47 protein-coding genes, 1 tRNA gene and 1 pseudogene (2 of these 49 only partly in view) are annotated in these 57,671 nt (G+C 71.2%); 24 read left to right on the top strand and 25 right to left on the bottom strand.

The features are described 5' to 3' along the window. The 6 genes from OG622_RS17020 to OG622_RS16995 all read right to left on the bottom strand — a co-directional run. Positions 1-1,023, bottom strand: the 5' end (the start) of a protein-coding gene (locus OG622_RS17020) for a multifunctional oxoglutarate decarboxylase/oxoglutarate dehydrogenase thiamine pyrophosphate-binding subunit/dihydrolipoyllysine-residue succinyltransferase subunit (protein ID WP_371576935.1). Its footprint begins 2,760 nt before the window's first position; 1,023 of the gene's 3,783 nt are visible here — the first part of the coding sequence; the start codon lies at positions 1,021-1,023; its stop codon lies beyond the left edge, outside the window. A 699-nt stretch (positions 1,024-1,722) separates the two neighbouring features. Further along, positions 1,723-2,874 carry a sensor histidine kinase gene (locus tag OG622_RS17015; RefSeq protein WP_371576934.1) on the bottom strand — a complete coding sequence of 384 codons (1,152 nt, stop codon included), beginning with the start codon at positions 2,872-2,874 and terminating at the stop codon, positions 1,723-1,725. 65 nt (positions 2,875-2,939) lie between these two features. Continuing rightward, a complete protein-coding gene (locus OG622_RS17010) occupies positions 2,940-3,677 on the bottom strand; it encodes a response regulator transcription factor (RefSeq protein WP_326577558.1) in 738 nt (245 codons plus the stop codon). Between the two features lie 131 nt (positions 3,678-3,808). Continuing rightward, complete coding sequence (locus tag OG622_RS17005; RefSeq protein ID WP_371576933.1) at positions 3,809-4,483, bottom strand: spermidine synthase; 675 nt, start codon at positions 4,481-4,483, stop codon at positions 3,809-3,811. A gap of 63 nt (positions 4,484-4,546) precedes the next feature. Further along, entirely contained in the window at positions 4,547-4,954 is a 408-nt protein-coding gene (locus OG622_RS17000) for a hypothetical protein (RefSeq protein WP_371576932.1), read from the bottom strand. Between the two features lie 631 nt (positions 4,955-5,585). Next, entirely contained in the window at positions 5,586-6,254 is a 669-nt protein-coding gene (locus OG622_RS16995; protein WP_371576931.1) for a GNAT family N-acetyltransferase, read from the bottom strand. A 275-nt stretch (positions 6,255-6,529) separates the two neighbouring features. Between OG622_RS16995 and lon the strand changes: the two genes are divergently transcribed. Together lon and OG622_RS16985 are read left to right on the top strand one after the other, a co-directional pair. After that, a complete protein-coding gene (gene lon, locus OG622_RS16990) occupies positions 6,530-8,932 on the top strand; it encodes an endopeptidase La (protein ID WP_371576930.1) in 2,403 nt (800 codons plus the stop codon). 250 nt (positions 8,933-9,182) lie between these two features. Then, on the top strand, positions 9,183-9,677 hold the full coding sequence (locus OG622_RS16985) for a MarR family winged helix-turn-helix transcriptional regulator (protein ID WP_371576929.1): 495 nt from the start codon (positions 9,183-9,185) through the stop codon (positions 9,675-9,677). Between the two features lie 15 nt (positions 9,678-9,692). Here OG622_RS16985 and OG622_RS16980 read toward each other — a convergent pair whose 3' ends face one another. Continuing rightward, a complete protein-coding gene (locus OG622_RS16980) occupies positions 9,693-10,478 on the bottom strand; it encodes a protein phosphatase 2C domain-containing protein (RefSeq protein ID WP_371576928.1) in 786 nt (261 codons plus the stop codon). A gap of 369 nt (positions 10,479-10,847) precedes the next feature. On the opposite strand from OG622_RS16980, the gene OG622_RS16975 reads away from it, so the two are divergent. The 7 genes from OG622_RS16975 (at position 10,848) to tnpB (ending at position 18,864) form a co-directional block, all read left to right on the top strand. Beyond that, positions 10,848-13,724: a nitrate- and nitrite sensing domain-containing protein gene (locus OG622_RS16975; RefSeq protein ID WP_371576927.1), complete on the top strand. Its 2,877-nt coding sequence runs from the start codon at positions 10,848-10,850 to the stop codon at positions 13,722-13,724. Continuing rightward, a complete protein-coding gene (locus OG622_RS16970) occupies positions 13,721-14,224 on the top strand; it encodes a roadblock/LC7 domain-containing protein (RefSeq protein WP_371576926.1) in 504 nt (167 codons plus the stop codon). The genes OG622_RS16975 and OG622_RS16970 overlap by 4 nt, the downstream gene beginning before the upstream one ends. Beyond that, positions 14,221-14,724: a DUF742 domain-containing protein gene (locus OG622_RS16965; protein ID WP_371576925.1), complete on the top strand. Its 504-nt coding sequence runs from the start codon at positions 14,221-14,223 to the stop codon at positions 14,722-14,724. The genes OG622_RS16970 and OG622_RS16965 overlap by 4 nt, the downstream gene beginning before the upstream one ends. Before the next feature lie 175 nt (positions 14,725-14,899). Continuing rightward, on the top strand, positions 14,900-15,475 hold the full coding sequence (locus OG622_RS16960) for an ATP/GTP-binding protein (protein WP_371584119.1): 576 nt from the start codon (positions 14,900-14,902) through the stop codon (positions 15,473-15,475). Positions 15,476-15,531: 56 nt separating this feature from the next. Further along, complete coding sequence (locus OG622_RS16955) at positions 15,532-16,767, top strand: styrene monooxygenase/indole monooxygenase family protein (protein ID WP_371576924.1); 1,236 nt, start codon at positions 15,532-15,534, stop codon at positions 16,765-16,767. A 67-nt stretch (positions 16,768-16,834) separates the two neighbouring features. Further along, positions 16,835-17,410 (top strand): IS607 family transposase, encoded by a 576-nt coding sequence (locus tag OG622_RS16950; RefSeq protein ID WP_371576923.1) that lies wholly within the window; start codon positions 16,835-16,837, stop codon positions 17,408-17,410. Beyond that, on the top strand, positions 17,407-18,864 hold the full coding sequence (gene tnpB / locus OG622_RS16945) for an IS607 family element RNA-guided endonuclease TnpB (RefSeq protein WP_371576922.1): 1,458 nt from the start codon (positions 17,407-17,409) through the stop codon (positions 18,862-18,864). The genes OG622_RS16950 and tnpB overlap by 4 nt, the downstream gene beginning before the upstream one ends. 175 nt (positions 18,865-19,039) lie before the next feature. Here tnpB and OG622_RS16940 read toward each other — a convergent pair whose 3' ends face one another. From OG622_RS16940 to OG622_RS16925, 4 genes are all read right to left on the bottom strand, one after another. Next, complete coding sequence (locus OG622_RS16940; RefSeq protein ID WP_371576921.1) at positions 19,040-19,807, bottom strand: coiled-coil domain-containing protein; 768 nt, start codon at positions 19,805-19,807, stop codon at positions 19,040-19,042. Between the two features lie 102 nt (positions 19,808-19,909). After that, positions 19,910-20,278, bottom strand: coding sequence for a hypothetical protein (locus OG622_RS16935; protein WP_371576920.1), 369 nt, complete (start codon positions 20,276-20,278; stop codon positions 19,910-19,912). 10 nt (positions 20,279-20,288) lie between these two features. Further along, positions 20,289-21,014: a TetR/AcrR family transcriptional regulator gene (locus OG622_RS16930; protein ID WP_371576919.1), complete on the bottom strand. Its 726-nt coding sequence runs from the start codon at positions 21,012-21,014 to the stop codon at positions 20,289-20,291. Positions 21,015-21,347: 333 nt separating this feature from the next. Continuing rightward, positions 21,348-22,304, bottom strand: a complete 957-nt coding sequence (locus OG622_RS16925) for a diiron oxygenase (RefSeq protein ID WP_371576918.1) — start codon at positions 22,302-22,304, stop codon at positions 21,348-21,350. Between the two features lie 192 nt (positions 22,305-22,496). On the opposite strand from OG622_RS16925, the gene OG622_RS16920 reads away from it, so the two are divergent. Further along, positions 22,497-23,315 (top strand): hypothetical protein, encoded by an 819-nt coding sequence (locus OG622_RS16920; RefSeq protein ID WP_371584118.1) that lies wholly within the window; start codon positions 22,497-22,499, stop codon positions 23,313-23,315. On the opposite strand, the gene OG622_RS16915 is transcribed toward OG622_RS16920, so the two are convergent. The 6 genes from OG622_RS16915 to OG622_RS16890 all read right to left on the bottom strand — a co-directional run bounded on the left by OG622_RS16915 (position 23,308) and on the right by OG622_RS16890 (position 30,111). Then, positions 23,308-23,796 (bottom strand): DUF3291 domain-containing protein, encoded by a 489-nt coding sequence (locus OG622_RS16915; protein ID WP_371576917.1) that lies wholly within the window; start codon positions 23,794-23,796, stop codon positions 23,308-23,310. The genes OG622_RS16920 and OG622_RS16915 overlap by 8 nt on opposite strands. Positions 23,797-23,984: 188 nt before the next feature. Continuing rightward, positions 23,985-25,448, bottom strand: a complete 1,464-nt coding sequence (locus tag OG622_RS16910) for a penicillin-binding transpeptidase domain-containing protein (RefSeq protein WP_371576916.1) — start codon at positions 25,446-25,448, stop codon at positions 23,985-23,987. After that, complete coding sequence (locus OG622_RS16905; RefSeq protein WP_371576915.1) at positions 25,445-26,860, bottom strand: FtsW/RodA/SpoVE family cell cycle protein; 1,416 nt, start codon at positions 26,858-26,860, stop codon at positions 25,445-25,447. The genes OG622_RS16910 and OG622_RS16905 overlap by 4 nt, the downstream gene beginning before the upstream one ends. A 581-nt stretch (positions 26,861-27,441) precedes the next feature. After that, positions 27,442-28,710, bottom strand: coding sequence for an ATP-binding protein (locus tag OG622_RS16900; RefSeq protein WP_371576914.1), 1,269 nt, complete (start codon positions 28,708-28,710; stop codon positions 27,442-27,444). Further along, positions 28,707-29,495, bottom strand: a complete 789-nt coding sequence (locus OG622_RS16895) for a hypothetical protein (protein WP_371576913.1) — start codon at positions 29,493-29,495, stop codon at positions 28,707-28,709. The genes OG622_RS16900 and OG622_RS16895 overlap by 4 nt, the downstream gene beginning before the upstream one ends. A gap of 94 nt (positions 29,496-29,589) precedes the next feature. Then, complete coding sequence (locus OG622_RS16890; RefSeq protein WP_371576912.1) at positions 29,590-30,111, bottom strand: protein phosphatase; 522 nt, start codon at positions 30,109-30,111, stop codon at positions 29,590-29,592. Positions 30,112-30,215: 104 nt separating this feature from the next. On the opposite strand from OG622_RS16890, the gene OG622_RS16885 reads away from it, so the two are divergent. Further along, the gene (locus tag OG622_RS16885; protein ID WP_371576911.1) at positions 30,216-31,019 is read left to right on the top strand and encodes a nuclease-related domain-containing protein; all 804 of its coding nucleotides are present in this window, start codon (positions 30,216-30,218) and stop codon (positions 31,017-31,019) included. Positions 31,020-31,023: 4 nt separating this feature from the next. On the opposite strand, the gene ligD is transcribed toward OG622_RS16885, so the two are convergent. Both ligD and OG622_RS16875 read right to left on the bottom strand, forming a co-directional pair. Then, positions 31,024-31,905: a non-homologous end-joining DNA ligase gene (ligD, locus tag OG622_RS16880; RefSeq protein WP_371576910.1), complete on the bottom strand. Its 882-nt coding sequence runs from the start codon at positions 31,903-31,905 to the stop codon at positions 31,024-31,026. A gap of 366 nt (positions 31,906-32,271) precedes the next feature. Then, positions 32,272-34,680 (bottom strand): ATP-binding cassette domain-containing protein, encoded by a 2,409-nt coding sequence (locus OG622_RS16875; protein ID WP_371576909.1) that lies wholly within the window; start codon positions 34,678-34,680, stop codon positions 32,272-32,274. 424 nt (positions 34,681-35,104) lie between these two features. Here OG622_RS16875 and OG622_RS16870 point away from each other — a divergent pair, with 424 nt between their 5' ends. Next, a complete protein-coding gene (locus OG622_RS16870; RefSeq protein ID WP_371576908.1) occupies positions 35,105-36,193 on the top strand; it encodes a Ku protein in 1,089 nt (362 codons plus the stop codon). 228 nt (positions 36,194-36,421) lie between these two features. On the opposite strand, the gene OG622_RS16865 is transcribed toward OG622_RS16870, so the two are convergent. Beyond that, on the bottom strand, positions 36,422-37,690 hold the full coding sequence (locus tag OG622_RS16865; protein ID WP_371576907.1) for a beta-ketoacyl synthase: 1,269 nt from the start codon (positions 37,688-37,690) through the stop codon (positions 36,422-36,424). A 179-nt stretch (positions 37,691-37,869) separates the two neighbouring features. Next, positions 37,870-39,162, bottom strand: coding sequence for a lysylphosphatidylglycerol synthase domain-containing protein (locus OG622_RS16860; RefSeq protein ID WP_371576906.1), 1,293 nt, complete (start codon positions 39,160-39,162; stop codon positions 37,870-37,872). 644 nt (positions 39,163-39,806) lie between these two features. Between OG622_RS16860 and OG622_RS16855 the strand changes: the two genes are divergently transcribed. Both OG622_RS16855 and OG622_RS16850 read left to right on the top strand, forming a co-directional pair. After that, positions 39,807-42,902, top strand: a complete 3,096-nt coding sequence (locus OG622_RS16855) for a SpoIIE family protein phosphatase (protein WP_371576905.1) — start codon at positions 39,807-39,809, stop codon at positions 42,900-42,902. An 80-nt stretch (positions 42,903-42,982) separates the two neighbouring features. Then, entirely contained in the window at positions 42,983-43,375 is a 393-nt protein-coding gene (locus OG622_RS16850; protein WP_371584117.1) for a (2Fe-2S) ferredoxin domain-containing protein, read from the top strand. 73 nt (positions 43,376-43,448) lie between these two features. Here OG622_RS16850 and OG622_RS16845 read toward each other — a convergent pair whose 3' ends face one another. Both OG622_RS16845 and OG622_RS16840 read right to left on the bottom strand, forming a co-directional pair. Beyond that, on the bottom strand, positions 43,449-44,924 hold the full coding sequence (locus OG622_RS16845; protein ID WP_371576904.1) for a multicopper oxidase family protein: 1,476 nt from the start codon (positions 44,922-44,924) through the stop codon (positions 43,449-43,451). A gap of 131 nt (positions 44,925-45,055) precedes the next feature. Then, a complete protein-coding gene (locus OG622_RS16840) occupies positions 45,056-46,249 on the bottom strand; it encodes an FAD-dependent oxidoreductase (RefSeq protein WP_371576903.1) in 1,194 nt (397 codons plus the stop codon). A gap of 84 nt (positions 46,250-46,333) precedes the next feature. Between OG622_RS16840 and OG622_RS16835 the strand changes: the two genes are divergently transcribed. Beyond that, positions 46,334-46,807 (top strand): MarR family transcriptional regulator, encoded by a 474-nt coding sequence (locus OG622_RS16835; RefSeq protein WP_371576902.1) that lies wholly within the window; start codon positions 46,334-46,336, stop codon positions 46,805-46,807. A gap of 578 nt (positions 46,808-47,385) precedes the next feature. Here OG622_RS16835 and OG622_RS16830 read toward each other — a convergent pair. Then, positions 47,386-47,664: a hypothetical protein gene (locus OG622_RS16830; protein ID WP_371576901.1), complete on the bottom strand. Its 279-nt coding sequence runs from the start codon at positions 47,662-47,664 to the stop codon at positions 47,386-47,388. Between the two features lie 136 nt (positions 47,665-47,800). Here OG622_RS16830 and OG622_RS16825 point away from each other — a divergent pair, with 136 nt between their 5' ends. The 4 genes and pseudogenes from OG622_RS16825 to OG622_RS16810 all read left to right on the top strand — a co-directional run bounded on the left by OG622_RS16825 (position 47,801) and on the right by OG622_RS16810 (position 51,165). Beyond that, on the top strand, positions 47,801-48,613 hold the full coding sequence (locus tag OG622_RS16825; protein ID WP_371576900.1) for an IS5 family transposase: 813 nt from the start codon (positions 47,801-47,803) through the stop codon (positions 48,611-48,613). 211 nt (positions 48,614-48,824) lie between these two features. Beyond that, entirely contained in the window at positions 48,825-50,306 is a 1,482-nt protein-coding gene (locus tag OG622_RS16820; RefSeq protein WP_371576899.1) for an FG-GAP-like repeat-containing protein, read from the top strand. 114 nt (positions 50,307-50,420) lie between these two features. After that, positions 50,421-50,567 (top strand): annotated as a pseudogene (locus OG622_RS16815) (integrin alpha); the annotation flags it as partial. A gap of 175 nt (positions 50,568-50,742) precedes the next feature. Next, entirely contained in the window at positions 50,743-51,165 is a 423-nt protein-coding gene (locus OG622_RS16810; RefSeq protein ID WP_371576898.1) for a hypothetical protein, read from the top strand. Positions 51,166-51,383: 218 nt separating this feature from the next. Here the strand turns inward: OG622_RS16810 and OG622_RS16805 are convergent. Beyond that, positions 51,384-51,455, bottom strand: a tRNA-Arg gene (locus OG622_RS16805). Positions 51,456-51,630: 175 nt separating this feature from the next. On the opposite strand from OG622_RS16805, the gene OG622_RS16800 reads away from it, so the two are divergent. From OG622_RS16800 to thrC, 5 genes are all read left to right on the top strand, one after another. Then, positions 51,631-52,143, top strand: coding sequence for a response regulator (locus tag OG622_RS16800; RefSeq protein ID WP_371576897.1), 513 nt, complete (start codon positions 51,631-51,633; stop codon positions 52,141-52,143). A gap of 455 nt (positions 52,144-52,598) precedes the next feature. Next, positions 52,599-53,843, top strand: coding sequence for an ArgS-related anticodon-binding protein NrtL (gene nrtL, locus OG622_RS16795; protein ID WP_371576896.1), 1,245 nt, complete (start codon positions 52,599-52,601; stop codon positions 53,841-53,843). Positions 53,844-53,988: 145 nt separating this feature from the next. Further along, on the top strand, positions 53,989-55,380 hold the full coding sequence (lysA, locus tag OG622_RS16790; protein ID WP_371576895.1) for a diaminopimelate decarboxylase: 1,392 nt from the start codon (positions 53,989-53,991) through the stop codon (positions 55,378-55,380). Positions 55,381-55,591: 211 nt separating this feature from the next. Beyond that, complete coding sequence (locus tag OG622_RS16785; RefSeq protein ID WP_371584116.1) at positions 55,592-56,890, top strand: homoserine dehydrogenase; 1,299 nt, start codon at positions 55,592-55,594, stop codon at positions 56,888-56,890. Between the two features lie 6 nt (positions 56,891-56,896). Then, positions 56,897-57,671, top strand: the 5' portion of a protein-coding gene (thrC, locus tag OG622_RS16780) for a threonine synthase (protein WP_371576894.1). Its footprint extends 284 nt past the window's final position; 775 of the gene's 1,059 nt are visible here — the first part of the coding sequence; the start codon lies at positions 56,897-56,899; the stop codon falls past the right edge of the window.

Below are 57,671 nucleotides of genomic sequence, written 5' to 3'. Positions count from 1 at the left end.
GAGCTTGTTCAGGGTGTCCTGGCTGGTGCCCTGGAACTCCGCGGGGTAGTCCATCGAGCCCACACCCATGATGACCGACTGTCCGGGCATCAGGCGGGGCACGGAGTGGACGGTGCCGAGGCCACCGGGGTTGGTCAGGGAGACCGTGACACCGGTGAAGTCGTCCATCGTCAGCTTGCCGTCGCGGGCGCGGCGGACGATGTCCTCGTAGGCCTGCCAGAACTCGAAGAAGTTCAGCGTCTCGGCCTTCTTGATGCCCGCGACGACCAGTTGACGGTCGCCGTTGGGCTTCACCAGGTCGATGGCGAGGCCGAAGTTGACGTGCGGCGGCTTGACGAGGGTGGGCTTCCCGTCCTTCTCCGCGAAGTGCCAGTTCATCGACGGCATGGCCTTGATGGCCTGCACCATCGCGTAGCCGATCAGGTGCGTGAAGGAGATCTTCCCGCCCCGGGCGCGCTTCAGGTGGTTGTTGATGACGATGCGGTTGTCGAACAGCAGCTTCACCGGGACGGCGCGCACGGACGTGGCCGTGGGCAGCTCCAGCGAGGCGTTCATGTTCTTCGCGACCGCGGCGGCGGGGCCGCGCAGCGTGATGAACTCCGCGCCCCCGGCGGACGCGGCGGGCGCGGCCTGCTTCGCGGGGGCGGCGGCCGCCGGCCTGGCGGGTGCGGCGGCCGCGGGCTTCGCGGGGGCCGGGGCCGGAGCGGCGGCGGGCTTCGGGGCAGCCTGGACGGGCGCGACCGGGGCGACGGGCGCGGCCTGGGCGGCGGGCGCCGCGGGTGTGGTTGTCGCTGCGGCCCCCGCGGCCGCAGTGCTCGCCGGAGCCGAGGCGGCAGCGGCGCCTGGCTTGTAGTCGGCGAAGAAGTCCCACCAGGCTCGGTCTACCGAGTTCGGGTCCTGGAGGTACTGCTGATAGATCTCGTCGACGAGCCACTCGTTCGGACCGAAGGCCGCGGCGGGGTTCTTACCCGCCTGGTCTGCGTCGGTGGAGATGCTCGAGTTACTGGGGGACTGTGGCGACACGGCGGCAACCGCCCTCTTCCGCTTCACAAGGTGATGGACAGCGGGAATTAAGGCTACGCCCCCGTGGCCGGGTAGGTCAGGCCGGGTCCGCTCTTCGTCGCGTAAGTCACATCGGAAAGTGTGTTTCGGGGGTGGAAATGGCGGGAAACAAGCGTGGTTCCGGTCTGGAATGGGTGTGGGGGGCATCTGCCGGGCATGCGTCGGGTGGGGCCTGCGGGTATGTGTACGCGGCCCTCTGCCTGAACGCACCTGATCACACGTGTCCGGCTGTGCGGAACTGGCGTGGATCTTGTGGCTCCGTTTCGAACTTTACGTCAACTTGGCAGAGAAGTAAGCCCCGCGAGGATGAGCGATATTCGGCAATGACGGAGGGATTCAGCCATGCGGGATGTGGGTATTGGGGGATTTTTCGCCCCCGCCGCCCCTACCCGTCCCATCCCGTCCCCGAGGGCTGCGCCCCCGGACCCCCGGCCGTGTGGGTTGGGGGGAGTGGTCGGGTGCGGGTCGCGGGTGGTTGCTCGCGCAGTTCCCCGCGCCCCTGAAAGCCCGCGGTCGCCCGTAGCCCCTGAAGGCCTGCGGTCGCCCGCGGCCCCTCAAAGTCCGTGGCCGCCCGAGGCCCTGAAAGCCGGGCTTCGCCCCGGACGCGGTCTCCGCCCCGGACGCAGTCTCCGGCCCGTACCGGCTCGGACCCGTACCGGCTCAGACCTGTACCGGGCGCTGGCCGCCCTGTGCCGGCACCCCCGGCAGGAGTACCTGGATGCGGCAGCCCTTCAAAGACTCGGCCACTCCGATGCGGCCGCCGTGGAGGTCCACGGCCCAGCGGGCGATGGCCAGGCCGAGGCCGGTGCCGCCGTCGCTGCCGGGGCCGTGGGGGGAGCTGACGGCGCCGCGGTTGAAGCGTTCGAAGACGCGGTGCCATTCGGATTCGGGGATGCCGGGGCCCTCGTCGAGGACTTCGAGGTCGAGGGACTCGGGGGTGGGGCCGCGGCGGGCCTTCACCGTGACGCGGCCGTGCGCCGGGCTGTGCTTGACCGCGTTGTCGATGAGGTTGGCGACGACCTGGTGGATGCGTTCCGGGTCGGCGTTCGCGGTGAGCTCCGGCGGGTGGACGTCCAGGTGCAGGTGGACGTCCGTGCGGGTGTGGTTGCCGGAGCCGGAGGCGATGCCGGCGCGGGCCGAGGAGACCATCTGGGCCTCCTTGAGGACGCCCGAGAGATACGGCCAGACCTCGAAGCGGCGACGGCGCAGCGGGACCACGCCGTTGTCCAGGCGGGAGAGGTCGAGCAGGGTCTCCACCAGGCGGCCCAGGCGTTCCGTCTGTTTCAGGGCCGTGCGCATCGTCTCGGGGTCGGCCCGGGTGACGCCGTCGACGATGTTCTCCAGGACCGCGCGGAGGCCGGCGATGGGCGTGCGGAGCTCGTGGGAGACGTTCGCCACGAGCTCCTTGCGCTGGCGGTCCTGTGCCTCCAGCTCGTCGGCCATGAGGTTGATCGTGTGCGCGAGGTCGCCCAGCTCGTCCCGGCGGTTCTCGCTGACCCGGCGGGTGTAGTCGCCGCGCGAGATCGACCGGGCGACCGCGTTCATCTCGTCCAGGGGGGCGGTGAGCGAATGCGCCACGAACTGCGTAATCAGGAGTGTGGCGATCATCGAGAACACCGTGATGAAGCGTAGCTCCGTCTTGGTGTGCACCGCGATCATCGACAGGCCGGTCGTGATCAGGACCGAGATGACCACGAGCGCGCCGAGCTTCGTCTTGATCGAGAAGGGACGCAGACCGCCGAGCGGTCCCGCGCCCTTCCGTGACTGCGCGCCTCCGAGATTCCGCGACCTCGGGTCACCGACTCCGCTCATGACGCCACCAGCCCTCTGTCCCTACGTGCCTGCGTATGCCCTGCGCACACGGTGTGAGCACGGGCTCAGGGGTTCGGGGTCTCCAGGGCGTACCCCACACCGTGCACCGTGCGGATCCGCTCCGCGCCGATCTTCCGCCGCAGCGCCTTGATGTGGCTGTCCACGGTCCGCGTCCCGGACGCGTCCGCCCAGTCCCAGACCTCGGCGAGCAACTGTTCGCGCGAGAGTACGGCACGCGGGGTGTTCGCGAGACATACGAGGAGGTCGAACTCGGTGGGCGTGAGGTGTACGTCCTCGCTGCGCACCCGGACGCGGCGCTGCGCGTGGTCGATCTCCAGTTCACCGAGGCGCAGGATGCCCGAGCGCGGTGTGGTGGCGGCCAGCGCGGCCCGCTCCACCCGCCGCAGCAGGACGTGCACGCGGGCGGCCAGCTCACGCATGGAGAACGGCTTGGTCATGTAGTCGTCGGCGCCGACGCCGAGCCCGACCAGCATGTCCGTCTCGTCGTCCCGGGCGGTCAGCATCAGCACGGGGACGGGCCGCTGGGCCTGGACGCGCCTGCACACCTCCAGGCCGTCGAAGCCGGGCAGCATGATGTCGAGGATCAGCAGGTCGGGCTGCCAGGCCTCCGCGGTGTCGACCGCGGCCGGCCCGTCGGACGCGGTCTGTACGACGAAACCCTCGGCGCGCAGGCGGGCCGCGATGGCGTCGACGATCGTCGGGTCGTCCTCGACCACGAGCACCCGGCGCTGTGCGCCCGGGGTCGCTGTGGTGCTGCTGTGGGTGGTGTGTGTCTGCTCCATCGCCCGCCCCTGTGTTGCTTTCCGGAATCCGTGGGGTGATCCCTTGACTACGCATGGCTGCGCATGACTGCGATTGACGCTTGAATGATCGGCGTCAGGCAAGCAGGGTACGGGCAGTCACCGCACCACGGCTATCCAGGTCGGATCGCGAGGTGCACCACGTCCGGAACTCCTCGGGCAACCGGGATCTCTTCGGTACGCACCTGTTGGAACCCGGCATTCCGCAAGGATTCCTCGAATTCCGGAGAAGGCTGCGCGGACCACACGGCAAGCACCCCACCAGGTCTCAACACCCTTGCACAGCTTGCCAATCCAGCTGGTGAGTACAGGTTTTCGTTGGTCTCGGAGACGGTCCATTCGGGTCCGTTGTCGATGTCGAGACAGAGCGCGTCGAACGTGGCGGATGTCTCATTGACGTACACGACGAGATCGGCTTCCACGATGTCCGTACGGGGGTCCGCGAGCGCTTCCGCGGACACCTCGGCCAGCGGTCCCGCGCGGTGCCACTCGATGACGGAGAGTTCGCGTTCGACAACCGTGATCGCTCCCCAGCGCGGATCCGCGGCGGCGTGTGCGAGCGAGAAGCCGACGCCCAGACCCCCGATCAGCACAGTTGGCCGAGAACGGCCGGTCAGCGCGGCTAAGGCGGCGTCGACCAGCAGCCGTTCCGAGCGCCCGTCCGAGGTGTCCATCAGAAAGCACCCGTTGGCGATGATCTGCAGCAGCTCACCGTGCCGCCGCAGCACGACCTCGCCGTAGGGGCCCTCGCGCCGGTCGATGACTTCGGGTTGGTCGGTGATGGGCATCCGCCCATTTTTACGTGTCCGTGGCGCGGGGGCAGCCGATTTACGGCGGCCCTGGGCATGGCTTCAGAACGTCAGGCCGTGGCCGTACGGGAAGGTCGAGGCCTCGGTGTCGGGGCACGTCCGAGCGGGACGCCTCCACCGCCGCCGTGGAACGCGGCAGTTCGAAGGGCAGCCGGCCGTCGGCCCACGCCCGGCCGAAGGCCCCACGTCGCGCAAGGCCGCATCGCGGGCCCCGTGGTCGGCAACGAGCGTGGCCGGCCTTCGCGGCGATCTCCGGGAGTACGGCGGCCTCTCCGGGTTGACGCAGACCGGCGTGGGCACGGCCTCCAGCAGCGTCAGGATCTCCTTCGGCCGCCCCTCGCCGGACACCGGCGACCCGGACTGGAAGAAGGACCCGAAGAACCCCGGCAGCTCCTCGTACGGCGGGCGCGGTCGCGGCACGGCCACGTCGGCGTGGGCCGGCTCGGCCACGACATCGCCGTACAGGGAGGGCGTCTGCGCGCCGTGGTTGGTCAGGACGGTGAGCGAGCGCGGGCCGAGCCGGTGTCCCCCCGCAGTCCGCGTACGTACCCGGACCAGGGCGCTCGTGACGTCGGCGGACGATCCGAAGGTGCCGGACCGGCGGGACCGGCGGGGCTCGGTGGTGAGGTCGATCTGCGGGCGCAGGGCGAGCGGAAGCCGACGGCGAGATACTCGCGGCGGACCGTGTCACCGAACTTCCCACCAGCTCCGGTTCGCCGATCGCGGCCGGGCCCGGGGGTTGGAGCTGCTGACGCTGGATTGCGTTCACGAGGGTTCTGGTGCGTGGGGGTATAAGGGGGAGGACGATGGCCCGCGCGATACAGGCCGCTGTTTCATCCCACCGGAGAGCGTGCGGAGCCGGTGGCCGAGACGATCGTGCGCGCCGACGGCCTCCGCCGCCTTCGCGACCGCCTCCGGGATACGGCCGCCCGGCCTCTCGCGCAGCCGGGCGGCGCAGGACCGGAACTCTGGTGGTGCGCGTCGCGCAGGCGCCGGTCAGCAGGCGCTCGCAGGACGCGTACGCCCTCCGCGCACGACCCTTCTCCGGTCACGGCCGCCCCCCGGTCACGGCCGCCTCCGCTCACGGCCGCCCCGTGAACTTCGCGCTCGTCAGCGGCGCATCCACCCTCCACCCCAGCGACTCGTACAGCGCCCGCCCGTCCGGTGTTCCGCCCAGCACCCCCACCTCGGCGCCCTGTTCGAGCGCGGCCTGGGTGAGGGTCCGCATGACGACCGTGCCGAGGCCGCGGCGGCGGTGGTCCGGGGACGTCTCTATCTGGTCGACGACCGCGGTCGCCCCGGTCGGGGCGATCTGGCCGCGCGCGGCCCAGGAGCCGTCCGGCGCGGCGACCATCACCCGGGTCACGCCGCCGGACGACCAGGTGCGGAGCCGGTAGCCGTCGGGGACGGCGGCCGGGGTTTCGTGCGTCCCGGGCCGCCTGGACGTCCTCAGCCGCACGGACATCAGCCGGCCCGGCTCAGGGTCGACCCACCAGCCGTCTCCCAGCCAGGGGCCGACCCTCGACGGCTCCGCGAAGACCTTGAGCCAGATCCCGGCTCCGGTGACGGAGTCCGCGACCTTCCGGACGGTCGCCTCGTCCACCTCGTCGTTCGTCGCCGCGAAGACGTGACGGGAGACGTGGTGGGCCAGCCCCACGTCGATGGTCCACCCCCACGGCTCGACCGCCGGAGGCGCCGCACCGCGCGACACGACCCATCCGTCGACCCAGTTCCGCACGATTCCGTCCACCGCGACCCCCGTGTTGGTTTGGTAATAGGTGAGATAGCTATCAGGGTATTACTACAGCTATTGCTGCGGTCGGGGTGGGTGCGACCCCCGCCGCGGGGTGAGCTGGCCGTACGCCGCGTTCGAAGGTCTCGTGTGTGGTGACTCCCGAGGCCTTTGGAGGGAGTGCGCGGGCGGCGGTTGATCGCCCACAGCGAACACCCCTGCCCTCGGGGAACATTCATCGGCTCACGTGCATTGAGTCGGCATAGCTCAACTTGACTGCCGAGGGAGAGATCATGGCATCGACGTCCGCACCGCTCACCCTGCCCGTGTTGCCGCTCGACGAGGAGGTCGTGCTGCCGGGAATGGTGGTGCCTCTGGACCTCAACGACACGGATGTGCGGGCCGCGGTGGAGGCCGCGCAGGCCGCGGCGCGGGCGGAGCCCGGGAAGCCGAAGGTGCTACTGGTGCCGCGGATCGACGGGGCGTACGCGGGCACGGGTGTGCTCGGGACCGTCGAGCAGGTCGGACGGCTGGCCGACGGTGATCCCGGGGCGCTCATCCGCGCGGTTCGCCGGGTGCGGATCGGTGCCGGGACCACCGGGCCCGGTGCCGCCCTGTGGGTCGAGGGGACGAGCGTCGAGGAGAACGTGCCGGACCCGCTGCCCGGCCAGGTCGCCGAACTCATCAAGGAATACAAGGCACTTGCCACCAGCTGGCTGCGCAAGCGCGGCGCCTGGCAGGTCGTGGACCGGGTGCAGGCGATCGACGGCGTGTCGGCGCTCGCCGACAACTCCGGGTACTCGCCGTTCCTCACCACCGAGCAGAAGATCGAGCTCCTGGAGACCGGCGACCCCGTGGCCCGGCTGAAGCTCGCCACCCAGCAACTGCGTGACCACCTCGCCGAGCAGGACGTCGCCGAGACCATCGCCAAGGACGTCCAGGAGGGCGTCGAGAAGCAGCAGCGCGAGTTCCTGCTGCGGCGCCAGCTCGAAGCCGTGCGCAAGGAACTGCGTGAGCTGAACGGCGAGCAGGACGGCGAGGAGTCCGACGACTACCGGGCGCGCGTCGAGGCCGCCGATCTGCCGGAGACGGTACGGGAGGCCGCGCTCAAGGAGGTCGACAAGCTGGAGCGGTCGAGCGACCAGTCGCCCGAGGGCGGATGGATCCGCACATGGCTCGACACCGTCCTCGAACTGCCGTGGAACGAGCGGACGGTGGACGCGTACGACATCCAGGGCGCCCAGCGGGTGCTCGACGCCGAGCACGCGGGCCTGGAGGACGTGAAGGAGCGCATCACCGAGTACCTCGCCGTGCGCAAGCGGCGCGCGGAGCGGGGGCTGGGTGTCGTCGGCGGGCGGCGCGGCGGTGCCGTGCTCGCGCTCGTCGGGCCGCCCGGTGTCGGCAAGACCAGCCTCGGTGAGTCCGTGGCCCACGCGATGGGGCGGAAGTTCGTCCGGGTCGCGCTCGGCGGCGTACGGGACGAGGCGGAGATCCGCGGGCACCGGCGTACGTACGTGGGCGCCCTGCCCGGCCGTATCGTCCGGGCGATCAAGGAGGCGGGCTCCATGAACCCCGTCGTCCTGCTCGACGAGATCGACAAGGTCGGCTCCGACTACCGGGGCGACCCGGCCGCCGCCCTGCTCGAAGTTCTCGACCCCGCGCAGAACCACACCTTCCGGGACCACTACCTGGAGGTCGAGCTGGACCTCAGCGACGTCGTCTTCCTGGCCACGGCCAACGTCTTGGAGTCGATCCCCGAGGCGCTGCTCGACCGCATGGAGCTCGTCCGGCTGGACGGTTACACGGAGGACGAGAAGGTCGTCATCGCCCGGGACCACCTGCTGCCCCGGCAGCTGGAGCGGGCCGGGCTCGCCGCCGACGAGGTCGTCCTCGACGAGAGCGCGCTGCGCAAGCTGGCCGGTGAGTACACGCGCGAGGCGGGCGTACGGAACCTGGAGCGGTCCGTGGCGCGGCTGCTGCGCAAGGTCGCGGCCCAGCACGAACTGGGGCAGCGCAAGCTGCCGTTCACCGTCACCGACGAGGATCTGCGCGGACTCATCGGGCGCCCGCACCACGTGCCCGAGTCGGCCCAGGACCCGGCGGAGCGGCGCACCGCCGTGCCGGGTGTCGCGACCGGCCTCGCGGTCACCGGCGCGGGCGGCGACGTGCTGTACGTCGAGGCGTCGCTCGCCGACCCGGAGACGGGCGCGGCGGGGCTGACCCTCACCGGTCAGCTGGGCGACGTGATGAAGGAGTCCGCGCAGATCGCGCTCTCCTTCCTCCGCTCGCACGGCGCGGAGCTGGAGCTGCCCGTCGCCGACCTGAAGGACCGGGGTGTGCACATCCACTTCCCGGCGGGCGCGGTCCCCAAGGACGGTCCGAGTGCCGGCGTCACCATGACGACGGCCCTCGCCTCGCTCCTGTCCGGCCGGCTCGTCCGCACGGACGTGGCGATGACCGGTGAGGTCTCGCTGACGGGGCGGGTGCTGCCCATCGGCGGCGTGAAGCAGAAGCTGCTCGCCGCGCACCGGGCCGGTGTCACGACCGTCATCATCCCGAAGCGGAACGAGGCCGACCTCGACGACGTCCCCGCCGAGGTTCTCGACAAGCTCGACGTCCACGCGGTCACCGATGTCCGCCAGGTGTTGGAGCTGGCGCTCGCCCCGGCGGGGGTGGAGGTGCAGGTGGCCGCCTGACCCACCGGGCGGCGGTTCCCCAAGGCTCCGGTGGTGGTGTGACGGCGCCCACCGGACGGGTGAAGGTCCGGGTCCCCGTGAGGGAGACCCGGACCTTTCCCGTGCGCGGCCACGAGAGGCGGCAGGGGCGACGCCCCTGCCGACGCGGTCGGTGCCGGCCCGTGGCTGCGAAATACTGAACGGCGCTGCCCGCCACGGCGGCCCTGACGGAAACTTTCAGGAACCCGGAATCGGAATCAGGAGCGCTGACGTGCAGGACGAGGGCGGAAACGGCGACGGCGGCGGTGTCGGGGCCGACGCGCCGACGGGTGGTATGGACCATGCGTTCCTGGCACTGGAACGGGAGTTGACGGTCCTGCTGCGTCGGGCCCGCGCCAAGTCCGGGGAGATGGCCCGTGCCGTCCACCCCGACCTGGAGTCCGCCGCCTACGGCCTCCTAGCCCGCCTCGACGAGACCGGCCGCCTCCGCGCCACCGAACTCGCCGCCTACATCGGCGTCGGCAAGGCCACCATGTCCCGTCAGCTCCGCGCCCTGGAACACCTCGGCCTCATCGCCCGCGAGCCCGACCCCGCCGACGGCCGCGCCTGGCTCGTCCACCTCACCGAGGAGGGCAGGGCGCGTTTCCGGGCGGTCCGGGACGCCCGCCGGGTCGCGTACGTACGGCAGCTCGCGGGCTGGGACCGGGACGAGGTGGCCCAACTGGCGCGGCTGCTGCACCAGCTGAACCGAGGCGTGGAGAGCTGAGCGGCGGGACGGCCCTCACCACTCCACGAACACCACGCTCGCGTCGTCGTGCGTCTTGCCGCGCCCCAGGAACTCGCGTTCCACATCGGTGACTTCGAGCTTCCGCACCCGCCGCACCAGGCCGTGCGCCCCCGCCTTCCGCACGAAGGTGAGGCAGGCTGTCCAGTCGCCCTCGCGGAACGTCTCCACCCAGCGGCTCGCGCCGTCCGACAGCGCGACCAGCGAACGGACCTCCTCGCGGGGGACGGTTCCCGTCACGGCCCGTGCGGCCACGGTGGGATCGGCGGCCGCCGTCCAGAAGCCGCCCTCCCTGTTCCGGACGGTCGAGTCGGCGATCGCGGCCGTGGCCAGGGAGGCCCGGGGCAGCAGGGACAGCCGGTCGTCCAGTACGGCCGTCACCGTGCCGTCCGGTCGTTCGAACAGCAGGGCCGAGTCCGACAACACCAGGTACTCCACGGCTGTCGACGACCAGCGGGCGAGGGCCACTGTGGCCTGTGGGGTTCGTGGGTGAGAAAGGTCACAGGTTAGGGCGTGGGCTCGGGCGGTACGAGAAATGGCCTGTGAGAGCACGTCGGGCAACGGCGAATCCCGCTCCGAAACGGACAGTTCGGTCAGGGTGCCGCCGAGGCGGGAAGCGAACCATGCGACCGAATGCAGACAGCCGTAACCGTCGGGCGGCGGGGTCACGCCGTCCAGGACCACGAGGGCACCGCCCTGTCCCCCCGCGGGCAGGGCGACCGACGCGAAGTCCTCGTTGGGGCGGAGGGGGTCGCCGGGTTCCGAGACGAGTTCGGTGCGCATTCGGCCAGTCTGCCCGAGCCCGCCACAAGATCCGCGAAAGGCCGACAACGGTCGCCGTACGACCCGGACCCTCCGGGCGGGGCGCCGGGTTTGGCATGGAATGATCGTGAGCGGTGAAGCGCGGCGGCGAATACTGTCAAAGCGCGTCCCCGACGTCCAACCGGCCCGACGTGCGGGACATCGGCACGAGCCGGAGGAACTTGCCCGCCAACTCCCCGGCGATGTTCACTCCTTCGGGTGGCGGGACTGATGATGCGGGACCACTGCCCACCGGCACTGGGAGGGTCGGGAGCCGTACCGGGGGGACGCCCATAGTTGACGGATAGTCACCCGGGCTAATGGGTACACGAGTCAGGAATGCGAGCACCGGTGCAGAAGACGCGGCCTCGGCGCGCAGACAAGCAGGCAGCTTCGAAGGCCTCCGCGGCCTCCCCGACCAAACCGGGGACGGCACAGGCGCAGGCCCCCGCCGTCGGCACCGGGCGGAAGGCGCGCGTACGCAACCGGCTCATCGTCGCCGTGGCCGTCGTGGCCGCCGCCATAGCGGGCGCGGGGGCACCCTCGGTCCTCGCCGCCTCGGAGCAACTGCGTGACACCCAGAGCCTGGTCACGCTCGGCGGACAGACCCAGGAGACGCTCACCCTCGCGCACGCACTGGCCGACGAGCGCGACGAGGTCACCGCGTACATCGCGGCCGGTCGGCCCGAATCGGCCGCGCCCAGCAAGCAGCGCAGTGACCGCGTCGACACCCAGGTCGAGGAGCTGAGCGAGGACTCCGGCACCTCCGCCGCGATGCGGCAGACCATCGAGAGCGCCGAGTCCATCGCCGGCGTACGGGAATCGGTGCTCTCCGGGAAGAGCACCGCTCTCGAAGCGCACACGGCGTACACCGCCGTCGTCACCGAACTCCACGCCCTCGCCGAGGAACTGGCCGAGCGGCTGCCGCCCCGCGCGGGCGGCGGCGCCTACGCGCTCGCCGAACTCGACACCGCCGTCCAGCAGGCCGCCGCCGCCCGCGGGCTGCTCGTCGCCGCCCTCAGCGTTCCGACGACCACCCGGACGATCGTCGACCCCGTCACCGGGCTGCCCACCACCACGACCGGCGCCTCGGCCGCCGACGCGAAGCAGCGCGACGCCCTCACCGCCGCCGCTCAGCAGGCCCGCGTCCGCTCCGACGCCGCCCTCGCCCACTTCCGCGAGACCGCGCCCGCCGCCGGCCGCTCCTCGTACGACGCCACGGTCAGCGGCCCCGAGGCCGACACCGCCGAGAAGTACCTGACCGACCTCACCGACCAGCCCACGCTCTCCGACAGCGAGGCCGGCACCAGCGCGAAGAAGGCCGGCGCGGCGCTCTCCGCCCGCGTGGACCTGATGCGCGGCGCCGAGTCCTCCCTCTACGACCGGCGCACCAAGGACCTCGCCCTGCTGCGCGACGAGGACGTCACCGCGCTGGAGATCCGGATCGCCGTCCTCGGCGCCCTGATGCTCCTCGCCGTCGGCGTCGCCACCGGCATGGCCCGCTCCCTCACCCGCCCGCTCGCGGTGCTGCGCATCGGCTCCGCCCGTGTCGCCGGCGACCCGGCCACCCAGGAACCGGTCAAGTTCACCGGCCGCGACGACGAGTTCGCCCAGGTCGTACGCTCCGTCAACGCGCTCCACGCGCACGCCCTCGCGCTGCACGAGCGGCTCGCGCCCCTGGAAGGCGACCGCAAGCACCTCATCGGCCAGCGCCAGACGATGGCCGACGACCGCGACAGGCTGCGCGCCGAACTCGCCGAGGCCACCGCGCACCTGACGAAGGTCCAGCACAGCGTCCACGCGACCTTCGTCAACCTCGCGCTGCGCACCCTCGGTCTCGTCGAGCGGCAGCTCGCCGTCATCGAGTCCCTGGAGGAGCGGGAGCAGGACCCCGACCGGCTCTCCACGCTGTTCAAGCTCGACCACTTCGCGACCGTCATGCGCCGCCACAGCGAGAACCTCCTCGTCCTGGCCGGACACGAGCACATCCAGCACCACGCCGGAGCCGTCCCGCTCGTCGACGTCGTCCGCGCCGCGGTCAGCGAGATCGAGCGCTACGAACGCGTCCGCATCGCCGCGCTGCCGCCGGCCGCGCACGTCGCCGGGTTCGCCGCCGACGACCTCAGCCACCTCCTCGCCGAACTCCTGGAGAACGGCACGTCGTTCTCGCCGCCGGAGATGTCCGTCGAGGTCTCAGGCCGGCTGATGGAGAACGGTGAGATCACCCTCTCCGTCCAGGACGGCGGCATCGGCGTCGCCCCCGACCGGCTCGCCAGGCTCAACGCCCGCCTCACCGACTTCGACCCCGAGGCGCCCTACGAGCAGGAGGACGGCGAGGGACTCGGCCTCGGCCTGTACGTCGTCGCCCGCCTCGCCCACCGGCTCGGCACCCCCGTGCGGCTCCAGGAGCACGGGACGGGCGGCACCGCCGCGGTCGTCGTCCTGCCCAAGGGCCTGCTGGCCCCCACGCCCGCCGTACCCGTGGGCACGGGGGCCACGACGGGCCCGATCACGCCCTCGCTCTCCCTGCCGGGCGTCGGCGCCGAGGCCAACTCGAACGTCCTGCCCGGCCGTTCCGTCGCCGTACGTGAGCCGGAGGGCGACGGCGACCCGCTCATCGAGGCGGCCGAGCGGGCGATCCTGGCGAGGGAGGCCGTGGGGACGGCCGCCGACGCCGCCGAAGCCGCCGGCAACGTCGTACCGGAAGACGACGAATCCGAGGGCGGCCCCGAAACCGGGGCCGAGTCCGTGTCCGAGACGACGATGGAGCTCTTCGCTCCGGTGGCCCCGGGGAAGGGCGCCGACGAGGAGAGCGACGAGTACGTCGCGGCCGACGCCGCCGACGACCCGTACACGGTCGAACCCGACACCCATGAGCGTGCCGCCGACGAAGGAAACGCGGCGCGCACGACGGAGGTGTCACGGGCCGGGACGGAAGGGCCGCGGGACGAGGAGACCCAGCGCCGCACCGACAAGGGTCTGCCCAAGCGCACACCCAGGATCACCGCGCCCACACCCACGGCTCCCCGGCCACGCGTCGGGGGCGTGAACGCCGACGAGCTGCGCCGCCGGCTCGGCGGGTTCCACCAGGGGGCCATGGAGGGGCGCCGCGACGTCGAGGCGGAGATCGCCGAGCAGTCGGGTGAGACGAGGATGCCCGGGGCACGTGAGTACCGGACAGAGGCAGTTGACACCACGGGGGGCACTTCCGAGGAGGAAAGCAGTTGACCGCGCCCATGACCTTCGGACTGAGCAGTGAAGCCCGCAACCTGCACTGGCTCCTGACCAACCTCGTCGAGGAGGTGCCGGGGCTGCTGTCGGTCGCGGTGGTCTCCTCCGACGGCCTGCTGCTGCTCTCCTCCGACCCCGGCAGACACGCCGAGGCCCGCCAGACCCGGGAGGAACGGCCCCAGGGCCCCCGGGGTTCCGCCGCCGACCTGGCCACCATCGTCTCCGGCATCGGCAGCCTCACCATCGGCGCCGCCAAGCTGATGGAGTTCGGCGGGGTCAAGCAGACGATGGTCGCGATGGAGGCGGGCAGCCTCTTCGTGATGTCGATCAGCGACGGCTCACTGCTCGGCGTGCACGGCTCCCCCGACTGCGACATGAGCGTGGTGGCGTACCACATGGCGCTCTTCGTCGGCCGCGCCGGCCACGTCCTCACCCCGGAACTGCGCAGCGAACTCCGCAAGTCCCTGGAGGCCGAGGCGGCCGGGAGCAGCGGATGAGCGGCCAGAGCCAGAAGAAGAGCAGGGCGCGCGCCCACGAGTCCGGTCCGGTGAAACGGTCGGCCGTGCCGAAGGGTGCGAAGAGGCTTCCCGTGCGCGGCGGCGACCGCAAACCCGCCCGCGTACGCCCCTACTCGCTCACCGGCGGCCGTACCCGCTTCGGTCACGTCCTGCTCGTGGAGACGTTCGTCGCCGTACTCGAAGCCCCGTCGGAACGAGCCCAGTTGGCCGGGGGGTCCTCCCACCTGCTCAGTAGTGGGGGAGGCTCACCCAACGCCAAGGTGATGCCCGAGATGCGGGCCATCGTCGAACTCTGCCGCCGTATGCGGACGGTGGCGGAGATCGCCGCGCTGCTGAAGATGCCGCTCGGCGTGGTCCGCGTCCTCCTCAGCGATCTCGCGGACCAGGGAAAGATCCGTGTGTACGGAACAGGTCACGGACCGGGACAGCCGGACCGCGCTCTGCTGGAAAGGGTGCTGAGTGGACTTCGCCGTCTCTGACGCCGCCTCGGCCGGCGTCAACCCCGACGCCTCGGCCGGCGTCACCCCGGGCGTCGACGACGCCCCCCGCGTCCACGTCGACGCGAACGCCCCTCGTCTCGACGTCGGCGCGCTCCGCGTCGACACGGACGCCGCCCCTCCCGAGCCGGGGACCGGGGCGGAGCCCGAGGAGGAACTGAAACCCTGGCAGTCCGACCTCAGCCGCGCCCCCATCGCCACGAAGATCGTGGTGGCGGGCGGCTTCGGCGTCGGCAAGACCACCTTCGTCGGCGCGGTCTCCGAGATCACCCCGCTGCGGACCGAGGCGCTGATGACCGAGGCCAGCGCCGGCACGGACGACCTCTCCGCGACGCCGGACAAGCTCACCACCACCGTGGCCATGGACTACGGCCGCATCACCCTCGACGACGACCTCGTCCTCTACCTGTTCGGCACGCCCGGCCAGGAGCGGTTCTGGTTCATGTGGGACGACATGGTGCGCGGCGCGATCGGCGCGGTCGTCCTCGCCGACACCCGCCGTCTCGGCGACTGCTTCCCCGCGCTCGACTACTTCGAGAGCTGCGGACTGCCGTACATCGTCGCGGTCAACACGTTCGACGGCAGCGTGCGGTACGAACCCGACGACGTACGGGACGCGTTGACCGTGCCCGCACACGTACCTGTCATGATCATGGACGCACGCAAGCGGGCCTCCGCGATGGAGACCCTGCTCGCTCTGTGCGCGCACGCGATATCCCTCAGCCCCGAGTAGTCCCTCCCAGCGGGGACGCCACGGGACGCCACGGACGAACCAGGAGACCTGTCCGGATGCGGAAGATTCTCGTCGTCGGAGCCGGCCAGTCCGGGCTGCACCTGGCCCTCGGACTCCAGTCGCACGGGTACGAGGTCACACTGATGTCCAATCGGACCCCGGACGAGATACGCGCCGGCCGGATCATGTCCACCCAGTGCATGTTCGACTCGGCACTGCGCCACGAGCGCGACCTCGAACTGAACTTCTGGGAGTCCCAGACCCCGCGGATCGAGGGCGTCGGCGTGTCCGTCGCCGGACCGGACGGGGAGCGCGCCGTCGACTGGGTCGGCCGGCTGCGCGGGTATGCGCAGGCCGTGGACCAGCGGGTGAAGATGGCCGGCTGGCTGGAGACGTTCGCGCGGCGGGGCGGCCAGCTCGTCGTGCACGGCGCCGCGGTCTCCGACCTCGACTACTTCTCCCGTGTGTACGACCTCGTGCTCGTCACCGCGGGCAAGGGCGAACTGGTGCGGATGTTCCGCCGCGACGCCGCCCGCTCGCCCCACACCGAGCCGCAGCGCGCGCTCGCCGCCGTGTACGTGCACGGGCTGCACCCTCGCCCCGAGCACCCGGAGTTCGAAGCGGCCCGCTGCAACCTGGTGCCCGGCCTCGGTGAACTCATCGTCCAGCCGGTCCTCACCACCTCCGGCCGCGCCGACGCCCTGTTCTGGCTGGGCCTGCCCGGCGGTCCGCTCGACGTCTTCGACGGCGTCCGGAACGCCGAGGAACAGCTCGCGCTCACCCTGGACCTCATGAAGCGGTACGTCCCCTGGGAGTACGCGCGCGCCACCGAAGCCGAGGTGACCGACGCGGGCGCGGCGTTGACCGGTCGCTACACACCGGTCGTCCGGCATCCCGTCGCGGAACTTCCCGGTGGCGGTCTGGTGCTGGGCGCCGGGGACGTCGTGGTGGCCAACGACCCGCTGACCGGGCAGGGGGCGAACTCGGCGACCAAGTGCGCGGCCGTCTATCTCGCCGCGATCCTCGACCACGGGGACGGGGAGTTCGACGAGGCGTGGATGCGGCGGACGTTCGAACGGTTCTGGCAGGACGCGGGGCCCGTCACCAAGTGGACCAACACGATGCTGGCTCCGCCGGCCGAGCATGTGCGGGGGCTGGTGGCGGCGGCCGAGGGGTTGCCGGTGGTGGCGGATCGTTTTGCCAATGGGTTCGATGATCCGGCGGACTTCGAGGGGTACTTCTACGAGGCGGAGAAGACCCGGGCGTATCTTTCGGAGGTTGCCGGGGGGTGAAAGCTGCTACAGATTTTATAGTCATTCATAGGCATCCCTAGTCGTGTGTCTCACGTACCTTGGTCTCGTGAAGCTTTCGGAGTGGGCCCGTCAGCAGGGCGTGAGCTACCAGACCGCCTGGCGGTGGGTGAAGGACGGGAAGATGCCCGTACCCGTTCGCCAGGCGCCGTCCGGGACGTGGTTGGTCGACGAGGTCGCCGTCCAGCCGTCCGGGCGTGTGGTGGCGTACTGCCGCGTGTCGTCCGCTGACCAGAAAGCCGATCTTGAGCGGCAGGCTGCCCGGGTCGTGTCCGGCGCGAACGGGCTGGGCCTGGCCGTCGCTGAGGTCGTCACCGAGGTGGGATCCGGGTTGAACGGGCGGCGCCGCAAGCTGCACCGGCTGCTGTCCGACCCGCAGACGGCGGTGATCGTGGTCGAGCACCGTGACCGGCTGGCCCGGTTCGGCGTCGAGCACCTGGAGGCCGCGCTGTCGGCGTCCGGGCGGCGTCTGGTCGTCCTCGACCCCACCGAGACCGCCGATGACCTGGTACGCGACATCACCGAGGTGCTGACGTCGATGTGCGCGCGCCTGTACGGGCGGCGGGCGGCGAAGAGCCGGGTCGCCCGCGCGGTGGCCGTAGCGACCGGCGAGGCCGCCGAGTGAAGAAGTTCCAGCCGCAGCCCGGGTTCGTGGTGAAGGCGTTCCGCTTCGCCCTGGACCCGAACGCCGTCCAGGAGCGGGCGTTGCGTTCGCACTGCGGCGCGGCGCGTGCCGCGTACAACTGGGCTGTCGGCTGGGTGACCGCCTCGTGGTGGCAGCGCAGGGCCGAGGAGACGTACGGCATCCCCGAAGAGTCGCTGACCGAGTGGCGGCCGTGGTCGCTGCCCGGGCTGCGGAAGGCGTTCAACGAGGCCAAGCACACCGATCCGAGGTTCGCCGCCTGGTGGGAGGAGAACTCCAAGGAGGCGTACTCCACCGGGCTGGCGAACGCTGCCGCCGCGTTCGACAACTACGCGAAGTCGAAGCAGGGCAGGCGCCGTGGCCGTGCGATGGGCATGCCGCGGTTCAAGTCGAAGCGGAAGGCGCGTCTGTCCTGCCGGTTCACCACCGGCGTGATCCGGGTGGACGCCGACGGCCGGCACGTGACGCTGCCGAGGCTGGGCACGATCCGCACCCACGAGCCCACGGTGAAGCTCCTCACCCGCGTCCGGGCCGGGACGGCCCGCATCCTGTCCGCGACCGTGCGGCACGAGCGCGGACGCTGGTTCGTCTCGTTCCAGGCCGAGGTCAAGCGGGACCTCGAACGCGTGGCGCGGCCGGACGTGGCGGTCGGGATCGACCTGGGCGTGAAGACCCTCGCGGTGATGGCCGACAGCACCGGCGAGATCCGCACCGTCGCCAACCCCGGGCACTACGACCGGGCACGCAAGCAGCTGCGCCGCGCGTCCCGCGTCGTGTCCCGCCGCCGGGGCCCCGACCGCAGGACCGGGCAGAAGCCGTCGAAGCGGTGGGAGAAGGCCAACGCCGTCCGCAACAAGGTGCATCACCGGGTCGCGAACCTCCGCGAAGACGCCCTGCACAAGCTCACCACGAGCGTGGCGGCCGAGTACGGCACCGTCGTCGTCGAGGACCTCAACGTCGCCGGGATGCTCCGCAACCGGCGCCTGGCCCGCAGGATCGCCGACGCCGGATTAGGTGAGATCCGCCGCCAGCTCACCTACAAGACCCGCCGGCGCCACGCCACCCGCACCATCGCGGCGGACCGCTGGTACCCCTCCTCGAAGACCTGTTCCGGGTGCGGCGCGGTGAAAGCCAAACTGCCGCTGTACGTGAGGACCTACCGGTGCGACGCCTGCGGCCTGGTCCTCGACCGGGACGACAACGCCGCACTCAACCTCGCCGCCCTCGCGGCAGCCGCAACAACTGGTACCGGAGTGGCCGGAGACCAGGACACCACCCCGGCGGTGTCGAAGCCTCGTGGAGCCGACCAGAGGACCCGCACCACCCGCCCCCGCCGCAAGGCGGAGGCGGGGCGGGCAGGTGGCGCAACCCTGCCGCACCAGCGACAGACAGAAACGAGAGACCGTACTCAAACCGAAGCCCTCACGCTCTGGTGACGAGACGGACCTTCCGGGCGGAAACATCCGGAATGCTGAGATCTGACTACGGTCTCGGCAACGGATAGGCGGGGAGGCGCCGTAGGCGTGCTTCTCGGCTGCCGGGGGCGGGCGGTGGGCGGTGGGTGGTGCTCGCGCCCACGCGGCGGGGCCGCATATCGACACAGCCCCCGCCCTAAAAGCCCGCGGTCCCCGGGAGCTTCGGGATGGTGGACTTCCCCGGTCCTGCCTCGCCCATCGCATCCTCCGCATCCTCCGCCGCCCCCTTTGTCTCCTCCTCCGACTTTTCGATGTCGGCGAGCTGTTCCGGAGTGAGGGAGGCGAGGAGTTTCTCGACCTCGTCGAGGCGCTCGCGTACGGCTTCGTTTTCCCTCCAGTGCTGCTCGGTGAGGGTGAGTTGCCGGTCCAGGGCCGCGCGGGCCTTGCGGGCGAGGGCGTCGGTGTCCTGTTCGCTGCCGACCAGCCGTTCGATCGTCTCGGCCCGTTCCTGGGCGACCTGACCGATCACATGGCCCTGCTCCAGCACCCGGTGCGGGTCGCGGGTCATCAGCAGCCCCACGTACGGGGAGAGCGCGGTGCTGCTGTTCTGGTACTGCTGCCGGGCCAGCCGGCCGGCCGCGCCCCGGCTGTCGTGCAGGGAGAGGCGGGCCGTCGCGAGCCGCCGGTCCAGGCTCGTCACCACGGCCCGCTGCTTCGTCAGCTCCTCGTCGGTCGAGGAGTACGCCTCGGTGGCCTTCTCCGTCTCGCGGTGCAGCCGTCGGAGGTCGCTGAGGAGGTCGGCGACCGAGCGGTCACCGGGCGCCTGCGCCGGGTCCGCGTGGGTGTCGGCGACGGGGGGTTCCGGTACGGCCGTGGCCGGAGCGGCGGTAGCGGTGAGCAGGGCGCCGGTCGTGAGCGCCGCCACCGTCGCCGTACCGACCAGACACAGGAGCCTTCCTGACACGCCATCACCTCCGGTGCGGGGGTGGGCCGTCCACCTCGCATCGGCAGGATCGGGTGGGCCGGGGGTGGGCGCGCGCCGGGTGGACCGTTCGGCGCCCGGGTGTCACTCGTCGGTGGGGCGCGGCTTCGCGGGCGGCGTGGCGGATTGCCCGTCCGGTGAGCCCGGGGAGTCCGAAGAGTTGGTGGTGACCGCGGTGCCGGGGCCGGTCGGGGAGTCCAACGTGGACCAGGGCCACTTCAGGCGGCGTCGGGGGTCCGCGTCGGGGGCGTACTCGTACTTCCACAGCTGGTGCATGAAGCCGCCCCGGCCGGCGTCGACCCGGCGGTAGACGAGGACGGTCGGCGGGCCGCCGGCTGCGTCGGGGACCGGGACCCGGTACGTCTTCGGGGGGTGGCCGGTGATGCCGAGCAGCACGGGCAGGACGCGCCCGTCGAGGGGGCCGCCCACGAAGGGGGTGTCTTGGCTCTTCACCGGACCAGTGTCACAGCAGGTGGGTGGCGTCGCCGACCACGGGCAGGATGCGGCGGACCAGGGTGCCGACGGCCCCGGCGGAGGTCTCGACGGCGAGGGCGTGCCGTACGACGGCGGCGGTCTGGGGGTCTCGGCCGGCGGTGGCGGTGAGACAGGCGACGAACTGCTCGACGAGCCAGTCGCGGAGTTCGCCGACGTCCGGCTGCTTGCCCTCGTCGAGCCAGATGAGGGAGGCGGCCTCCACGGAGGTGATCCACATACGGACGGTCATCCGCAGTCGCAGGCTGGGCTCGGCCACCTCCAGATGCCGCAGGATGTGGTCGGCGGCGGCCCGCCGGACCCCGTCCACGATGGCCGTGGCCCGGGAGGTCTCCACGACGCTGCCGCCCTGGAGGAGTGCGCTGAAACCGGTGGCGTGCTCGTCCACGAAGGCCAGATAGCGGTCGAGGGCGCGGGTCAGGCGGCTGGTCAGGGGGCCCTCGGCCGGCTCGTCGAAGCAGTGCTCCAGCTCCTCGGCGGCCGAGCGCAGGGCCGCCTCGTAGAGCTGCTGCTTGCCACCGGGGAAGTAACGGTAGACGAGGGGACGGGAGACCCCGGCCGCTTCCGCCACGTCGTCGAGGGAGACGTCCTCGGGCGCGTTGTGCGCGAACAGTTCAAGCGCGGCATCCAGCAGCTGACTGCGCCGCTCTTCCACACTCAGTCGACGGTACGCGCGGGTGGGGGCCTCGGACGTCATGCCTTTCAGCGTAGTCGGGGGCGTTGGGCTCCGTCGGTGGGAGCGGGTGAGGGGGTGGTGGGTTCGGTTCGTGGGCGGGTGCGGGTCCGGTGGGGCTTCTCGCGCAGTTCCCCGCGCCCCTGAAAGACCAGGCCCTGCGGGCCTGAAAGGCAACGGCGCCGCGGCCTGAACGCCCATGGCGCTGCGGGCGCGCGAGGCGACGGTGCCGTGGGCCGGAAAGCATGGTGCGCGGCCCTTGCTTTTCAGGGCGCGGGGAACTGCGCGAGAAGCCCCACGCACCCGCAACCGCCGACGCGCCGACCCCACCCCCGGACGCGCCCGCCCGCTAACCGACTACGCCAGCAAGCCCGACGACCTCCACATCCGGCGCCCCACACCCTGGAGCACCCCGATGTCGTCCAGGAAGTCCGTCAACCGCTTCGCGCCGGTCTGCATGATGTCCCGCCGGTGCGCACTGGCCCGGACCTGGGCGACAGCCGCCCGCCGGTCGAGGCCGACGTTCGTGTAGACGTCGGGGTTGACGAAGGCGACGGCGAAGACCCGGGCGAACTCGCCGGAGGTGACCCGGGTGAAGCTCCGGGACAGCCGCGGGGCCGTCACCATCTGGCGGCGCAACTCCTCGCGGGCGTAGCGCACGTGCCGGGCCTCCTCGACGACGTGGATGCGGGTGACGCCCCGGACGAGCGGCTGGACGCGCTCGTCAGGGAAGGTCAGCCGCTGCATCCAGTCGAGGATCTCCTCGCCGAGCAGGGTGGAGGTGAAGGAACCGGGGGTCGTCGAGATCGTCTTGAAGAGGCGGCCCAGATTGTGGTGCAGCCGGCTCACCGGGTAGTACGGGGTGTCGCCCTTGCTGATCAGCCGGGCGAACATCTTCGAGTGCCGGCATTCGTCCTCGATCTCCGTCAGGGCGTAGCGGACGTGCGCGCTGGTCGCGGCCTTGTCGTAGATGTGCCGCACGAGCAGCTGCATGAGGATGATCTCGAACCAGATACCGAGGGAGGCCAGCGCCGCCGCCTCGTGGCGGGAGAGCGCGATCCGCTGCTCCTCCGACATCCGCCGCCACATCGGCGTCCCGTACAGGGACACCAGCTCCGGTGGCCAGAACCACTTCCCCTCCTCGAAGGGGGCGTCCCAGTCCAGCTCCTTGTCCGGGTCGAAGGAGTGCTTCGCGGAGGAGGCGAGCAGCCGCTCGGCCACCTGTTCCCGGTCTTTGAGGAGCCCGAGCGCGTCGCGAAGCACCTCCGCCTCCGACACCGGGTTCGTCGCGTTCACCGAGGGCACCGTGGTCATGGCTGTCGCAGCTCCTCGTACGGAAGTTCATGGGAGTTACCGGCGGTCATGGCTTATGAGACTACTTGTCAGCAAGGTCGTCAATCCTTTGTGCGCCACTTGTTGATGGCCCGGTCCGCACGGAAGCGGGGGCGGGGCGCGGTGGCCGGTTCCTTGCGGTGAGGGCGTGTGCAGTAGCGTTCTGGCGTGTCCATGCCTCCGCAGCAGCCCCAGTCCCAGCCCCCGCCGTACGGTCAGCAGCCACAGCAGCCGGGTCCGTACGGTCAGCCGTATCAGCCGCAGCCGCAGTCCCAGCCGTACGGTCAGCAGCCGTACCCGCCGCAGCAGCCCGGCCAGCCGCATCCCGGGGGATGGCAGCCCGTGCCGCCACCGAAGAGCCGCGTGGGTCTGATCCTCGGGATCGTCGGCGGGGTCGTCGCTCTCGTGGTGGTCGGCGCGGTGGGGCTGTGGGTCATCGGGACGCAGAGCACGAGCGGTTTCCCGGAGGCCGAGTACAAGCTGACGCTGCCCGAAACGGTGCTGGACGGGGAGTACGAACTGGCCCAGGACCTCTCCGACACGTCGGGGCAGCAGGTGGCGGAGGAGGCGGAGGGCGCCTGGGACGCACGCGACGTCAAGGCCGCCGTCGGCCAGTACACACCCGCGGGCGAGGGGGCCCAGGGCGCCCTGATCGTCTCGGGCATGTACGGCCGGTTCAAGAACACCGACGCCGCCCGCGACACCATGCTGAAGGGCGCGGCCGAGGTCGACACGATCACGGTGGCCGTGCCGCCCAAGGACTTCACCCCGGACGGCTCGGACCTCACCGTCAGCTGCCAGGTCGTCACCCAGAAGCAGACCGGAACCGAGGTCACGTACCCGATGTGCGCCTGGGCCGACGGCAACACCGGGGCGTCCGTCGCGGAACTCGGCGTGAAGAGCGTCGGGCAGGACCCCTCGAAGGTGGACATGGAGGCCTTCGCGGAGCGGACCGTTCAGGTCCGTTCCGAGATACGGCAGCGGATCAGCTGAGGGCGGCGTCCGGCACGAGGGGCTCCGCCGGTCCGGCCGGGAACGACGTGCGCAGGGTGAACGCGTACGGGGTCGGGCCGTGGGCGCGGAGGTGGAGGAGCCGTTCCTCCGCCTCGGCCACGGTGGGGTGATGGCCGGCGGGGACCCACCACAGTGCGGTGACGGCCTCGGCCAGCCGCTCGAACCACTCCCGCCTGCGGGCCAGCAACTCCCGGTGCTGTCCCTGGTACATGAACGCCGTCAGGGCGTTGGTGTCCTGCCACACCGACATGTTGATGACCAGCCAGTCGTCGCCGAGGACGGGGATGTCCGTCGCGTTGCCGGAGTCGCTCTGGAGGCGCCAGACGAAGCCGGCGGATTGGTCCGCGACCGCGTTCACGGGGTCGAGGGCGTCCACGAAGTCCTTCAACTGCGGTGAGTCCAGGGGCGCTTGGAGGCGGGCGATGTTGACCTGGGCGAGTTCGTATGTGGCGAGAGTCATGAGGCGCACGATAGGTCGGGGCGGTTCGGGGATCACACCCGTTTTCTCGGCTGATGGGCGTGCGTTTTCTCGGTCGATGGTCATGGTTCGTGCAGCGCGTGCCGGCGCGTGCCGGTGGGTCCTGGGCGCGCCCATGCAGCGGAGCCCGCAGATCGGCACAGCCCCGCGCCCCTTGTGGGGCGCTGCTCCTAGTCGGTGTTTCTCAGCACCGCCCTCATCACCTCCCGTGCGATCGGTGCCGCGTCCCCGCCCCCGCTGATCTCCCCCCGTTCCGCCTCCGCGTCCTCCACCACCACCGCCACGGCCACCCCGGGTTCGAGCGCGTCGTCGGACTGCGCCCAGCCGATGAACCAGGCGAAGGGGGTGCCGGAGTTGCCGATGCCGTGTTGGGCGGTGCCGGTCTTGCCGCCGACCGTGGCGTGGCGGAGGGCGGCGTTGGCGCCGGTGCCGTACTCGACGACGCCCCGCATGAGGTCGCGCAGGTGCCTCGCGGTGGCCGGGGTCATGGCCTGGCGGAGGGTGTGGGCGCCCGAGGTGGCTACCGTGCGGCCGCTCGCCGTGGTGGTGCGCTCGACGAGGTACGGCGACCGGACCGAGCCCCCGTTGGCGACGGCGGCCGTGACGAGCGCCATCTGCAGAGGGGTGGCCCGGGTGTCGTACTGGCCGATGGAGGAGAGGGCGAGCTGGGCCCGGTCCATCTCGGTGTCGAAGCTGCTGGGGGCGACTGAGAACGGGATCCGCAGGCCGGGGTCGTTGAAGCCGAAGGCGCGGGCCGTGTCCGTCATGGCGCCGAGGCCGACGTCCACGCCCAGCTTCGCGAAGACCGTGTTGCAGGACCACTCGAAGGCGTAGCGCAGCGAGGCGTTCTCGCAGCCCTCGACCTCGTTGGAGAGGGATGTCGTGGTGCCCGGCAGGGTGTACGGCGCGGGGGAGCGGGTGGGGGCGTCGACGTCCGTGATCACCCCGGCGTCCAGCGCCGCGGCGGCCGTCACCACCTTGAACGTCGAACCCGGCGGATAGGTCTGCCGCACGGCCCGGTTGAGCATCGGTCTGCTCGCGTCCCCGTTGAGCCGCGCCCACGCCTCGGCCACCTCCCGGCCGTTGCCGGAGAGCACCCCGGGGTCGTACGACGGCCGGGAGACCAGTGCCAGGACGCGTCCGGTGGCCGGTTCGAGCGCGGCGACCGCGCCCCGGCGGGCGCCGAGCCCCAGGTAGGCCGCCCGCTGGGCCGCCTCCTGGAGGGTGGTGACGACCTCGCCGCCCGCGTTCTGGTCGCGGGCGATGTCGTTCCACAGGGGGAGGAAGGAGAGCAGCGGGTCGCTGCCGTCGAGGACGGAGTCCCGCGCGTGCTCCAGGAAGGTCGTTCCGTACACCTGCGAGGCGAAGCCCGTGACCGGCGCGTACAACGGGCCGTCCCGGTACGTGCGTTCGTAGCGGAGCTGCTCCCCCGTGTCCTTCGAGCCGGTGACCGGGCGCCCCTCGACCATGATGTCGCCGCGCGGCCGGCCCCAACGGGCGATCTCCGGGCGGCGGTTGGCGGGATTGTCGTCGTAGACCCGGGACTGGAAGACCTGGACGCGGGTGGCGTTGACGAGGAGGGCGAGCAGCAGCAGGGCGCAGAGGGCGGCGGCCCGGCGGATGTACTTGGTCATGCGCCCCGGCCCTCCGCGCTGTCGTACGGGCCTTGGGGGAGAGTCCCGCGGTCGTCCTGTCTCCTGGCCGAGTCGCTCAGCCGGATCAGCAGGGCCACGATGATCCAGTTGGTGACGACGGAGGAGCCGCCCTGGGCGAGGAAGGGCATCGCCATGCCGGTGAGGGGGATGAGGCCGGTGACGCCGCCCGCGATGACGAAGACCTGGAGGGCGACGATCGAGGCGAGACCGGTGGCCAGCAGGCGGCCGAAGGGGTCGCGCAGGGCGAGGCCGGTGCGGTAGCCGCGCTCCACCAGCAGGGCGTAGAGCAGGAAGATCGCGGCGAGACCGGCGAGGCCCAGCTCCTCGCCCGCCGTGGCCAGGATGAAGTCCGACTTGACGGCGAAGCCGATCAGGATGGAGTGGCCGAGGCCGAGGCCGGTGCCGAGCGGCCCGCCGGCGGCGAACGCGAAGAGGGATTGGACGAGTTGGTTGGGGCCCTGCCCCGCCTCGATCGACGCGAACGGGTGCAGCCAGTCCTCGACGCGGCTGTGGACGTGCGGTTCGAGCCAGCCGACGGCCACCGCGCCCACGCACGCGAGCAGCAGCCCCACCGCGATCCAGCCGGTGCGGCCCGTGGCGACGTACAGCATGATCACGAACAGGCCGAAGAACAGCAGCGAGGTGCCCAGGTCCCGTTCCAGGACCAGAACGCCGACGCTCAGCAGCCAGATGGTGACGATCGGGCCGAGGACGCGCCCGGTGGGCAGTTGAAGGCGCTTGAACCGCCAGATCTGACGCCCGGCGTACGCCAGCGCGTTGCGGTTCGCCGCGAGATAGCTGGCGAAGAACAGCGCGAGCAGCACCTTCGCGAACTCGCCCGGCTGGATGGAGAATCCGGAGATCCGCACCCAGATCCGGGCGCCGTTGACCGGCGGGAAGAGGATCGGCAGCGCCAGCAGCGCCAGCGCGGCCACCACCGAGACGTACGCGTACCGCTGCAGCACCCGGTGGTCGCGCAGCAGGGCGACGACCGTGATGAACAGGGCCACTCCGAGCGTCGACCAGTTCAGCTGCGCCGGCGCCGCCTGGTCGGCGGGGGTCTCCAGGTCGAGCCGGTTGATCAGCACCAGGCCCAGGCCGTTGAGGAGCACCGCGATCGGCAGCGGCAGCGGATCGGCGTACGGCGCCCGCAGCCGGACCACCAGATGGGCCAGCAGCGCGAGCACGCCGAGCCCGGCACCGTAGTCGGTGGCGCCGGGCGGGACGGTGCCGTTCTTCGCCAGACCGACGGCGCAGTAGCCGTACACGGAGAGCAGGACGGCCACGACGGTCAGGGTGAACTCGACGCCTCGGCGCCGGAGCAGGCGTACGGCGGGAGGGGACGGGTCCGAGGGATCCGCCGCCAGGGTCGTTCCGGCCTTGGTGGTCATGCCCGGAACTTACCTAAATGGGATGCCTTGTGTGTCTTGTCGCTCAAGCGCACAAGTGTGGCGTTTTGAAAGCGTCGATGCAGCGGGCCGACCCCAGGCCCAGGTGCCGTCGACGAGCAGGTACCACTGTCCGTTGCCGTTGCCGTTGCCGTTGCCGTTGCCGTTGCCGTTGGCGATCTGGCCGTCCGCCCGGCAGAAGATCTTGACGATCTCGCCGTAGGGTGCGACCCGGATGAGCGAGCCGCCGCGGGTCGGCGCACTGCGCAGGGCCGGACCGGTACGGGCGACGACCTCACCCTGGACGATCTGCTTGCTCTCTAGGGGGTCCTCCTATTCGGCACCGGCGGCGGGAATCGTGGCCGCGAACGCCAGGAGAGCGCCACCGGCGGCCGCAATACCGAACCGCATGAGCAGACTCCGCAGGGACATCGATACTCCTCCACAAAGGGGGCGAGGCTGACTGTTCGCCACGTTAGAAGGAGAGGGGACGGGACGCCCTTCTCAATGGGCCATCAGGGCAGCGCCCCTGCTACGGGGGGGCGGGGCCGTGTCCGATGCGCGGCTTCGCCGCGTGGGCGCGATCAGCCCTCACTCACCCGCAGCCGCAGAACAGCCGACGCACCCCCGTCGGCGGCGTTCTCGAATCCCAACCGCGCCCCCAACACCTCCGCCTGCCCCACGGCGATGGTCAGCCCGAGCCCATGCCCCTTGGTGGAACCCTCGGTCCGAAACCTCTGAGGTCCGTCCGCCACCAGATACTCCGGAAACCCGTCCCCGTGATCCCGCACGGTCACCACCGCCCCCTCCACGGTCACCACCACCGGAGGCGCCCCATGCGCATGGGCATTGGCCACCAGGTTCCCCAACACCCGCTCCAGCCGCCGCCGATCCGTCTCCACACACGCGTCCTCGACGACGCGGACGACCGTGTCGGCGCTCGCGTTCGCGGCCACCCGCTCCACCAGCGCCCCGAGCCGGATCACGTCCGGATCCAGCCGCTCGCTGCCCGCGTCCAGCCGTGAGATCTCCAGCAGATCCTCGGTCAGCGTCCGCAACGCGGTGACCCGGTCCCGTACCAGCTCCGTCGGCCGCCCCGCCGGCAGCAGTTCGGCCGCCGCGTGCAGCCCGGTCAGCGGCGTACGCAGCTCGTGCGCGACGTCCGCGGTGAACCGCTGCTCGCTGAGCAGCTTCCGCTGGAGCGTGGACGCCATGGTGTCGAGCGCGGCGGCCACCGCGGCCACCTCGTCGCGGTACCGCGCCGGGTCCGTCGTCCGGGGGTCGCCGACCCGCGCGTCCAGGTCGCCCGCGCTGATTCGCCGGGCCACCTGCGAGGTCGTACGCAGCCGCCGGGTCACCCCGCCGACGCCGAGCGCGCCCACGATCAGCGTCACCCCGATCGCCAGCGCCGAGGAGCCCAGGATGGCCCGGTCGAGGTTCTCGATCGTGGCCGCGCCCTGCGCGTAGTCGATCTGTACGGCGAGGGCACGGCCGTCGGCGGGGGCGGCGGCCCACATCGTGGGGTATTCGTCGACGACACCGACCATCGTGCCGCGCCGCCCGCTCAACGCCAGCTCGCGCAGCGACTTCGGCAGGCCCGGCGTGTCGATCCCGGAGCTGGGCGGCAGCCGGTTGCCGGCCTCGTACGCCCGTACCGCCTCGTCGAGCCGCCCGAGCGCCCGGGAGCGGGCGTCGCTCACGGTCCGGTTGGTGACGGAGACATGCACGAGGGCGCCGAGCAGCGCGGCCAGCCCGCAGCACATGACCGTGATGAAGGCCAGCGCCTTCCAGGTGAGCGAGGAGGTCCAGCGGCGCAGGCCGAACCGTTTCCGCGCAGCCCGCACCGCGCTCACCTCGGGCTCGCCGAGGACGAGGCGGATGGCGAGGCGGAGGACGAGGCGGAAGGTGAGGAGGAGGGGGAGGCGGAAGGTGAGGAGGAGGGGGACCGGGGCGGCTTCGCCGATCCCCCCACGCGCAGGATCTCGTCGCGGGTGAGCAGCATCGCCAGCTGGTCCTCGTCCCAGGTCCACTGCGTGCGGTACTCGTAGCCGACGATCGCCGCGGGGGAGCGGATGATCACGGTACGGTCGGCCAGCTCGACCGCGAGCACCGCGTCGTCGCCGGCCAGCACCTGCACCAGCCTGTCCGCCTGGAACGTGTACATCCGCACCGCCGTCTGGTTGCCGGGCAGCAGCCGGAAGCCGAGCACCATGTCGTCGCGCCCGTCACCGGTGAGGTCCCGGTAGTAGGCCTTGAGGACGGGACACCTGGCACGGTCCCCGCCCTCGCCGCAGTCCGTCATGCGCGAAGCCGTGCCGGCGTAGGGGGCGCCGGATCCGGAGTACATCTCGGGATGCGCGGCGATCTCGGCGCGTACGACGGCCACCGGGTCCACCTTGTGGATGTCCTCGCCGGGAGCCTTGACGCCTTCGACGACCTCCGTCTCGGCCTCGCCGTAGTCGTAGGCGGGGGAGGAGGCGGGTGGTTCCCCGGGCCACAGCCGGGTCGGACCGCTCGCGGTGGGGGTGGCGCCCGCGCTCACCAGACCCCCGGAGTCGCCGCAGGCACCCAGCAGCAGGGCGGCGGCCACGGCCACCGACGCGCCGGCTGCCGCACGCGCGGGGCGGCTGGGGAACACGGGACTCCTGAGGGTGTCGATACGATCCAGTACACCCTATTCATGCGGAAGTGCTTCGTCCGCCCCTTCATGCGGAACTGCTTCGTCCGCCCCGCTACTCGGCCAGCTCCTCCAACTCCTCAAGGAGCCGGACCGTCGCCAGCCCCGTGTGCAGATACTCCACGAACAGCTCGTTGTGCAGCGCCCACGGCGAACGGCGGGTGCGGATCAGCCGGATCGCCTCGTCGGCGGAGTGCCCGTCGCGGATCAGGGCCTGCGCCACGACCAGACCGGACCGGTTGTACCCGCTGTAGCAGCGGACGAGGACCCGTTTGCCGTCCTCCAGCGCGTCGCACGCCGCCTGCGCCAGCCGCATCACACCCGCCAGCTGCGTACCGTCCAACGGCCCGTCCGGGATCGGCCACACATGGTGCTCGACGCCGTCGTCCGGCCCGTGCCCCGGCAGCCGCAGCAGGGTCAGCACCAGATCGAACTCATCGCGTACGACCGCGAATTCGATGCCTCCGGTGCCGGCCCGCCTCGCGAACTCGTGCCCGCCCATCCACAGGCCGGGCACGATCTCGCTCCACGGTTCGCCCGGAGCCGGAACATCGGGTTGCTTCCTGCGCGTCCGCAACGGCGCCTCCCCTGAAGCCTGACGACAGGTCGTCGTCTCAAAGGTAACCGGGTTCTTGCCGATGGAGCACCCCGCCTGTTCCCATGGTCGTGGGGTGATGGTGCATGAGCGGACTGCGCGTCATACCGACCCGGCGGCACGGACGGGAGCGCCTGTACGTGTGCCGGAGCGACGGGAGGAACATCGCCTGGTACGACCGTGAGGCGGGCCGGGTGAACCTCCTAGGCGAGGAGCACCGAGAGGATGTGCTGGCCGTTCTCGGCCCCTTCGTCACCGGCCCGGTCACCGTGGGCCCGCCGCCCGTGCCCACCCCCGCCGAACTGGCCCGGCTGAGCCTCCACCCGGACGACGACCTGGCCCCCAACCGCCCCGGCGAGGCCCTGCTGATCGCCCTCGACCGCGCTCCCCGCCCGCCGCGCCGGCTGCGCCCCGACCCGCGTCGCCGTGCCCTGGCCGCCGAGCAGACGGTCGGCGACGCGCTGGACCGGCTGGAAGGCGCCGGCTGGCACACCCTGCACTCCGTGCCGCTGCCCGGCGGCGACCGCGTCCACCACCTGGTCATCGGCCCAGGAGGCCTGTTCTGCGTCCGGTCCCTGTATGCCCGCAGGCAGCGCGTCGTCGTCACCGACCCCATGGTCGCCGTCGGCCGCCACGAGCCCCGCGCGTTGCTGCGCGGGCTTCGCGCCGACGCCGACCGCGCCTCGTACGCCCTCACCGCCCAGGTCCACCCCGTCCTCGCCCTCGTCGAACCCTCCGGCCTCGACATCGCGACGCCCCCGCGTGAGGTCCGTGTCCTGCGCGACACCGACCTCGCCGAACTCGCCCGCACGGGTGGGCTGCTCAAGCCGGCGGACGTGGAGGGGCTGCACGCGATGGCCAGGGACCGGCGGACGTGGACCCGGGTGTAGGCCGTCACGGCAGGGGTCGCGCGGTCCCCGGGTCCAGGAGCGGCGCCAGCAGGTCGCCGTGGTCCTGGAGGCGGGGGGCGATCTCCGGGGCGCGGAACACCAGTCGGCCGGGGGAGGCGCACTCCTCGACCTCGGTCCAGGTCACCGGGGCGGAGACGGTCGGTTCGGGGCGGGCGCGCAGGGTGTAGGGGGCGGCCGTGGTCTTGCGGGCGGCGTTCTGGCTCCAGTCGACGAAGACCTTGCCGGGGCGCAGGTTGCGGGTCATCCGGTGGACGACCTGGCGGGGCAGTGCCTTCTCGGCCTCGACGGCGAGTTCCTTGGCGTACTCCGTCACCCGCTCCGAGGACGCCCCACGCACCGCCGCCAGCAGATGCAGCCCCTTCGACCCGGACGTCTTCGCGTACGCCTCGATCCCGTCCGCCGCGAGCCGTTCCCGCAGCCAGCAGGCGACCTCGCAGCACTCGACGAGCGTCGCGGGCGCCCCGGGGTCCAGGTCGAAGACCAGTCGGTCGGCCTCGTCGGAGGAGTCGACGGTCCACTGCGGCGTGTGGAACTCGGCGACCTGGTTCGACGCCCACATCAGACTCGGCAGATCCTGGACCAGCACCATCCGGGCCGGTCCCTCCATCCGCCGCACCTCGGCGGTGGTGACCCAGTCCGGCGTGCCCGGCGGCACGTTCTTGGTGAAGAAGATCTGGCCGCCCGGCCCGTCCGGGTAACGGAGGAAGGACACCGGCCGGTCGCGCAGATGCGGCAGCAGGGCGTCCGCGGTCGTGGCGTAGTAGTGCAGCAACTCGCCCTTGGTGAAGCCCGTCGCCGGGTGGAGGACCTTCTCCAGATTGGAGAGGGCGACCCTGCGGCCCTCCACCTCGGTGATCGGCGTCATGGGAGCCAGAATCCCATGATTCCGCATGAAAGCGGGCAATGCGCCCGGCGGCCGGAACGCGCACGCGCCCCGGCGTTCCCGTACGCCGGAACGCGCACGCGCCCTGGCGTCCTTGTACGCACCAGGCGCCCGCGTACGCGCCCGGCACCCCATACGCGCTCGGGCGCCCATGTGGGGGGGCCGAGCACCCGTGCCGTCGGCACCCGTGCATGCGGTAGGCCCCGCGCACGCGGTTTGTAACGGGCAATGTGCCCGGCGGCCGGAACGCTCACGCGCCCCGGTGCCTGCGCCCGGCACCCTCATACGCGGCCGGGCGCCCGTGTGCGGGGGTCGGGCACCCGTGCGCGGTAGGCCCCGCGCACGCGGTCAGGCGCCGACGTACGCGGCCAGGTGCTCCCCGGTGAGGGTCGAGCGGGCCGTGACGAGGTCCGCCGGGGTGCCCTCGAAGACGACGCGGCCGCCGTCGTGGCCCGCTCCCGGGCCGAGGTCGATGATCCAGTCGGCGTGCGCCATGACCGCCTGGTGGTGCTCGATGACGATCACCGACTTGCCGGCGTCGACGAGCCGGTCGAGCAGCCCGAGCAGCTGCTCCACGTCGGCGAGGTGGAGGCCGGTGGTCGGCTCGTCGAGCACGTAGACCCCGCCCTTGTCGCCCATGCGGGTGGCCAGCTTGAGCCGCTGACGCTCGCCGCCGGAGAGCGTGGTGAGCGGCTGGCCGAGGGTGAGGTAGCCGAGCCCGACGTCCGCCATCCGCTCGATGATCCGGTGGGCCGCCGGGGTGCTCGCCTCACCGGCGCCGAAGAACTCCTCGGCCTCGGTCACCGACATCGCCAGCACCTCGCTGATGTCGCGCCCGCCGAAGCGGTACTCCAGCACCGACGCCTCGAACCGCTTGCCCTCGCACTCCTCGCACGTGGTGGCGACACTCTGCATGATGGCCAGGTCGGTGTAGATGACGCCGGCGCCGTTGCAGGTGGGGCAGGCGCCCTCCGAGTTGGCGCTGAAGAGCGCCGGCTTCACGCCGTTGGCCTTGGCGAAGGCCTTGCGGATCGGGTCGGCCAGCCCGGTGTACGTCGCCGGGTTGCTGCGCCGGGAGCCGCGGATCGCGGTCTGGTCGATCGCCACCACGCCCTCGGCCCCAGCCTGTCGGGCCATCGAGCCGTGCACGAGCGAGCTCTTGCCGGAGCCGGCGACGCCGGTGATGACGGTGAGCACGCCGAGCGGGATGTCGACGTCGACGTTCTGGAGGTTGTTCGCCGTCGCGCCGCGGATCTCCAGCGTGCCGGTGGGTTTGCGGACCGACTCCTTCGGGGCGGCCCGGTCGCCGAGATGGCGGCCGGTGACGGTGTCACTCGCCCGCAGCCCCTCCAGGGTGCCCTCGAAGCAGACGGTGCCGCCCGCCGTGCCGGCACCGGGCCCGAGGTCGACGACGTGGTCCGCGATGGCGATGGTCTCCGGCTTGTGCTCCACGACGAGCACGGTGTTGCCCTTGTCGCGCAGCCGCAGCAGCAGGTTGTTCATCCGCTCGATGTCATGGGGGTGCAGCCCGATGGTCGGCTCGTCGAAGACGTACGTGACGTCGGTGAGCGAGGAGCCGAGGTGGCGGATCATCTTGGTGCGCTGCGCCTCGCCCCCGGAGAGCGTGCCCGAGGCCCGGTCGAGCGAGAGGTAGCCGAGGCCGATCTCCACGAACGAGTCGAGGGTGTAGCGGAGCTTGGCGAGCAGCGGCGCCACCGAAGTGTCCTCGATCCCGCGGGCCCATTCGGCCAGGTCACGGATCTCCATCGCACAGGCGTCGGCGATGTTGACCTTGCCGATCCGTGAGGAGCGGGCCAGCTCGCTGAGCCGGGTGCCGTCGCAGTCGGGACACTCGGTGAAGGTGACCGCCCGGTCCACGAAGGCCCGGATGTGCGGCTGCATCGACTCGCGGTCCTTGGCGAGGAAGCTCTTCTGCAGCTTCGGGATCAGCCCCTCGTAGGTGAGGTTGACGCCGTTGATCTTCACCTTGGTCGGCTCGCGGTAGAGGAAGTCGTGCCGCTCCTTCTTGGTGTACTGGCGGATCGGCTTCTCCTTGTCGAAGAGACCCGACTCGGCGATGACCCGCACCACCCAGCCGTCCCCGGTGTAGGTGGGGATGGTGAACGGGTCCTCGGAGAGCGACTTGGAGTCGTCGAACAGCTGGGTGAGGTCGATGTCGGAGACCTTGCCCCGGCCCTCGCAGTGCGTGCACATGCCGCCGGTGCGGCTGAAGGTGACCTTCTCGGTCTTGGTCTTGTCGGCACCGCGGTCGACCGTGAGTCCGCCGCTCGCGGAGACCGAGGCGACGTTGAAGGAGAACGCGCCGGGCGGGCCGATGTGCGGCCTGCCGAGTCGGCTGAAGAGGATGCGCAGCATCGCGTTGGCATCGGTGGCGGTGCCGACGGTGGAGCGCGGGTCGGACCCCATCCGCTGCTGGTCGACGGTGATCGCGGTGGTCAGCCCGTCGAGCACGTCCACCTCGGGCCGCGCCAGGTTCGCCATGAAACCCTGCAGGAAGGCGCTGTACGTCTCGTTGATCAGCCGCTGCGACTCCGCGGCGATCGTGTCGAACACCAGCGAACTCTTCCCCGAGCCGGAGACCCCCGTGAACACCGTCAGCCGGCGCTTCGGGATCTCGATGCTGACGTCCTTGAGATTGTTCTCCCGCGCCCCGTGCACACGGATCAGATCATGGCTGTCGGCGGCGTGCGGCCCGGGAGACTGTGCCTGCGTCCCCGCCCTCGTGGCCTTGGTCATCGTTCCTCCATCTGTCGTGCGGAGCCGCGTCCCGCGGTCCCCGCCGGCGTCGCCCGACCGGATCGATCCGCTGGGAACAGTACGTGTGGTCGTGCGCCTTCCGCGGCGCTACGGCGAAGGCCGCCGGCGCGGGCCGAAGGCCGCGCGTGTACACGGCCGGTGCCGCGGGGACTGTGACCTGTCGTCGACGGCCGGGTCGACGGGGCCCGCGGCGCCGGACAGGTCAGGTCCATGGCCTTCACGCTAGGCGCGCCCCACCCACCCGCGCTTCTCGGATCCTGACCGGTCCGGTGACGGGTCCGGTGACCGGACCGGTGACGGGGCCTGCTGAGCGGGGCCACGGAGGCGTCCGGCGGCCGACGGGCAGGCGTGATCGGTCCGCGTTACGGTGTGGACAAACCGGAAGCAGGGACCCGAAAGGTGCGTGCTGCCCGTGCGATCCATCTGGAACGGCGCGATCTCCTTCGGCCTGGTCAGCATCCCGATCAAGCTGGTGAACGCGACCGAGAGCCACTCCGTCTCCTTCCGCCAGGTCCACCTGGAGGACGGCGGCCGCATCCGTTACCGCAAGGTCTGCGAGCTGGAGGACCGCGAGGTGACGCAGGGCGAGATCGGCAAGGCGTACGAGGACGCGGACGGCACGATGATCCCGATCACGGACGAGGACCTCGCGGCGCTGCCCATCCCGACCGCCAAGACCATCGAGATCGAGGGCTTCGTACCGGCCGAGAGCGTCGACCCGCTCCAGGTGGACGCCGCGTACTACCTCGCCGCGAACGGTGTCTCCGCCGCCAAGCCGTACACCCTCCTCCGCGAGGCGCTCAAGCGCAGCGGCAAGGTCGCCATCTGCAAGTTCGCGCTGCGCGGGCGCGAGCGGCTGGGGATGCTGCGGGTCGTGGACGACGTCCTCGCCATGCACGGACTGCTCTGGCCCGACGAGATCCGCGCGGCGGACGGGGTCGCCCCCGACGCGAGTGTCACCGTCCGCGACAAGGAACTCGACCTCGCGGACGCCCTCATGGACACCCTCGGCGAGGTCGACCTCGACTCCCTCCATGACGACTACCGCGAGGCCGTCGAGGAACTCATCGCCGCGAGGGCCTCCGGCGAGGAGCTGCCCACCGCCTCCGCTCCGGCCCCGGGCGGCAAGGTCCTCGACCTCATGGCCGCCCTGGAGAAGAGCGTCCGCGAGGCCAAGGAGTCCCGAGGCGAGGACGTCGCCGACATCACGCCCCTCCCGTCCCGCCCCACCCCCAAACAACCGTCGGGCAAGAAATCCACCACGACAGCCAAGAAGACGGCCGCCTCCCCGAAGAAGTCGACGACCAGGTCCACCCAGCCCGCAAGGAAGACAGCTGCGAAAAAAGCAACGGCCAAGAAGACGACGGCGACGAAGTCCACAGCGACAGGGTCCGCGGCTACCAAGTCCACGGCGACGAAGAGCACTGCGAAGAAGACACCGGCGAAGAAGACACCGGCGAAGAAGACCGCCGCCCGCAAACGCTCGGCCTGACCACCGGACGAACCGTGTGCACCGCCGCAGCGGACCCGAGGACTGCCGACGCCGTACGCCGCCTCTCCGCTCTCGCTATCGCCCGCTGTCCTGCCCGGCCCTGCGCACCCTGTGACCGCCACCCCACCCCACCCCTTTTCCGCCCCCTCTCCGCCGCAGCCGTGCCCGGCCACGATGGCGGAGGTCGGCGGTGCCGGGTAGGTCGGGCCTGTCATGGGCGGTCAGGGGCTATGCCGCGCGGCGGAGGGCGAGGACCGCGTTGTGGCCGCCGAAGCCGAAGGAGTTGGTGAGGGCGAGGTCACCGTCGGGCGGGAGCGGGCGGGGGGTGGTGGTGACGAGGTCGAGGGTGATCGCGTGGTCCTGGTCGGCGCAGCCGATCGTCGGCGGGATGACGCCGTGGTGGAGGGTCAGGGCGGTGACCAGGGCTTCCACGGCACCGGCGGCCCCCTGAAGGTGCCCGAGGCTCCCCTTGAGCGCCGTGACGGGCACCCGGCGCCCCGACAGCACCGCGGCCAGTGCGTTCGCCTCCGCGAGATCGCCGTCGACCGTGGCGGTGGCGTGCGCGTTGACGTGGACGACATCGGCGGGCGACGCCGCCGCGTCCGCGAGCGCCCTGCGCAGCGCGAGTGCCACCCCCGAGCCCGACGGGTCCGGCGCCGCCATGTGATGCGCGTCGGCGGACAGTCCCCAGCCCGCCGCCTCGCAGTAGATCCGCGCACCGCGCGCCCTCGCACGGTCCTCCGCCTCCAGCAGCAGGAAACCCGCCCCCTCTGCGTTCACGAACCCGTCCCGGTCCTTCGCGAACGGTCGGGACGGGCTCCCCGCGCCGCCGTTCAGACCGTGCCGCGACAGCGCCCGCATCGCCGCGAAGGACGCCATGATCGCCGGAGTCACGACCGCCTCGGCCCCGCCCGCGAGCGCCACGTCCACCCGCCCGTACCGGATACGGTCGACCGCCTGCCCGATCGCCTCGGTACCGGAGGCACACGCACTGGTGACGGTCCGCGCCTCGCCGGTGATACCGAGGTCGAGGGAGATCTGCGACGCCGCCTGCGAGGGCACGCACATCGGCGTGGTGAGCGGCGAGACACTCCGCGGCCCTCGGTCCCGTAACTGCCGGTCGCCGGCCACGAGCACCGCCGCGTCACCGAGGATCGCCCCGGCGGACACCCCGACCCGCGCCGGATCGAGCCCACTCGCGGCCGTACCGGCGGGGTCGAACCCCCCGTCCCGCCACGCCTCCCGCGCTGCCAGCACGGCGAACCGCGCGGCGCGGTTCATCCGCCGGGCCCGGGGCCGCGGCAGCAGGTCGGCGGGATCCACCGGCACCGTCCCGGCGACCCGCACGGGTAACTCCGCGAACTCCTCCCCCTCCAACTCCCGTATCCCGCAGCGCCCTTCGAGCAACCCCTGCCACAACTCGCCCACACCCACCCCGAGCGGTGTGACCGCCCCCAGCCCCGTGACGACCACTCGCCGCCCCACCGAGTACGACATCCACCATCCCTCAGTCCGTCCGGTCCCGTTGGACCCTCTTGCCCCAGAGATGGTTCCAGCTTCAACTGCCCCCGGCCCACCGCCCGCCGCCCACTGCACTCCGTGTCGGCGGGCATGCCGACACCGGGGCCCGCGACCCGAGGGCCGTCCGGTGTCGTCATACGTACCGTCGGCCCGGCTCAGAGCACTTTCGCGCGCACCAGCGCCGAGAGGACGAGGGCGCCCGGGAGGAGGGGGAGCCAGACGGTGAGGACGCGGTAGCCGATGACGGTGGTGGTGGCGAGGGTCGCCGGCGCGCCGAAGGCGACAAGGGCGAAGACGAGCGCCGCGTCCATGGGACCGAGGCCGCCCGGCGCGGGCACGGCACCCGCGGCCGTACTGGCGACGAGGTACGCGAAGAGCATCTGCGTCCAGGACACCGGCAGCCCGAGCGAGGAGCCGACCGAGGCGACCACGGCTCCCTGGCACAGGGGAAAGGCGACGGCCCCGCCCCACAGGGAGAGCGCGCGGACGGGACAGCTGTGCACGAGCCGCGTGTCGGTGAGGGCGGAGCGCAGCCCTCCGATGAGGGGGCGCCGCAACGGTCGTACGGTCGTGACCAGGGTGACCACGGCGGCCAGGCTGACCCCGGTGATCGCACCGACCAGGGCGAGGGTCTCGCCCTTCGGGAGGAGTTCGGCCAGGCGGAGCGTGCCGGGGAAGGCGACGACGAAGGCGACGATCACCAGCGTCTTGGCCACCGGTTTGACCGCCGAGTACAGGGCGAGCGAGGACGTGGCACGGGCGAGGGGTATGTCACGGCGCCGCAGGAAGCGCAGGACGACCGCGTGGGCGCCGATGTTGCCCGGCAGCGCGTGCCCGGCGGCCCCGGCGGCGAACTGCACAGCCAGCAACTGCCCCGGCGGAAGCCGCTCCGGCACCGCGCCCTGCCGTACGCACGCGGAGGCCACCGAGCACAGCGCCGTGAAGACGACACCGGCCAGCAGCCACCGGAAGTCGGCCGACGCCAGCCGCACCGCCCCGTCATGGACCGTCCGCCAGTCGACCGCCGCCCACACCGCGAGCAGTGCCACCGGCAGCAGGGTGAGAGCGAACCGCAACCGCCGGCCGTTGACGGCCGATCGGGCGGGGAGCAGGGCCAGCACCCGGGCGGGCAGAAACGCCCCGGGGCGGGCCGGGCGGCCGCCCGCGTCCTGGCCGGGGGTGGAGACGTCGGGGGTGGAGGCGCAGGGGGAGGAGGCCGGGTCGCAGGCCGCGGTGCCGCCGGCGAGCGGTGTCGGACTCGCGAGAGGAGTGAGGGCGCAGGAGGCGTCGGAGAGCGCCTTGGTGTCAAGGCCGGGGCCCGTGGCCGTGCTCGGGACCTGGGTGAGGTCCAGGGGCCGGGCGGGGCTGGGTATCAGGGTGAGGGGGTCGGTGACCGGGGACGGGGTGGGCCGCGAGGGGCGCGGCGCGTCGAGCGGGAGCGGGAACAAAGGGCACGTCGTCCTTCCGCGTCGCGTCGGTACGGCGGGGGACCGCACTGACGGAGGCAGGGCAAGTCAAGAACGAAGGGAACCCCAGGACCGTTCCCACCCCAAATGACTCCCCGGTATGCACCACCCGAACTCCTGCCACCGTCGGAACAACGACACCGCTCCCGAACAGCGACTCTGCCCCCGAACCCCGACCGAACCCCGCCGCCCCACATGAGACACAAATCACCTCCCGGCCCACCCCGCGACCGGCTCCGCCGAGATTCCGCGGGTTGTCGGTCGACTCTGTTCCGGCTCCACCGCCCCCGGCTCCACCGCCCCGGCTTTGCCGAGATCCCCGGGCTGTCGGTCAACTCCTGTGCCCCACGCCGCTCCCAAGCCCCACGCCCCAAGCCGCTCCCAAGCCCCGCCGAGATCCCCGGGCCGTCGGTCGACCTCTGTGCCCCGCTCCACCCCCGGCTCCGCCGACATTCCCCGGTTGTAGGTCCACCCCTGTTGTGCCCCACTCGACCCCGCCCGCGGCAGCCCCTTTCACCGCTGTTGTGATGTGCGTCACCCGGGGTCTAGGGTTGTAGCGCCTGGCAGACGGCCCCGGGAGCGCGTCGGGTGGCGGTGTGCGGCGGGGCTGTCCGCAGGCGAGGGAAGTGATCCCGTTGTCCGTCTCCTGGGACGACATCGGCGGTCTCGTCGATGCCCATGAGCGCTTCCTCGCCGGCGCGCGGGTCGACTCGGATGTCCGGGACCCGGTGCTGGACTCCTGGAAGCGGTGCCGTTCCGCCGGCCTCGAACCCCACCGGCTGCTGAGCCCCTACGCGCCCGACCTCGCCCTGGAGGACCCCTTTCTGCGCGCCGCCGACCCGGTGCTCACGCAGCTCACCGCCTCCCTCGCCAACGTGAGCATGACCCTCGTGCTCTGCGACGGACAGGCCCGCATGGTCCAGCGGCACGGAGGCGACCGACAGCTCCGCACCCGCCTCGACGAGGTGAACTTCGCCCCCGGCTTCAGCGCCTCCGAGGCGGCCGCGGGCACCAACGGCGTCGGCACCGCCCTCGCCGAGCGCCAGCCCGTCTACGTCCTAGGCCGCGAACACTTCGCCGACTGCCTCTCCCCCTACGCCTGCGCCGGCGCCCCCGTGCGCAATCCGCTCAGCGGCCGCGTCGAGGCCGTCCTCGACCTCACCTGCCTGCGCGACGACGGCGACCCCACGATGCTGCGGCTCGTCCGCGAGGCCGCCCACGACATCGAGGCCGCTCTCCTGGAACAGGCCACGGAACGGGAGCGGGCCCTGCTCGCCGCGTACCGCCGGGCCGCCCGCACCGCCGCCGACACCTGGCCCCGCCAGCCCGAGCAACCGCCGTGGGCGCGGGGCGGCGACGGCCGGTACGGCGAGACCCTCGGCCACGTCGACCTGGCCGTCCTCCGCGAGAAGGCCGAGGAACTCATCGCCTCACCCCACCGCACCCTCGACGAGGTCACTCTTCCCGCCGGCCGCGTCGCCACCCTGCTCCGGCGCCCGATCATGGGCGAGTCGGGCGAGACCGGCGTGGTCATCGAGGCCCGCATCCTCGGCAGCCCCCACCTGCACCACACGCGACTGGTCACACCACCCGCGGCCCAGGCGGGGCAGCCGACCACGCCACCGCCCCCATCACCGCCACGGCCTCCGCCGCCGACCACGACACGTCCAGGACCCCCGCCCGCCCCACCCCCGACCGTCTTCCTCCGCACGGTCGCACCCCCCTCCGCGCACCCCCGACCGGCACCGACCCCGACTCAACCCACCCCGACTCAACCCAAAAAACCCGCCGGAACCACCGCTGTCGCTGCTATCACTGCTGTCACCGCCACCACCGAGACCGTCGCGACCAGCGCCCCCACCGAAACCCGCCGCGGCGCCCCTCCCACCCTTCCCCTCCCTGCCGCCCCTCCCGTACCTCTCGCCCCACCCCCCGACTCCGCCGCCGACGCCTGGCTGCTCCTCGTCGGTGAGCCGGGCGTCGGTCGGCTCGCCGTGCTCGCCCGCCGGCGCCTGGCGCTGCTGCACGACGCCGGAATCCGGATCGGCACCACCCTGGACGTCACCCGAACCGCCGAGGAGCTGACGGAAGTGGCCGTCCCCCGGTTCGCCGACTTCACGGCCGTGGACCTGCCGGTCTCCGTCCTCCTCGGGGACGAACCGGAACCCCTCGGCCCCGGTACGGCGCTGAGCCGGGTCGCGCTGGGCGCCGTACACGAGGAGTCGCATCTGTACGACGTAGGGGACCCGGTGCGGTACGTCCCCTCCACCCCGCAGGCCCGCAGCTGGGAGAGCGGGCGATCGGTGCTCGAACCCGTACTGGCGGAGTCGGGCGGCTGGCTCGCCCAGGACCCGGCCCGGCTGGAGCGCGCCCTCGCCGCCGGCATCCACTCCCTGATCACCGTCCCGCTGCGGGCGCGCGGCGCGACCCTCGGCGTCGTCAGCTTCTACCGTTCCGAGCAGCCCGCCCCGTTCGAGGACGACGACCTCTCGCTGGCCCAGGAACTGGTCGGCCGCGCGGCGATCTGCATCGACAACGCCCGCCGCTACACCCGCGAGCACAACACCGCCCTCGCCCTGCAGCGCAGCCTGCTGCCCCGCGGCCGGTCCGAGCAGAGCGCGGTCGAGGCCGCCTACCGCTACCTCCCCGCGCAGGCGGGCGTCGGCGGCGACTGGTTCGACGTCATCCCGCTCTCCGGCGCCCGCGTCGCACTGGTCGTCGGCGATGTGGTCGGTCACGGTCTGCACGCCGCCGCGACCATGGGGCGGCTGCGCACCGCCGTGCACAACTTCTGCGCCCTCGACCTGCCCCCGGAGGAACTGCTCACCCACCTCGACGACCTGGTCGGCCGCCTCGACAGGGGCGAGGGCTGGGCGGTGGAGAACACCCACCAGGACGCCGGCATCGTCGGCGCGACGTGCCTGTACGCCGTCTACGACCCGGTGTCCCGGCGCTGCGTCCTCACCCGTGCCGGGCACCCGCTGCCCGCGGTCGTCGCCCCGGACGGGACGGTGGACTTCGTCGACCTGCCCTCGGGACCCCCGCTGGGCCTCGGCGGTATGCCCTTCGAGAGCATCGAACTCGAACTGGCCGAGGGCAGCCAGCTGGTCCTCTACACCGACGGCCTGGTCGAGGACCGGCACCGCGACATCGACACCGGTTTGGACCAGCTCCGTACCGTCCTGACCTGCCCCGACCGTGCCCCCGAGGACACCTGTGAGGCGGTCCTCGACGCCCTGCTTCCGGCCCGGCCGGGCGACGACGTGGCCCTCCTCGTCGCCCGTACCCGCGCCCTGGGCCCGGAGCGGGTCGCCCAGTGGGACCTGCCCAGCGACCCGGCCGTCGTCTCCCGCGCCCGCGTGGCCGTCACCGAGCAACTGGCCGCCTGGGGCCTGGACGAACTGGCCTTCACCACCGAGCTGGTGGCCAGCGAACTCGTCACCAACGCCATCCGCCACGCCACCGGCCCGGTCCAGCTCCGCCTTCTCCGCGACCGCGCCCTGATCTGCGAGGTCTACGACGGCAGCGGCACCTCGCCCCGGCTGCGCCGCGCCCGCACCGAGGACGAGGGCGGCCGCGGCCTCTTCCTCGTGGCCCAGCTCACCGAACGCTGGGGCACCCGCTACACCCCCGACGGCAAGACCATCTGGACCGAACAGCCCTTGCCCCGGCCGCCGAAAGCCCCTGGTGACGGGATGGGTAGGGGCGGCGGGGGCGAGTAAACTCCCCCGCGACAACGACCGTTCACCACCTCGTGAGGCCACCGGATGACGCCCCCCACCCGCACCCGCCCGACACCCCGGTGACCCCACAACGACCGAACGGGCACTCAACACAGTCGAACGGGTACTCAACCACCCCTTGCCGAGTAACGGTCTGCCGAGACTGCTGCTGCGGCACCCCCAAACTCCCCGGCGTGGACCACGAGGCCCAGACGGCCCGCCTCCAAGCCCTCGTTCCCACCCGGATCGCCACCTGCCTGGACGCCTGCGACCAGGCCAACGTGATCGTGATCCAACCCTCCTCCACCGCCCGGGCCGCCGGCGCCCGCCCCGTCTGGCTGGGCCTGGTCAACGACCCCGACGCCACCGAGGACATAGCCACCTGGGTCCGATCCGGCGGCCCGGGCATCACCCCCATGCCTCCCATCCTCGACCTCTACGTCTTCACCCCACCCAGCCGCCGCCCCACCTGACGGCTCCCGCAGCACCGCCGCCCTCCGAACGCGACGACCGCGACCGCGGCGCCTCCGCCGCCGGACGGAGACGTCAATCGTGCGCGTCGTGGCCGGGGCCCCGGGCCCGTTGCCCTTTCTCCACGACCACGAACTGGCCCATCATCCCCACGTCCTCGTGGTAGAGCAGATGGCAGTGGTACATGTACGGCGTGTCCGGGTCGGCCGGGCCGTCGAAGCGAAGAGCCAGCTTCATCGTCGTCCCGTTCGGCACGAAGACCGTGTCCTTGGCACCCCGCAGATGTGGCGGCGGTGCCTTGCCGTTCACCCGCAGCACCCGGAACTGAACGTCATGGACGTGGAAGTTGTGTGGCACACCGTCGTCGTTGCGGACGGTCCAGATCTCGGTCGTGCCCCGGACGACCGTTTCGTCGGTTCGGTCCATTGCCATGGTCCGGCCGTTGATGCCGGACACCCTGAGGTCGAAGTCCCGGCCGCCTGTCGCCTGCGAGCCGTCCGGCACCTCCAACGCAACGAGCGACGAAGGAAGTTCGGGTGAGGGCCGGAGCCTTGCCGCAGCCCTCAGTTCCAGCACGTCGAAGGAGTCGTCGCCGCCGGAGAACCGGGTGCTCCACGCTTCGCCGTAGTCCTGCGTATAGCTGCGCAGCACCACGCGCTCGCCGGGCGTCATCCGTACGACGGTCTCGGCTCGTTCACCCGGCGACAGCTGCAGACGGGTCATCGGCTCCGGTCGCGGCAGCAGCCCACCGTCGGTCGCCACCTGGACGAAGCGGCGGTTGTCGTCGAACCCGAAGGCGTAGATCCGGGACACGGAGGCGTTGAGCAGGCGTAGCCGCACCAGCTCGTCCTTCACCTCCCGGTACGGTTCCAGAGTGCCGTTGACCATGGTGCGGTCCCCGAGGAACCCGACGGCCTGCATCAGCCCGCGCCCACGGTCGAACTCCGTCCCGTCGAACTTCACGTCCTGCACGATGACCGGCAGGTCGTCGACGCCGTACCTCCTCGGCAGTGGCAGCACCGCGGACCGGTCGTCGTCGACGAGGAACAGGCCGGCCAGCCCGCGCTGCACATGACTCTGCGTCCGCCCGTGCGGGTGAGGGTGATACCAGAGCGTGGCAGCGGGCTGGTCGATCTCCCAGTGCGGAGCCCAGGTGCGGCCGGGCAGCACCGTCTGATGGGGTCCGCCGTCCATGCGCGCGGGCACGTGCATTCCGTGCCAGTGCACGGTCGAGGGCTCGTCAAGGCGGTTGTGGACGCGGACTTCCACCTTGTCGCCGCGACGGGCGCGCAGCGTGGGGCCCAGGTGACTTCCGTTGAATCCCCAGGTGGGAGTCCGCAGGCCGGCCCTGAACTCCGTCTCGCCCGCTTGCATCCGCAGATCGAAGACCTTGGTGCCGTCCGCCTTCACCCGCGAGGGCTCGGCGAGCGGTGGTACGGCGAGCTCGTTGCGGAAGGAAGTGCTGCCCACCGTGCTGGTGTCCGCGGTGGTCCACAGCCACACGAAGCTTCCGCCCAGGGCCGTCAGCAGCACGCATGCGAGCGCGCTCACGCCGACGAGTACCCGTCGGACGGTCCGCCGCCCACCGCGCCTGCCCGATGTCCTGAGCTCCGCCTCCACCTCTGCCCTCGGCTTCGCCTCCGCCGGGCCTCGACGGCCCCGGGCGGCCGGTGCACCGGGCATCAGGCGGCTACCCGACGGTTCCAGTCGATGTGGTGGTCGTACATCCAGGCATGCGACTTGGGGTTGGCGAACAGTTTGAGCGCGACGGGCATCATGAGATCGCGGAAGACCCGGGCGACGGGGCCCGCGGTCTTGCTGGCGGAAAGGGATTTGGAGTAGGCCACCACTTTCTCCACGCGGGGCCTCCGCAGTCGCTCGTACGTGGTGTAGGCAGTGGTGAGATCGGGCGCGTCCCGCAGACACTGGGCGAGCACGACGGCGTCTTCCAATGCCATCGAGGCGCCCTGGCCGGCGGAGGGGGAGGTGGCGTGCACGGCGTCACCGATCAACGCGACGGGCCCGCGGTGCCAGACCGGGCTGGTCGGAATGTCGTGCACCGGGTAGACGCCGACGTCTCCGGTGGAGCTGTCGAGGATTCGCCGGATGAGGGGCATGTCGTCGGCGAAGAGGTCGCTCAGCCGGCGCCGCCACTGGTCGGGCGTCGCCGCGCTCAACTCCTGCCGGCTCGGCTCGCCGGGCTGGTGCAGGTTCGCGAACCAGTAGGTCTCGCCCGACTCCCGGATCAGGTAACCGAAGAAGGCCCGCTTGCCGAAGACGAGGTGTTGCGTGCCGGTCGTGGGGGCCAGCCCGGTGCCGCGGCTGTACCCGCCGACGCTGAGGAGCCCGGTGAAGCGCGGGGCCGACGCCTCGGGGTCGAGCAGGCGCCGGGTACGGGAGTGGATGCCGTCGGCGCCGATGAGGAGGTCACCGGTGACCTCGGTACCGTCGGTGAACCGTGCGGCGACGCCGGTGGGCGGCGTCCGGTAGGAGTCGAGGCGTTTGCCGTACTCGATGGCTATACCGCGGGCGCGGACCTCTTCGCGCAGCACCTTCAGGATCTCGCCGCGCCGGACGCAGACGCTCACCGAACCGTCCGGGTGTGCGGTTCCGTTGGCCACCTCGCCGAGCCGCTTCCCCGTGCCGCTCCACATGATCATGCGCGGGATGGGGACCCCGTCGGCCTGGTGGGCGAGGTCGATGTCGATGGCCCGCAGTGCGCCGAGGCCGTTGGAGGCGGTGTTCAGGAACAACCCCGCGTAGTCGGCGGGCCGGCTGTACGCCTCGAAGACCACCGGTTCGATACCGGCCCGCCGTAAGGCCAGGGCCGTGGTCAGGCCGCCGATTCCGCCGCCGATGAGCAATGCCTTCGTCATTGTGACCTCCGCCGCCGACTGATAGCATGGTTACAGTCAGTTATTTAGTTCGGTCGAACGAAATATATGGAGAGGGTGGCCCGAGTGTCAAGGGACACGGATCGACGCGGTGAGCTGCTTGCCGCACTTCACCGAGCGGGCCGTGAGCACAGCAACGCCGCGGTGATGTTCCATGCCGCCGTCGGCGCGCGCATGGGGCTGGGTCTCACCGAGGAGAAGACTCTCGACCTGCTGGAACGGGAGAGGGCGCTGACCGCGGGTGAGATCGCCGCGAGAACCGGACTGGCGCCCGCGTCGGTGAGCGGATTGATCGACCGGTTGGAACGCAAGGGATTCGTCCGTCGGGTGCGTGACCGCGACGACGGTCGCCGGGTGATCGTCGAGATCGACCAGGAACACGTGGCGAGCTTCGGCGATCTTTTCGCGACCTTCGTCGCCGGCCTGGAAGCGCTCTATGCCGACTACTCCGAAGAGCAACTCGGCCTGATCCTCGACTTCCTGCTCCGATCGGCCACCATCCAGCGCGAGGCCACCAGCGAGGTGACCGGGCCCACGTGACAACCACCGGTACGCGGAAGGCCGTCCAGCGGTGTCGGCCGACCTCCGCACGCCCTGGACGCCCACGCCGACCGGCCGGAGCCATGAGAACAGGCTCCCGCAGCCGGACAGAACAACCGCAGGACAGCCCAGCAGGACGTCAGTCAGTGCCCGAGCCACAGCCACCGGAACCTGAGTACCAGCATCAATGTCAGTGCCTGCGGCTATGGTCTCAGGCGCGTGGTCGGCTTCCGGGGGTTCCAGCTCCGAAAGGAATGGTTGCATCCCCGGCCTGTCTGGGGGCGGCCCGGAGACACGTCCGGGACCTAACCGACGGCCGGGCTTCGTCGATGGCCAGCGGATGACCTGCCAGCGCCGACCGCGCACCACTTCTCGCGCGGGCCGAGGGAAGGCGCACGCTTTCCGACTGTGGTGGTGGGGTGTTGGGCTGGGTGCAGGATCGTTCACCTGGGTTCATAGGCGGCTGGGCGTCGGCGTTGCAATGGCTTCGGGGCTCGTCTGAACGGCCGTGAACGGCGCTGAATGAGACGGAGAACTGAGCCGGGCATTGCCGTCCAGCCGGTACAGGTTCCGTCGGGCTACAGGCCGCGAAGGGCCTCGTAGAGGTCGTTGTAGGTGCTCCAGCAGGTGATGCTGCCGTCGTCGTTCAGGCTGCCCATGTACCAGTCGTCGTCGTTGGCAGCTTTCACCAGACAGAGTTCGTGGAATCCCAGGACGATCTCGGGGTGGAGCCGCTCGCTCTGTGCCGGCCAGCCTGTCACGGCGCGATCGGTGTCGAGAGGCGTGGCCTCCCGGTCGCCGGAGATCTTGCGGATCTTCTCCAGGGTCCAACCTGCCGGTAGTTGTCTGCCTGCCATCCAATGATGATGGCAGCCACCACACGCGCCGAGTGCGGCACGGCTTCTCAGAGCACCGCTTCAGGGGTCCTTGCAGAAAGATCGTGTTGTGGCACGGTGGAGATGTACGTGATCCCGTCTTTTGTGGGGTGTGACCATGGCGCGGCGGAAGCCGTGGGAGGTCAGTGACGAGTTGTGGGCGGTGATCGAGCCGCTGTTGCCGAAGCATGAGCGGCGGTTCCGGTACCCGGGGCGCAAGCGGATCGATGACCGCAGGACGCTCCAGGGTGTGCTGTTCGTCCTGTACACAGGTGTCCAGTGGGAGTTCCTGCCGCAGGAGTTGGGGTTCGGTTCCGGTCCTACCTGCTGGCGGCGGCTGGCCGAGTGGCAGGAGGCCGGGGTGTGGGAGGAGCTCCAGCGGGTGCTGCTGGACGGGTTGCGGGCGGCGGACCGTCTCGACTTCTCCCGCGCCACCATCGACGCCTCTCATGTGCAGGCCAAGCGGGGGCGAAGCAGCCCAAAAGTCGGTCCGAGCCCGGTTGACCGCGCCCGGCCTGGCTCGAAGCATCACGTGCTGACCGACGCCCGCGGCACTCCACTGCGGGTGTCGCTGACCGGCGGTCACCGCCACGATGTCACCCAGCTCCTGCCACTCGTCGACGGGCTGCCGCCGGTGCGGGGCAAGCGGGGCCGGCCCCGGCGCAAGCCCCGCACGTTATACGCCGACCGCGGCTACGACTACGACATCTACCGCCGCCGCCTGCGCGAGCGCGGCATCACCCCGAAGATCGCCCGACGGGGCCGGCCACACGGCTCGGGCCTGGGCAAGGTCCGATGGGTCGCCGAGTCCGCCATCGCCTGGCTCCATGGCCCTCGCCGCCTGCGAATCCGGTGGGAAGTACGCGACGACATGCACGACGCCTTCCTTCAACTCGCCCACTGCATGACACTCGCCCGCAAGCACCCCTAAGAGGTCCCAGGCGCCCCACAGGTTCCATCCACCCCGGAAATTCGTCGAATTCCCTGGAGTCCCGTACAACCCTCCCCCACCCCTATCGGTCTCCTGTTCGCCAACTTCCCTGTGAACGCCCGGCCAACCCTGGGTGAACACGGATAGGAAGGGCACCCCATTGACTGCGGGACGTCTGCCAGACGTGCCGCATGCAGCAGGAGATTCCCGCATGCACACGCATCTGCGACTCGCCCTCGCGACGGCCTCCGCGGTCGCGCTGACCGGCGGTCTGCTCACCTTCTCGACCGTGACGGCGACGGCGGCCGACGCTGCCACGGTCCCGCAGGCCGACTTCAACAACGACGGCTTCGGCGATGTCGCCTTCTCGGCCTCCGGCGCCTACGTGAACGGCAAGAGGGCCGCCGGACAGCTCGTCGTCCTCTACGGCACCGCCACCGGTGTCTCGTTCGCCGAGCGCACCGTCCTCAGCCAGAACAGCTCGGGGGTCCCCGGGAGCGCCGAGACCGGCGACTGGTTCGGCGCGGTCACCGCGTACGGCGACTTCAACGGCGACGGCTACGACGACCTCGCGGCCTCGGCCCCCTTCGAGAAGGTGGGCGAGGACGGCGACGGCGGCACGGTCGTGGTGCTGTGGGGCTCGGCGAAGGGCCTCTCGGGCAGCAAGAGCGTCACCATCGCCGACGCGGCCGCCTCGTCCCACGACCGCTGGGGCAAGAACCTCGCCGCGGGCGACTTCGACGGCGACGGAACGGACGACCTGGTCGTGGGCAACACGTCCAGCACCCTGTACGTCCTCAAGGGCGGCATCAGCTCCAAAGGGACGGCGGTGGGCGGCGGTTACAAGGTCAAGCCCCCGATCCAGTCCGGCTCCCCCTCGATGGGCCCGCTCAACATCCACGCGGGAGACATCAACGGCGACCAGAAGACCGACCTGATCGTCGACGGCTACGAGACCGACACCGACCGGGGCTGGAACACGAACTACTTCGTGCCCGGCACCGCGAGCGGCCTGAACGCGTCGTCCGCGACCACCCTGAAGGCGGGCGTGATCACCGCGATCGGCGACGTCAACGGCGACAGGTACGGCGACATCGTCACGGGGGCGGGCTGGAACAACACGCTGCCCGACGGTACGACGATCCCGGGCGGCGCGCTGGGCGGCAAGGTGAACGTCACATACGGCACCTCGTCCGGCCCCGGCTCCACGACGGGTTTCACCCAGGAGTCCGGCAACGTGCCCGGTGAGTCGGAGAAGGACGACAGCTTCGGCTACGAGCTGGACCTTGGTGACGTCAACGGCGACGGCTATCAGGACCTGATCGTCGGCACCCCCGGCGAGGACATCTCCGGTGTCACCGACGCCGGTTCGCTCACCGTCCTCTTCGGCTCGGCAAGCGGCATCAACCTTTCCTCCGGCACCCAGTACTTCACCCAGAACACGGCCGGCGTCCCCGACACGGCCGAGAAGGGCGAAACGCTCGGCATCGAGGTGAAGCTCGACGACGTCAACGGCGACGGCAAGGCGGACCTGCTGGCGGGCTCGTACGAGAACAGCGGCAACGGCTCGGTGCTCTACCTGCCGTCCAACGGCACGAAGATCACCACATCGGGCGGCCACACCGTCAGCCCGAGCACCTCGGGCGTCTCCACGACGGGTGCCCCGGAGTTCGGCGCGAACTTCGCGAACTGACCCGTCCGGTCCCTCCGCTCCCTCCTCTCGCCAGGGCCCGCGTCCAGCGCGGACGCGGGCCTTCGCCTCCTCCTTCGCGGCCCCCGCGGTGCACTCCTCCGACTCGACGGCGACGGCTACCGCGACCTGGCGATCGGCGCGCCCGGCGCCCCGGTCGGCGGCACGTCGAAGGCCGGCGCGGTGTCGGTGGTCCACGGCACCTCCACCGGCCCCGACACCTCCGAGCGCGAGCTCCGAGGGACGCCAAGGCGGAGGACCTGATGGTCACGGCCCCGGGCGAGAACCCGGTGCCTGAGCCGGTTCTCTCAGGAGGTCCCGGCCTTCCTCGCGGGAGCTGTGGGGAACCCCAGGGGTTGACCCTCGCCTGGGTGGCCTGTCAGTGCCGTCTCTTACTCTCCGTTCCTGAGTGAACAGTTCGAATGGAAAGAGGATGCGGATGGGCGGCGACGCATGGACCCACACGGGCCCGTATCAGCGTGATCTGGCGGCCGCGTTCCGGCAGGCTCAGGAAGACGAGCTGGCGCGGGACAACCACGGCTTCGAGGGCCGGTCCGTCGAGCAACTGTGGCGCGACCCGGAGTGGCAGGAGTACATCTTCACCGGAGGCACGAGCACCGTGCTGGACTTTCCTCTCATGATCGAGGCCGCGGACACCGACGATGGTCCGTTCATGCGGCCGCTGACCGATGATGAGGTGCGTGGGTGGGCTCCTCACGGCCGGCCCACCTACGAGGAGTGGGACGCCGCTCTCGATTCCGAGCAGTTGGACTTCCCCGGCCGCGCCCAGGGGAACTGCACGGTGCTCTACCGCGACGGCAGGCCCGCACAAATCGGTTACTGGGGGGTCACCGCCGATTAGGAGGGAACCGCTACCGACTCGCGACGTGGTCCCTGCGTCTGACCCGGGCCACATCGATTTGCGGGGCTCACCTGGTGTGATGCTTCAAGATCCCGTCCACGCCTCGTCCACAGACGCCGACATACGGCCGCTCCGAGCGGCGTACGGCTGCACATACGCGAAGACCCCGTTCTCAGCTAAAGCGCTGATGGCGGGGTCTTTGGGCACCTCATACAAGGTGCCCCCGGCAGGATTCGAACCTGCGCACACGGCTCCGGAGGCCGTTGCTCTATCCCCTGAGCTACGGGGGCGTGTCGGGCGCCTTGTTCGGCGGCGACGGGTAGAACCCTACCAGCTCTCCGAGGGAGATCATGAACGGCTTTTTGCGGGTGTGGAAGGTGGGGTTGAGCTGGGGGAGACCGCCCGCAGGGGGTGGAAGTGGGGAAAACCCGGACGCGGCGGTGGGGGCGGACCTACTCTCGAGTTGTGCCAGGCGCGTCCGGCCGGGTGCTTGTTGTAGACGACAACAAGGTCATCCGGCAGCTGATCAGGGTCAATCTCGAGCTGGAGGGCTTCGAGGTGGTGACCGCGGCCGATGGTGCCGAGTGCCTGGACGTGGTTCATCAGGTGCGGCCCGACCTCATCACCCTCGACGTGGTCATGCCCCGCCTCGACGGCCTCCGTACCGCCGCTCGACTCCATGGCGACCCGCGAACGCGAGGCATTCCGCTCGCCATCATCAGCGCCTGTTCGCAGTACGAGGTCGAGGCCGGGCTCGACGTCGGTGTCGACGCGTTCCTTGCCAAGCCCTTCGAGCCGACCGAACTCGTCGCCCTCGTACGGCAGTTGGTGGAGCGAAGGAATGCCGGGGGCGGCGAGGCCGTGTCGTATGGGCTCGGAGCCGATGACCCGACCCGAGCCGGAGCCCCAGCCAGTGGGACCGGCGGCGGGAGCGAGTACACCGAGCACGCGGAGCGCGCCGGCCGAAGCGGAAGCTGACTCAGGACTCCGGGGACCTCCGGGGACCTCAGGGGACCTAGGAAAGACCTAGGAAATCTCAGGGACCTCACGGACTTCCGGGACCTCACGGACTTCCGGGACCCCGGGACCCCGGGACCCCGGGACCCCGGGACCCCGGGACCCCGGGGCCTCGGGGACCTTGGGCCCCGCTCTCCGGCGCCTTCCGCTGTGCCCCACGGCACGCCAACCCCCGGCCGACCCAGCCCGCCACCACCGGCGCATCGCAACCCTCACCGTGGCGTCCTGTCGCCCCTCCCCCAACGCCCCTTCCCCTCCCCCCAGCGTCACCCATCCCTCCCCGGTGACCTCCCAGCCCTCCCCCAGCAACCTCCCAGCCCCACCCAGGCGTCCAGTCGCCTCCACCCCGTCCACATGTCGGACCCCGAGGTAAACCGGCTCGCATACCCACCCCCCTCCTCCCATACGCTTGTCCCGTGACCCCCGTCGAGCTCTCCCGTACCGTGCTGCGCGCGGTGCGTCGTGCTGTGGACGACGGGGAGCTGAGCGTGGCGGTGCCCGTACGTGCCGTGGTGACTCCGCCGGGGCCCGGAGGGAGCGGGGACTACGCGACGAACATCGCGTTGCAGCTGGCCCGGCCCGCAGGGCGGCCGCCGCTGCAGGTCGCCGAGATACTGCGGCCCCACCTCAGCCGCACCGAGGGCGTCGCCGCCGTCGAGATCACCGGCCCCGGGTTCCTCAACATCCACCTCGAACGGGCCGCCGTCACCGCACTGGTACGGCGGATCCAAGGAGCCGAGGGCACCCGAGACGGCCAGAGCGCCGATCCCCTTCCGTACGGCCACAGCGACACCCTCGCCGGGCAGGTCGTCCGGCTGCGGATCCCGTACGACATCCGTGCGGAAGTCCTCGCCGACGCGCTCGTACGGATTGTCGCCAGCCAGGGTGGCCGCGTAGAGGTCGATCACATCCGGCCCCAGGCCGCCGACCAGGTCAACGACCCCGGCGACTCCGACCAGCCTCGCGACCCTGGTCCGCCCCGTGCCCCTGCCGATCCCGGTCCGCCCGGTGCCCCTGCCGATCCGGGTCGGACCCGTAACCCTGCCGATCCGGGTCGGACCAGTGGCCCGGCCACGGCCGTCGGCCCCGACGCACCCATCGACCTGCGCCCCGTCCCCGCCCCGGAAGACCCCACCCCCCTCGGCCCCGACGCACTCCGCTGGGCGCTCCTGCATCCGGCCGTCCACGATCGTCCCCGGATCACCGCGGACCTCCTCGTGCAGCGGGCCGGAAACCCCCTCTTCCGGGTCCGCTACGCCCACGCCCGAGCCCGCGCGCTCACCCGCAACGCCGCAGCCCTCGGCTTCACCAGCACCCCGGGCACCCTGCACACCCCGGACCCTGCGGACACCCCGAACACGCCCCTCACGCGCCCCCTTCCCCTCACCACCCCCGACGTCACCACCCCCCTCATCACCGCCCTCACCGCATACCCCTCTGCCCTCGCCCGAGCGGCCACGCACCGCGCCCCCGATCGTCTCGCCCGGCACCTGGTCGTCCTCGCCGACGCCCTGCTCGCCTTCCAGTACACGGTGCTGCCGCGCGGCGACGAGAAACCCTCGGCCGCCCACCGCGCCCGGCTGGCGCTTGCCGAAGCCGCCGGGACGGTGCTGGCCGGCGGCCTGTCCCTGCTCGGCATCGACGCACCCGAATACCTCTGAGTGGGCCGCGGAGCTCAAGGAGCAGACAGCCGACAGCCGAAGCCGACAGCCGACAGCGGAAGCAGACAGCCGAAGCCGACGCCGAAGTCCTCAAGCCCGAAGCCTCGCGCGCAATGCCAGAGATTCCACAGAAAGTCGTACAGACATGAGCCGTTCCGCACACCCCGCCGGACCCCGTCACGCCGACGTGTTTCCCGAGGGGCACTACGCCGCCCCGCCCGCCGACCTGAACACGCTGGACCCGAAGGTGTGGGCGCAGACCGTCACCCGTACGGACGACGGCGTCGTCAGTGTCGGGGGGATCGATGTGAAGGCGCTCGCGGAGGAGTTCGGCACGCCGGCGTACTTCGTCGACGAGGCCGACTTCCGGGCGCGGGCGCGCGCCTGGCGTACGGCGTTCGGGCAGGACGCCGACGTGTTCTACGCGGGGAAGGCGTTCCTGTCCCGGGCCATCGTGCGCTGGCTGGACGAGGAGGGGCTCAACCTCGACGTCTGCTCCGGCGGTGAGCTCGCGACCGCCCTCTCCGCCGGCATGCCCGCCGACCGCATCGCCTTCCACGGCAACAACAAGTCCACCGACGAGATCCACCGTGCCGTCGAGGCCGGCGTCGGCCGTATCGTGCTCGACTCCTTCCAGGAGATCGTGCGGGTCGCCCACATCGCCCAGTCGCTCGGCAGGCGCCAGAAGGTGCAGATCCGCGTCACCGTCGGCGTCGAGGCCCACACGCACGAGTTCATCGCCACCGCCCACGAGGACCAGAAGTTCGGGATTCCGCTCGCCGGCGGGCAGGCGGCGGAGGCCGTGCGGCGGGCGCTCAAGCTCGACGGGCTCGAACTCATCGGGATCCACTCGCACATCGGGTCGCAGATCTTCGACACGTCCGGGTTCGAGGTCGCCGCCCACCGGGTCGTCGGGCTGCTCAAGGACATCCGTGACGAACACGGTGTCGAGCTGCCCGAGATCGATCTCGGCGGCGGGCTCGGTATCGCCTACACCAGCGACGACGACCCCCGCGAGCCCCACGAGATCGCCAAGGCGCTCACCGAGATCGTCAACCGTGAGTGCGACGCCGCGAAGCTGCGTACCCCGCGTATCTCCGTCGAGCCGGGCCGCGCCATCGTGGGGCCCACCGCCTTCACGCTGTACGAGGTCGGCACCACCAAGCCGCTGGACGGGCTGCGTACGTACGTCTCCGTGGACGGGGGCATGTCCGACAACATCCGGACCGCGTTGTACGACGCCGAGTACAGCGTCGCGCTGGTGTCCCGGACCTCCGACGCCGCGCCGATGCTCGCGCGTGTGGTCGGCAAGCACTGCGAGAGCGGTGACATCGTGGTGAAGGACGCGTTCCTGCCGGCGGACCTGGCACCGGGTGACCTGATCGCCGTACCGGCCACCGGCGCGTACTGCCGTTCGATGGCGAGCAATTACAACCACGTGCTGCGCCCGCCGGTCGTCGCCGTCAATGATGGTGAGGCCCGCGTCATCGTCCGCCGCGAGACGGAGGAGGATCTTCTCCGTCTCGACGTCGGATGATCCCACCGGTGATTCGTGCTTCGCCCCCGACGGGTGATCCGCGCACAACAGAAACCCGGAAAAACCCCGGGCCGAAAGATCTCCGTCTTCCGGCCCGGAGAAAATGAAATAGATGTCTCACGATCCGGACGAGGGATAGAAACTCCCGTCCGGTGAGTGAGACTGGTTCCACCGTATTCGGTGTCGGTATGTGAGGAAACGAGGTCGGATGATGCGTACGCGTCCGCTGAAGGTGGCGCTGCTGGGCTGTGGGGTCGTCGGCTCAGAGGTGGCGCGCATCATGACGACGCACGCCGACGACCTCGCCGCACGCATCGGCGCCCCGGTCGAACTCGCGGGTGTGGCGGTGCGACGGCCCTCCCGGGTGCGTGAGGGCATCGACCCGGCGCTCGTCACGACCGACGCGACCGCCCTGGTCAAACGGGGGGACATCGACGTCGTCGTCGAGGTCATCGGCGGTATCGAGCCCGCCCGCACCCTCATCACCACCGCGTTCGAGCACGGCGCCTCCGTCGTCTCCGCCAACAAGGCCCTCCTCGCCCAGGACGGCGCCGCGCTGCACGCCGCGGCCAACGAGGCCGGCAAGGACCTCTACTACGAGGCCGCCGTCGCCGGTGCCATCCCGCTGATCCGGCCGCTGCGCGAGTCCCTCGCCGGCGACAAGATCAACCGGGTGATGGGCATCGTCAACGGCACCACCAATTTCATCCTCGACAAGATGGATTCCACGGGCGCCGGATATCAGGAGGCCCTCGACGAGGCCACCGCCCTGGGATACGCCGAGGCCGACCCGACCGCCGACGTCGAGGGCTTCGACGCCGCGGCCAAGGCCGCGATCCTCGCCGGCATCGCCTTCCACTCGCGCGTACGGCTCGACGACGTGTACCGCGAGGGCATGACCGAGGTGACGGCGGCGGACTTCGCGTCCGCCAGGAACATGGGCTGCACCATCAAGCTGCTCGCCATCTGTGAGCGGGCCGCGGACGGCGGCTCCGTCACCGCGCGCGTGCACCCCGCGATGATCCCGCTGACCCACCCGCTCGCCTCCGTACGCGGCGCCTACAACGCCGTGTTCGTCGAGTCGGACGCCGCCGGGCAGCTGATGTTCTACGGGCCGGGTGCGGGCGGTGCCCCCACCGCCTCCGCCGTGCTCGGCGACCTCGTGGCCGTGTGCCGCAACCGGCTCGCGGGCGCCACCGGACCCGGCGAGTCCGCCTATGCGGCCCTGCCGGTCTCGCCGATGGGTGATGTCGTCACCCGGTATCACATCAGCCTTGACGTCGCCGACAAACCGGGTGTTCTCGCCCAGGTGGCGACCGTGTTCGCGGAGCACGGAGTATCGATCGATACGGTGCGGCAGCAAGGACGGCAAGACGGCGGCGGCGAGGCCTCTCTCGTCGTCGTCACCCATCGCGCCTCCGACGCCTCCCTCAGCGGGACCGTCGAAGCACTGCGCAACCTCGACACCGTGCGGGGTGTCGCCAGCATCATGCGGGTTGAAGGAGAGTAACCAGCAATGACCCACCAGTGGCGCGGAATCATCGAGGAGTACCGGGACCGGCTGCCCGTCTCCGACAGCACGCCGGTCGTGACGCTCCGCGAGGGCGGCACGCCTCTCGTACCCGCGCAGGTGCTCTCCGAGCGCACGGGCTGCGAGGTCCACCTCAAGGTGGAGGGTGCCAACCCGACCGGGTCCTTCAAGGACCGCGGCATGACCATGGCCATCACGCGGGCGAAGGAAGAGGGTGCGAAGGCGGTCATCTGTGCCTCCACGGGCAACACCTCTGCCTCCGCAGCCGCCTACGCCGTACGCGCGGGCATGGTCTCGGCCGTGCTCGTCCCGCGCGGGAAGATCGCGCTGGGCAAGATGGGCCAGGCCCTGGTGCACGGCGCGAAGATCCTCCAGGTCGACGGCAACTTCGACGACTGCCTCACCCTCGCGCGTGAACTCAGCGACAACTACCCTGTGGCGCTGGTCAATTCGGTGAACCCGGTGCGGATCGAGGGCCAGAAGACCGCCGCGTTCGAGATCGTGGACATGCTCGGCGACGCGCCCGACATCCACGTCCTGCCGGTGGGCAACGCGGGCAACATCACGGCGTACTGGAAGGGCTACAAGGAGTACGCCGCCGACGGCATCGCGGCGCAGACCCCTCGAATGTGGGGCTTCCAGGCCTCCGGCTCCGCACCGATCGTGCGCGGCGAGATCGTCAAGGACCCGTCGACGATCGCCACCGCGATCCGGATCGGCAACCCCGCGTCCTGGCAGTACGCCCTGGCCGCGCGGGACG

This window comes from Streptomyces sp. NBC_01314, from assembly GCF_041435215.1.
GTDB lineage: Bacteria > Actinomycetota > Actinomycetes > Streptomycetales > Streptomycetaceae > Streptomyces.
The sequence above is the reverse complement of the archived record's forward strand: the minus strand, read 5'-3'. Positions and strand labels throughout refer to the sequence as shown.

Excerpts from the sequence above, each read along its gene's own strand:
- OG622_RS16930 (WP_371576919.1), bottom strand. The coding sequence starts at position 21,014 with ATGACGTCCGAGGCCCCCACCCGCGCGTACCGTCGACTGAGTGTGGAA.
- OG622_RS16820 (WP_371576899.1), top strand. The coding sequence starts at position 48,825 with ATGCACACGCATCTGCGACTCGCCCTCGCGACGGCCTCCGCGGTCGCG.
- OG622_RS17005 (WP_371576933.1), bottom strand. The coding sequence starts at position 4,483 with ATGCCCATCACCGACCAACCCGAAGTCATCGACCGGCGCGAGGGCCCC.
- OG622_RS16925 (WP_371576918.1), bottom strand. The coding sequence starts at position 22,304 with ATGACCACGGTGCCCTCGGTGAACGCGACGAACCCGGTGTCGGAGGCG.
- lon (WP_371576930.1), top strand. The coding sequence starts at position 6,530 with ATGGCATCGACGTCCGCACCGCTCACCCTGCCCGTGTTGCCGCTCGAC.
- OG622_RS16810 (WP_371576898.1), top strand. The coding sequence starts at position 50,743 with ATGGGCGGCGACGCATGGACCCACACGGGCCCGTATCAGCGTGATCTG.
- OG622_RS16965 (WP_371576925.1), top strand. The coding sequence starts at position 14,221 with ATGAGCGGCCAGAGCCAGAAGAAGAGCAGGGCGCGCGCCCACGAGTCC.
- lysA (WP_371576895.1), top strand. The coding sequence starts at position 53,989 with ATGAGCCGTTCCGCACACCCCGCCGGACCCCGTCACGCCGACGTGTTT.
- OG622_RS16905 (WP_371576915.1), bottom strand. The coding sequence starts at position 26,860 with ATGACCACCAAGGCCGGAACGACCCTGGCGGCGGATCCCTCGGACCCG.
- OG622_RS16915 (WP_371576917.1), bottom strand. The coding sequence starts at position 23,796 with ATGACTCTCGCCACATACGAACTCGCCCAGGTCAACATCGCCCGCCTC.
- OG622_RS16885 (WP_371576911.1), top strand. The coding sequence starts at position 30,216 with ATGAGCGGACTGCGCGTCATACCGACCCGGCGGCACGGACGGGAGCGC.
- OG622_RS16785 (WP_371584116.1), top strand. The coding sequence starts at position 55,592 with ATGCGTACGCGTCCGCTGAAGGTGGCGCTGCTGGGCTGTGGGGTCGTC.
- OG622_RS16955 (WP_371576924.1), top strand. The coding sequence starts at position 15,532 with ATGCGGAAGATTCTCGTCGTCGGAGCCGGCCAGTCCGGGCTGCACCTG.
- ligD (WP_371576910.1), bottom strand. The coding sequence starts at position 31,905 with ATGACGCCGATCACCGAGGTGGAGGGCCGCAGGGTCGCCCTCTCCAAT.
- OG622_RS16830 (WP_371576901.1), bottom strand. The coding sequence starts at position 47,664 with ATGGCAGGCAGACAACTACCGGCAGGTTGGACCCTGGAGAAGATCCGC.
- OG622_RS17010 (WP_326577558.1), bottom strand. The coding sequence starts at position 3,677 with ATGGAGCAGACACACACCACCCACAGCAGCACCACAGCGACCCCGGGC.
- OG622_RS16865 (WP_371576907.1), bottom strand. The coding sequence starts at position 37,690 with ATGTCGTACTCGGTGGGGCGGCGAGTGGTCGTCACGGGGCTGGGGGCG.
- OG622_RS16920 (WP_371584118.1), top strand. The coding sequence starts at position 22,497 with ATGCCTCCGCAGCAGCCCCAGTCCCAGCCCCCGCCGTACGGTCAGCAG.
- OG622_RS16825 (WP_371576900.1), top strand. The coding sequence starts at position 47,801 with ATGGCGCGGCGGAAGCCGTGGGAGGTCAGTGACGAGTTGTGGGCGGTG.
- OG622_RS16980 (WP_371576928.1), bottom strand. The coding sequence starts at position 10,478 with ATGCGCACCGAACTCGTCTCGGAACCCGGCGACCCCCTCCGCCCCAAC.
- OG622_RS17015 (WP_371576934.1), bottom strand. The coding sequence starts at position 2,874 with ATGAGCGGAGTCGGTGACCCGAGGTCGCGGAATCTCGGAGGCGCGCAG.
- OG622_RS16840 (WP_371576903.1), bottom strand. The coding sequence starts at position 46,249 with ATGACGAAGGCATTGCTCATCGGCGGCGGAATCGGCGGCCTGACCACG.
- OG622_RS16910 (WP_371576916.1), bottom strand. The coding sequence starts at position 25,448 with ATGACCAAGTACATCCGCCGGGCCGCCGCCCTCTGCGCCCTGCTGCTG.
- OG622_RS16875 (WP_371576909.1), bottom strand. The coding sequence starts at position 34,680 with ATGACCAAGGCCACGAGGGCGGGGACGCAGGCACAGTCTCCCGGGCCG.